56 protein-coding genes and 4 pseudogenes (2 of these 60 cut by a window edge) are annotated in these 54479 nt (G+C 71.7%); 35 read left to right on the forward strand and 25 right to left on the reverse strand.

Going from position 1 to position 54479, the window contains the following annotated elements; all coding sequences use genetic code 11:
- Positions 1 to 75, reverse strand: partial view of a HAMP domain-containing sensor histidine kinase gene (locus tag QRN89_RS32365; RefSeq protein WP_290353948.1) — the 5' portion only. The gene continues 879 nt to the left of window position 1, outside the view; the window shows 75 of its 954 coding nt (coding positions 1-75); it begins with the start codon at positions 73 to 75; the stop codon falls past the left edge of the window.
- 357 nt (positions 76 to 432) lie between these two features.
- Here QRN89_RS32365 and QRN89_RS32370 point away from each other — a divergent pair, with 357 nt between their 5' ends.
- The 5 genes from QRN89_RS32370 (at position 433) to QRN89_RS32390 (ending at position 3967) form a co-directional block, all read left to right on the forward strand.
- Positions 433 to 759 (forward strand): TraR/DksA family transcriptional regulator, encoded by a 327-nt coding sequence (locus tag QRN89_RS32370; protein ID WP_290352960.1) that lies wholly within the window; start codon positions 433 to 435, stop codon positions 757 to 759.
- Between the two features lie 183 nt (positions 760 to 942).
- A complete protein-coding gene (locus tag QRN89_RS32375; protein WP_290353949.1) occupies positions 943 to 1308 on the forward strand; it encodes a TraR/DksA family transcriptional regulator in 366 nt (121 codons plus the stop codon).
- Positions 1305 to 2126, forward strand: coding sequence for a rod shape-determining protein (locus tag QRN89_RS32380; protein ID WP_290352961.1), 822 nt, complete (start codon positions 1305 to 1307; stop codon positions 2124 to 2126). Before QRN89_RS32375 ends, QRN89_RS32380 begins: the two co-directional genes overlap by 4 nt.
- A 259-nt stretch (positions 2127 to 2385) precedes the next feature.
- Positions 2386 to 3009 carry an Rv1733c family protein gene (locus QRN89_RS32385; protein ID WP_290352962.1) on the forward strand — a complete coding sequence of 208 codons (624 nt, stop codon included), beginning with the start codon at positions 2386 to 2388 and terminating at the stop codon, positions 3007 to 3009.
- Positions 3010 to 3229: 220 nt separating this feature from the next.
- Positions 3230 to 3967 carry a flavodoxin family protein gene (locus tag QRN89_RS32390; RefSeq protein WP_290352963.1) on the forward strand — a complete coding sequence of 246 codons (738 nt, stop codon included), beginning with the start codon at positions 3230 to 3232 and terminating at the stop codon, positions 3965 to 3967.
- A 226-nt stretch (positions 3968 to 4193) separates the two neighbouring features.
- Here QRN89_RS32390 and QRN89_RS32395 read toward each other — a convergent pair whose 3' ends face one another.
- Positions 4194 to 4949, reverse strand: coding sequence for a DUF4142 domain-containing protein (locus QRN89_RS32395; protein WP_290352964.1), 756 nt, complete (start codon positions 4947 to 4949; stop codon positions 4194 to 4196).
- A 258-nt stretch (positions 4950 to 5207) separates the two neighbouring features.
- On the opposite strand from QRN89_RS32395, the gene QRN89_RS32400 reads away from it, so the two are divergent.
- A complete protein-coding gene (locus QRN89_RS32400) occupies positions 5208 to 5738 on the forward strand; it encodes a MarR family winged helix-turn-helix transcriptional regulator (protein WP_290352965.1) in 531 nt (176 codons plus the stop codon).
- Between the two features lie 191 nt (positions 5739 to 5929).
- Here QRN89_RS32400 and QRN89_RS32405 read toward each other — a convergent pair whose 3' ends face one another.
- Positions 5930 to 6739 (reverse strand): S1 family peptidase, encoded by an 810-nt coding sequence (locus QRN89_RS32405; RefSeq protein WP_290352966.1) that lies wholly within the window; start codon positions 6737 to 6739, stop codon positions 5930 to 5932.
- Positions 6740 to 7193: 454 nt separating this feature from the next.
- On the opposite strand from QRN89_RS32405, the gene QRN89_RS32410 reads away from it, so the two are divergent.
- Both QRN89_RS32410 and QRN89_RS32415 read left to right on the forward strand, forming a co-directional pair.
- A complete protein-coding gene (locus QRN89_RS32410; protein ID WP_290352967.1) occupies positions 7194 to 8039 on the forward strand; it encodes an endonuclease I family protein in 846 nt (281 codons plus the stop codon).
- Positions 8040 to 8662: 623 nt separating this feature from the next.
- Positions 8663 to 8878 (forward strand): annotated as a pseudogene (locus QRN89_RS32415) (DUF3040 domain-containing protein); the annotation flags it as partial.
- A 172-nt stretch (positions 8879 to 9050) separates the two neighbouring features.
- On the opposite strand, the gene QRN89_RS32420 reads toward QRN89_RS32415, so the two are convergent.
- A complete protein-coding gene (locus tag QRN89_RS32420) occupies positions 9051 to 9416 on the reverse strand; it encodes an SgcJ/EcaC family oxidoreductase (RefSeq protein WP_290352968.1) in 366 nt (121 codons plus the stop codon).
- 159 nt (positions 9417 to 9575) lie between these two features.
- Here QRN89_RS32420 and QRN89_RS32425 point away from each other — a divergent pair, with 159 nt between their 5' ends.
- The gene (locus tag QRN89_RS32425) at positions 9576 to 10196 is read left to right on the forward strand and encodes a TetR family transcriptional regulator C-terminal domain-containing protein (RefSeq protein WP_290352969.1); all 621 of its coding nucleotides are present in this window, start codon (positions 9576 to 9578) and stop codon (positions 10194 to 10196) included.
- A gap of 221 nt (positions 10197 to 10417) precedes the next feature.
- Here QRN89_RS32425 and QRN89_RS32430 read toward each other — a convergent pair whose 3' ends face one another.
- Entirely contained in the window at positions 10418 to 11449 is a 1032-nt protein-coding gene (locus tag QRN89_RS32430; RefSeq protein ID WP_290352970.1) for a nitronate monooxygenase, read from the reverse strand.
- Positions 11450 to 11613: 164 nt separating this feature from the next.
- Positions 11614 to 12327, reverse strand: a complete 714-nt coding sequence (locus tag QRN89_RS32435) for an SDR family NAD(P)-dependent oxidoreductase (RefSeq protein ID WP_290352971.1) — start codon at positions 12325 to 12327, stop codon at positions 11614 to 11616.
- Between the two features lie 174 nt (positions 12328 to 12501).
- Between QRN89_RS32435 and QRN89_RS32440 the strand changes: the two genes are divergently transcribed.
- The 6 genes from QRN89_RS32440 (at position 12502) to QRN89_RS32465 (ending at position 16446) form a co-directional block, all read left to right on the forward strand.
- Positions 12502 to 12804: a muconolactone Delta-isomerase family protein gene (locus QRN89_RS32440; RefSeq protein ID WP_290352972.1), complete on the forward strand. Its 303-nt coding sequence runs from the start codon at positions 12502 to 12504 to the stop codon at positions 12802 to 12804.
- A gap of 157 nt (positions 12805 to 12961) precedes the next feature.
- Positions 12962 to 13570, forward strand: a complete 609-nt coding sequence (gene wrbA / locus QRN89_RS32445) for an NAD(P)H:quinone oxidoreductase (protein ID WP_290352973.1) — start codon at positions 12962 to 12964, stop codon at positions 13568 to 13570.
- A 242-nt stretch (positions 13571 to 13812) separates the two neighbouring features.
- Positions 13813 to 14361: a MepB family protein gene (locus tag QRN89_RS32450; protein WP_290352974.1), complete on the forward strand. Its 549-nt coding sequence runs from the start codon at positions 13813 to 13815 to the stop codon at positions 14359 to 14361.
- Positions 14362 to 15081: 720 nt separating this feature from the next.
- A complete protein-coding gene (locus QRN89_RS32455) occupies positions 15082 to 15612 on the forward strand; it encodes a hypothetical protein (protein ID WP_290352976.1) in 531 nt (176 codons plus the stop codon).
- Between the two features lie 91 nt (positions 15613 to 15703).
- The gene (locus QRN89_RS32460) at positions 15704 to 15847 is read left to right on the forward strand and encodes a hypothetical protein (protein WP_290352977.1); all 144 of its coding nucleotides are present in this window, start codon (positions 15704 to 15706) and stop codon (positions 15845 to 15847) included.
- A gap of 428 nt (positions 15848 to 16275) precedes the next feature.
- Positions 16276 to 16446, forward strand: coding sequence for a hypothetical protein (locus QRN89_RS32465; RefSeq protein WP_290352978.1), 171 nt, complete (start codon positions 16276 to 16278; stop codon positions 16444 to 16446).
- 219 nt (positions 16447 to 16665) lie between these two features.
- Here QRN89_RS32465 and QRN89_RS32470 read toward each other — a convergent pair whose 3' ends face one another.
- Complete coding sequence (locus QRN89_RS32470) at positions 16666 to 17649, reverse strand: helix-turn-helix domain-containing protein (RefSeq protein WP_290352979.1); 984 nt, start codon at positions 17647 to 17649, stop codon at positions 16666 to 16668.
- Positions 17650 to 17779: 130 nt separating this feature from the next.
- Here QRN89_RS32470 and QRN89_RS32475 point away from each other — a divergent pair, with 130 nt between their 5' ends.
- A complete protein-coding gene (locus QRN89_RS32475; RefSeq protein ID WP_290352980.1) occupies positions 17780 to 18646 on the forward strand; it encodes an NAD(P)-dependent oxidoreductase in 867 nt (288 codons plus the stop codon).
- Positions 18647 to 18823: 177 nt separating this feature from the next.
- Here the strand turns inward: QRN89_RS32475 and QRN89_RS32480 are convergent, their stop codons facing one another.
- Positions 18824 to 19276, reverse strand: coding sequence for a DUF4259 domain-containing protein (locus QRN89_RS32480; protein ID WP_290352981.1), 453 nt, complete (start codon positions 19274 to 19276; stop codon positions 18824 to 18826).
- A gap of 24 nt (positions 19277 to 19300) precedes the next feature.
- Positions 19301 to 20881, reverse strand: coding sequence for an ISL3 family transposase (locus QRN89_RS32485; RefSeq protein ID WP_435833310.1), 1581 nt, complete (start codon positions 20879 to 20881; stop codon positions 19301 to 19303).
- Between QRN89_RS32485 and QRN89_RS35895 the strand changes: the two genes are divergently transcribed.
- Positions 20773 to 21240: a DUF7660 family protein gene (locus QRN89_RS35895; protein WP_435833286.1), complete on the forward strand. Its 468-nt coding sequence runs from the start codon at positions 20773 to 20775 to the stop codon at positions 21238 to 21240. The genes QRN89_RS32485 and QRN89_RS35895 overlap by 109 nt on opposite strands.
- 17 nt (positions 21241 to 21257) lie before the next feature.
- On the opposite strand, the gene QRN89_RS32490 is transcribed toward QRN89_RS35895, so the two are convergent.
- The gene (locus tag QRN89_RS32490; RefSeq protein WP_290352982.1) at positions 21258 to 22472 is read right to left on the reverse strand and encodes an IS110 family RNA-guided transposase; all 1215 of its coding nucleotides are present in this window, start codon (positions 22470 to 22472) and stop codon (positions 21258 to 21260) included.
- Positions 22473 to 22718: 246 nt separating this feature from the next.
- Between QRN89_RS32490 and ligA the strand changes: the two genes are divergently transcribed.
- A complete protein-coding gene (ligA, locus tag QRN89_RS32495) occupies positions 22719 to 24767 on the forward strand; it encodes an NAD-dependent DNA ligase LigA (RefSeq protein WP_290352983.1) in 2049 nt (682 codons plus the stop codon).
- 230 nt (positions 24768 to 24997) lie between these two features.
- On the opposite strand, the gene QRN89_RS32500 is transcribed toward ligA, so the two are convergent.
- A complete protein-coding gene (locus QRN89_RS32500) occupies positions 24998 to 25411 on the reverse strand; it encodes a VOC family protein (protein ID WP_290352984.1) in 414 nt (137 codons plus the stop codon).
- Positions 25412 to 25432: 21 nt separating this feature from the next.
- Entirely contained in the window at positions 25433 to 25837 is a 405-nt protein-coding gene (locus tag QRN89_RS32505) for a hypothetical protein (RefSeq protein WP_290352985.1), read from the reverse strand.
- A gap of 338 nt (positions 25838 to 26175) precedes the next feature.
- Here QRN89_RS32505 and QRN89_RS32510 point away from each other — a divergent pair, with 338 nt between their 5' ends.
- From QRN89_RS32510 to QRN89_RS32520, 3 genes are all read left to right on the forward strand, one after another.
- Positions 26176 to 26967, forward strand: a complete 792-nt coding sequence (locus QRN89_RS32510; protein WP_290352986.1) for a DUF817 domain-containing protein — start codon at positions 26176 to 26178, stop codon at positions 26965 to 26967.
- A gap of 128 nt (positions 26968 to 27095) precedes the next feature.
- The gene (locus QRN89_RS32515; protein WP_290352987.1) at positions 27096 to 27617 is read left to right on the forward strand and encodes a DUF6328 family protein; all 522 of its coding nucleotides are present in this window, start codon (positions 27096 to 27098) and stop codon (positions 27615 to 27617) included.
- A 110-nt stretch (positions 27618 to 27727) separates the two neighbouring features.
- The gene (locus tag QRN89_RS32520; protein WP_290352988.1) at positions 27728 to 28696 is read left to right on the forward strand and encodes a lytic polysaccharide monooxygenase; all 969 of its coding nucleotides are present in this window, start codon (positions 27728 to 27730) and stop codon (positions 28694 to 28696) included.
- 306 nt (positions 28697 to 29002) lie between these two features.
- Here the strand turns inward: QRN89_RS32520 and QRN89_RS32525 are convergent, their stop codons facing one another.
- The 4 genes from QRN89_RS32525 to QRN89_RS32540 all read right to left on the reverse strand — a co-directional run bounded on the left by QRN89_RS32525 (position 29003) and on the right by QRN89_RS32540 (position 32273).
- Positions 29003 to 29584, reverse strand: coding sequence for a hypothetical protein (locus QRN89_RS32525; protein ID WP_290352989.1), 582 nt, complete (start codon positions 29582 to 29584; stop codon positions 29003 to 29005).
- Positions 29585 to 30015: 431 nt separating this feature from the next.
- Positions 30016 to 30555 carry a hypothetical protein gene (locus QRN89_RS32530; protein WP_290352990.1) on the reverse strand — a complete coding sequence of 180 codons (540 nt, stop codon included), beginning with the start codon at positions 30553 to 30555 and terminating at the stop codon, positions 30016 to 30018.
- A 134-nt stretch (positions 30556 to 30689) separates the two neighbouring features.
- The gene (locus QRN89_RS32535) at positions 30690 to 31316 is read right to left on the reverse strand and encodes a hypothetical protein (RefSeq protein WP_290352991.1); all 627 of its coding nucleotides are present in this window, start codon (positions 31314 to 31316) and stop codon (positions 30690 to 30692) included.
- Positions 31317 to 31787: 471 nt separating this feature from the next.
- Entirely contained in the window at positions 31788 to 32273 is a 486-nt protein-coding gene (locus QRN89_RS32540) for an ATP-binding protein (protein WP_290352992.1), read from the reverse strand.
- Positions 32274 to 32529: 256 nt separating this feature from the next.
- On the opposite strand from QRN89_RS32540, the gene QRN89_RS32545 reads away from it, so the two are divergent.
- The 3 genes from QRN89_RS32545 to QRN89_RS32555 are packed head-to-tail and all read left to right on the forward strand — an operon-like array spanning position 32530 to position 35950.
- Positions 32530 to 34194, forward strand: a complete 1665-nt coding sequence (locus QRN89_RS32545; RefSeq protein ID WP_290352993.1) for a PP2C family protein-serine/threonine phosphatase — start codon at positions 32530 to 32532, stop codon at positions 34192 to 34194.
- Positions 34191 to 35540: a cobalamin B12-binding domain-containing protein gene (locus QRN89_RS32550; protein ID WP_290352994.1), complete on the forward strand. Its 1350-nt coding sequence runs from the start codon at positions 34191 to 34193 to the stop codon at positions 35538 to 35540. Before QRN89_RS32545 ends, QRN89_RS32550 begins: the two co-directional genes overlap by 4 nt.
- A complete protein-coding gene (locus QRN89_RS32555) occupies positions 35537 to 35950 on the forward strand; it encodes an STAS domain-containing protein (RefSeq protein WP_290352995.1) in 414 nt (137 codons plus the stop codon). Before QRN89_RS32550 ends, QRN89_RS32555 begins: the two co-directional genes overlap by 4 nt.
- Positions 35951 to 36057: 107 nt before the next feature.
- Here QRN89_RS32555 and QRN89_RS32560 read toward each other — a convergent pair whose 3' ends face one another.
- Positions 36058 to 36399 carry a DUF5713 family protein gene (locus tag QRN89_RS32560; protein ID WP_290352996.1) on the reverse strand — a complete coding sequence of 114 codons (342 nt, stop codon included), beginning with the start codon at positions 36397 to 36399 and terminating at the stop codon, positions 36058 to 36060.
- A gap of 193 nt (positions 36400 to 36592) precedes the next feature.
- Here QRN89_RS32560 and QRN89_RS32565 point away from each other — a divergent pair, with 193 nt between their 5' ends.
- Together QRN89_RS32565 and QRN89_RS32570 are read left to right on the forward strand one after the other, a co-directional pair.
- Positions 36593 to 36970 carry an STAS domain-containing protein gene (locus QRN89_RS32565; RefSeq protein ID WP_290352997.1) on the forward strand — a complete coding sequence of 126 codons (378 nt, stop codon included), beginning with the start codon at positions 36593 to 36595 and terminating at the stop codon, positions 36968 to 36970.
- A gap of 74 nt (positions 36971 to 37044) precedes the next feature.
- A complete protein-coding gene (locus QRN89_RS32570; protein WP_290352998.1) occupies positions 37045 to 37539 on the forward strand; it encodes an ATP-binding protein in 495 nt (164 codons plus the stop codon).
- A gap of 135 nt (positions 37540 to 37674) precedes the next feature.
- Here QRN89_RS32570 and ykgO read toward each other — a convergent pair whose 3' ends face one another.
- From ykgO to QRN89_RS32585, 3 genes are all read right to left on the reverse strand, one after another.
- The gene (ykgO, locus tag QRN89_RS32575; RefSeq protein ID WP_290352999.1) at positions 37675 to 37797 is read right to left on the reverse strand and encodes a type B 50S ribosomal protein L36; all 123 of its coding nucleotides are present in this window, start codon (positions 37795 to 37797) and stop codon (positions 37675 to 37677) included.
- A 148-nt stretch (positions 37798 to 37945) separates the two neighbouring features.
- Positions 37946 to 38110, reverse strand: coding sequence for a 50S ribosomal protein L33 (gene rpmG / locus QRN89_RS32580; protein ID WP_290353000.1), 165 nt, complete (start codon positions 38108 to 38110; stop codon positions 37946 to 37948).
- A gap of 185 nt (positions 38111 to 38295) precedes the next feature.
- Positions 38296 to 38916: a TetR/AcrR family transcriptional regulator gene (locus QRN89_RS32585; protein WP_290353001.1), complete on the reverse strand. Its 621-nt coding sequence runs from the start codon at positions 38914 to 38916 to the stop codon at positions 38296 to 38298.
- A gap of 160 nt (positions 38917 to 39076) precedes the next feature.
- On the opposite strand from QRN89_RS32585, the gene QRN89_RS32590 reads away from it, so the two are divergent.
- On the forward strand, positions 39077 to 39643 hold the full coding sequence (locus QRN89_RS32590) for an ester cyclase (protein WP_290353002.1): 567 nt from the start codon (positions 39077 to 39079) through the stop codon (positions 39641 to 39643).
- Positions 39644 to 39776: 133 nt separating this feature from the next.
- Here QRN89_RS32590 and QRN89_RS32595 read toward each other — a convergent pair whose 3' ends face one another.
- Positions 39777 to 40229: a hypothetical protein gene (locus QRN89_RS32595; protein WP_290353003.1), complete on the reverse strand. Its 453-nt coding sequence runs from the start codon at positions 40227 to 40229 to the stop codon at positions 39777 to 39779.
- A 226-nt stretch (positions 40230 to 40455) separates the two neighbouring features.
- Here QRN89_RS32595 and QRN89_RS32600 point away from each other — a divergent pair, with 226 nt between their 5' ends.
- Entirely contained in the window at positions 40456 to 40827 is a 372-nt protein-coding gene (locus tag QRN89_RS32600; RefSeq protein WP_290353004.1) for a phage holin family protein, read from the forward strand.
- On the forward strand, positions 40824 to 41264 hold the full coding sequence (locus QRN89_RS32605; RefSeq protein ID WP_290353005.1) for a DUF3618 domain-containing protein: 441 nt from the start codon (positions 40824 to 40826) through the stop codon (positions 41262 to 41264). Before QRN89_RS32600 ends, QRN89_RS32605 begins: the two co-directional genes overlap by 4 nt.
- Positions 41265 to 41442: 178 nt before the next feature.
- Here the strand turns inward: QRN89_RS32605 and QRN89_RS32610 are convergent, their stop codons facing one another.
- Positions 41443 to 41838 (reverse strand): STAS domain-containing protein, encoded by a 396-nt coding sequence (locus QRN89_RS32610; RefSeq protein ID WP_290353006.1) that lies wholly within the window; start codon positions 41836 to 41838, stop codon positions 41443 to 41445.
- 126 nt (positions 41839 to 41964) lie between these two features.
- Between QRN89_RS32610 and QRN89_RS32615 the strand changes: the two genes are divergently transcribed.
- The 3 genes from QRN89_RS32615 (at position 41965) to QRN89_RS32625 (ending at position 44072) form a co-directional block, all read left to right on the forward strand.
- Complete coding sequence (locus QRN89_RS32615; protein ID WP_290353007.1) at positions 41965 to 42300, forward strand: helix-turn-helix transcriptional regulator; 336 nt, start codon at positions 41965 to 41967, stop codon at positions 42298 to 42300.
- A 280-nt stretch (positions 42301 to 42580) separates the two neighbouring features.
- Positions 42581 to 43525 carry a non-homologous end joining protein Ku gene (gene ku / locus QRN89_RS32620; RefSeq protein ID WP_290353008.1) on the forward strand — a complete coding sequence of 315 codons (945 nt, stop codon included), beginning with the start codon at positions 42581 to 42583 and terminating at the stop codon, positions 43523 to 43525.
- A 268-nt stretch (positions 43526 to 43793) separates the two neighbouring features.
- Positions 43794 to 44072, forward strand: coding sequence for a GlsB/YeaQ/YmgE family stress response membrane protein (locus QRN89_RS32625; RefSeq protein ID WP_290353009.1), 279 nt, complete (start codon positions 43794 to 43796; stop codon positions 44070 to 44072).
- A gap of 85 nt (positions 44073 to 44157) precedes the next feature.
- Here QRN89_RS32625 and QRN89_RS32630 read toward each other — a convergent pair.
- Positions 44158 to 44873, reverse strand: a pseudogene (locus tag QRN89_RS32630) (SDR family NAD(P)-dependent oxidoreductase); the annotation flags it as partial.
- Between the two features lie 168 nt (positions 44874 to 45041).
- Between QRN89_RS32630 and QRN89_RS35675 the strand changes: the two are divergent.
- The 3 genes and pseudogenes from QRN89_RS35675 to QRN89_RS32640 all read left to right on the forward strand — a co-directional run.
- Positions 45042 to 45128: pseudogene (locus QRN89_RS35675) on the forward strand (DUF6766 family protein); the annotation flags it as partial.
- 374 nt (positions 45129 to 45502) lie between these two features.
- A complete protein-coding gene (locus QRN89_RS32635; RefSeq protein ID WP_290353010.1) occupies positions 45503 to 49798 on the forward strand; it encodes a HAMP domain-containing protein in 4296 nt (1431 codons plus the stop codon).
- Positions 49799 to 49882: 84 nt separating this feature from the next.
- Positions 49883 to 52423, forward strand: coding sequence for a SpoIIE family protein phosphatase (locus QRN89_RS32640; protein ID WP_290353011.1), 2541 nt, complete (start codon positions 49883 to 49885; stop codon positions 52421 to 52423).
- A 148-nt stretch (positions 52424 to 52571) separates the two neighbouring features.
- On the opposite strand, the pseudogene QRN89_RS32645 reads toward QRN89_RS32640, so the two are convergent.
- Together QRN89_RS32645 and QRN89_RS32650 are read right to left on the reverse strand one after the other, a co-directional pair.
- Positions 52572 to 54051 (reverse strand): annotated as a pseudogene (locus tag QRN89_RS32645) (aminotransferase class I/II-fold pyridoxal phosphate-dependent enzyme).
- A gap of 348 nt (positions 54052 to 54399) precedes the next feature.
- Positions 54400 to 54479: the final stretch of a DUF4235 domain-containing protein gene (locus QRN89_RS32650; protein WP_290353012.1), read on the reverse strand. Its footprint extends 232 nt past the window's final position; 80 of the gene's 312 nt are visible here — the last part of the coding sequence; its start codon lies beyond the right edge, outside the window; its stop codon occupies positions 54400 to 54402.

Raw genomic sequence — 54479 nt, forward strand, 5'->3', positions numbered from 1 at the left:
AGCCCACAGCAGCAGTGCCGTGGCCGCTCCCAGCACCACGGCATTGAGGCCGAAGATCCGCCAGTACAGGGACACGGGTGTCACGCCTTCCTCTCGTACGGGCTCCGTCCCCACTGTCGGTCACCACGAGCCCCCGGCGGGAGCCGCGGCTCCGGTCGGACCGAGCCAGTCGCCAGCGTCCCCCGAACCGGTGCGGGAGTCGATGGGCTCCCACCCCCATTTCCGGTGGGCCGCCCTACCCATGGCGGGCCGCATGGTTCCTCCGACCCCGCAGAGATGGGTACTGCGCCCGATAGGCCCGGCGGAGGAAAGCGGCCATGGTGGAGACCTCAAGTCCGGCGCATCGTGCCTGGTCAGCAGGTACGCGTCGGGCTGCCGCCCGCGACGCCGCCCGGCAGCCGTGCGCCGTCACCGCCCGAGAGAGGACTCCCCATGCCGCTCGACACCCCCCGGACCGAACCCCAGCCGGAGCGTCTGACCGCCCACGAGGCACGCCAGCGGCTGGAGCACGCCCGCAACACGCGTCTGACCCAGCTGAGGGCGATCGGGGAGACCGCCCAGACCCACGAGGACCACCTGATGTCCTCGCAGAAGGACGCCCTCCGGCGTGCGCTCACCGAGATCGACGAAGCCTTCGCCCGCATCGACGGCGGGACCTACGGAACCTGTCTCGCCTGCTCCACGACGATCCCGGCGGAACGCCTCGAGATCCTCCCGTACACGCGCCACTGCGTCGCGTGCCAGCGCCGCTCCGCGTGACGGCCGTCCACCGGCCGGCCGTCCCCGATCCACCCGGCTCGCCGGCCCGCCCGGCCCGGACTCCCTCCCGCCCTGCCGAAGGGGTGAACGGTGAACCACCAGACCATCGGCGACCACGACACGGTCGTCCCGACCCACGCTGCGGCGTACGACGAGGTCGTCCCGGCCCGCGCGGTCACCGCCGTGGCGCACGACGCGGCCCACGGCGCGGCCCTCACGACCGACGACCTCGACGTGCTCCGCGAGAACCTGCGCGATCAGTACCTGTTCCGCCAGGAGCAGCTGCGGCAGATCGGGTCCGCCGCCCCGTCACGCGCGGACGACCTGCTCGGACGGCAGGTCCCGTCGCAACTGGAGGTGCGGATCAAGGTCGCCGCCTCGGCCCGTATGGTCCTCGCCGACGTCGAGGCCGCCCTGCGGCGCATGGACGAGGGCCGTTACGGCGCCTGTCATCTGTGCAGGCGTCCCATCGCCCGCGAGCGCCTGCTGATCGTTCCGCAGGCCCGGTACTGCTCACGCTGCCAGCAGGTGAGGGAGGCCGGACGATGAGCGCGGCCCCCCTCCGCCGGGGCCCGGCCGGTCACCGGCCGTGGCCCGGCTGCAGGCGCTGCTCCGGCATCGCCCTCGACCTGGGCAGTGCCCGCACCCGCGTCTGGATCTCCGGCCGCGGCACGATCCTCGACGTCCCCACGGTCACCTTCCCGGGCGCCGGCGCCATCCACCCGATCCGGCGCGGCGCGATCGTCGACACCCCGGGCACCGCCCGGATGCTCGAACGCCTGCTCGGCAATCGCCTCCCGCGCCTCGGCCGCCCGCTGGTCGTCGTGACCGCACCCGTACTGGACGGTGTCGCCTTCCGCGCGGAGGCCCTGACGGCGGTGCAGGTGCTGCGGCCGCGCACCGTGCTGACCGTTCCCACCGCGCGGGCCGTCGCGCTCGCCGCCGGCGCGGACCTCTGCCGGCCCCAGATGGTCGTGGACATCGGCGCCCACGTCACCGAAGTGGTGCTCCTGTCGGACGGGGCCGTCCTCGACGCGCGCCGCACCGCCCTCGGTACCCGCGATCTGGACGACACCACCACGGCCGACGGGATCACCGGCGCGGTCGCCGACATGATCACGGCGATGCTGCGACAGGACCGGACGTCACTCACCCTCGACGCGATCCAGGGAGGTCTGCTCCTCGCCGGCGGAGGAGCGCTGCGCCCGGAGATCGTCCACCGGCTCACGGGGCAGCTGCACGCCCCCGTCCGCGCCGTGCCCGCGCCGCACACCGCCGCCGTGCGCGGCGCCGCCAGGCTCCTCGAGGCCGCGCACACCCACCCGGCGTTCAGCGGCAGGCAACCGGTCCCGCACCTTCACCACTGACCGGGGGCCCGCCCGTGCGGCCGGCACCGCGACCGGCGACATCGGCGGGGTTCCGCACGCTTCCGGCGTCGCGGAACCCCAGTGCCCGGCGTCCCGGAGCCGCCGTGCCCCGGCGTCGCGTCTCCCGTGCGTCCGGAGAGAACCGCGTGTCCCGGCGCCTCGGTACCCGGGCTCCCGGCCCTCCCGTGCCGGGAGCCCGAGCCCGAGTCCCCAAGCCATGAGCCGTGCGCGCGGAAGGAGAGATCGGAAGGAGAGGCCCGTGGCCGGCAGCATCCCCCAGGCCCAGCCGCCCCCCGCGGGCCGGCGCCTGCCGCTGTGGCGATGGCGGCGCAACCCCCTGCGCCGCACCACGGACCTATTGCAGGGCTGGATCGGCCTCTGCCTGGTGCTGGCCGTCGTCGCGACCGCCCCCGCCGCGATGCGTGCGGCCGGTGGAACCGCCCACCGCCACTACGAACGGATCGCCCACGAGCAGGCGCGGGTACGCCACCACATCCCCGCCGTCCTCGTGCACGACGTACCGCGTCACCCGGAACCGGGATCCGCGGAGGCGAGAGAGACCCTGTACCCGGCCCAGGTGCGCTTCACCGATCCCGAGGGGAACCCACGCACCGCGGAGACCGATGTCGCACCCGGCCTGCCCGCGCACAGCACCGTCCAGATCTGGACCGACGCCGACGGCACCCTCGCGGACCCGCCGCTCGCCCCCGGCCGCATCCGCAGCCACAGCATGGGCTGGGCCGCGCTCGCCGGGATCATCGTCGTCGCGTCCGGCGCCACCGCGTACCGACTGGCCGGCCTCACGCTGCAGCGGCGCAACCTCGCGGCGTGGGACAGGGCATGGTCCGAGACGGGTCCCCGCTGGACCGCGTCCATCGACTGAGCGCGCCGTCCACGGTCCTCGCACGGTCAAAGGCCCGGGGCAGTCGGAGCCCCGCACGGTCACGGGCCCCGGCCGGGCCCGGGGACCGGGTGCCCGTCCGCTGTCTGAGTGATCGTGGACGGGCCGTTGCGCCGCGGCGGTCGGGGCCCGGGCCCCGACCGCACGATGGACGCGCCTCACCCGGTGAACGCCACCGCGGAGGACCCACAGGAGGACCCTCGTGACCACTCAGCCGTCCGGCTCCGCCGCGCCGCCCGCTCGCTACGACGACCTGCGCGCCCTCTTCGTCAACTGCACCCTGAAACGCTCACCCGAGACCAGCAACACCCAAGGTCTGATCGACAGGAGCCGCGCCCTGATGGAGCGCCAGGGCGTCCGCGCCGACGTCGTACGCGCCGTCGACCTCGACATCGCCACCGGGGTGTGGCCGGACATGACCGAACACGGCTGGGAGACCGACGCCTGGCCGGCGCTCTACGAGCGGGTCATGGCGTCCGACATCCTCGTGCTCGCAGGCCCCATCTGGCTCGGCGACAACAGCTCCGTCATGAAGCGGGTGATCGAGAGGCTGTACGCGTGCTCCAGCCTGCTCAACGACCAAGGACAGTACGCCTATTACGGGCGCGTCGGCGGCTGTCTGATCACCGGCAACGAGGACGGGGTCAAGCACTGCGCCATGAACGTGCTCTACAGCCTCCAGCACCTCGGCTACACCATCCCGCCGCAAGCCGACGCCGGATGGATCGGCGAGGCGGGCCCCGGCCCCTCCTATCTCGACCCCGGCTCGGGCGGTCCCGAGAACGAGTTCACCCATCGCAACACCACGTTCATGACGTGGAATCTGCTGCACATGGCCGCGATGCTGAAAAGGGCGGGCGGTATCCCCGCCCACGGCAACCAGCGCACGGAGTGGGACGCGGGGTGCCGCTTCGACTCCCCGAACCCCGAACACCGTTAGACCCGGCGAGGAGGGCGGACCCGGCGAGGAGGGCTTCCGCCGACGCGCCGGATGCCGTGGTCAGCCGCGCACCGTGCCAGCGTCGCAGCTCCCAGACGTGGACCGGCCCGTCGCCGGGCCCTCCTCGCCCGAATCATTGCACAGTGCAAACCAGAGTGCCAGGGGCGGGCGGACCCGCTGGAGGGCCGGGTTCCACCCGTGTGCCGCCCGTACTTCGAGTGCACCCTCACTGGCGTGGGGCGACGGACTTCTCGACGTCCGCGAGCGTGGCGCCGTCGACCAGGCCGGTGTCCTCCAGGACCTCCATGTGATCCAGGACCGTCTGGTTGGCCTGCCGCGCGTGACGGCGGATCAGGTCGTTCTGCGTGGCCGCGCGCACCTCGGCGATGGTGGCGAAGATCTTCCCGTGCGAGGCGCGCAGGACGTTGGCGAAGAGGCGATCGAACTCGGCGCCCCGGGCTCCCTCCAACTGCCGTACCCAGTCCTGCTGTTCCTGAGTCGCCTCCTCCGGAAGCGGCACTCCGAGGATCCTCGCGTCCTCACGCACCAGCTGGTCGAGCTTGCTGTGCCCGTCCAGCAGGTGCAGACCGGCCCGCTTGACGGCCTCGCTGGAGGCGTTCGTCTGGGCCAGCCGGCCCGCCGGGATCTCCCACAGCCCCGCCTGCCGCACCTTGACGAGGAACGTCTTGTCCACCTCGGTCACCGGCTGCGGCCCCGCCGGGACGCTCCCCGCGTCTGCCGCAGCGCCGTCGTCCTCCGCGCCGGTCGCATGGCCGGTGCCGGACGAATGCCCGTAACCGGCCCCCGCGCTCTGGCCGTAGCCGCCCGCGGCGATCCCGGCGGGTGTCTGCGCGGCCGAGGCCTCATCGTCACCTCCACGGGTCACGATCAGCACGGTGGCGATGACGGCGCACACGGCCGCGATGACGCAGAGGGTCCGCAGGGGGACCCCGGACTCGGCTGCACGTCGGTTCGGACTCATGATGCCTCCCGGTTCGGCATGGTGTTCTGGCTCGTTGGTGTCGCCGGGAGCTGTTGTGGGCGGCTGGCACGGCACGCAGCCAGCAGTACGGACGCGAACTCCGCCGTGTTCACCGTTCGCCGGGATTTCCGGCCGGCGCCACGGAACGGGGAGACTTCCGGCGTACGGCGGGAGACCGTGGGAGTGCCGGACGGCCGCCGGACCGTCGTGGCAGGGGTGCGGGACGGCGGAGGGAGGGGGCAGGGTAGAAATGGGGGTATGGCCGACAAGGGGGAGTCCGGGGAGCACATCGACGACGTCGAGGCGGTGACGCGCGCCGTGCTGACCGCGTCCAGGCTGCTCGTCGCCGTCTCCGCGCGTTCGCTGGCGGCCGTCGAGGACCGGGTGACACTGCCCCAGATGCGGCTGCTGGTGATGCTGTCCCTGCACGGACCGGCCAAGCTCGTCGTGCTCGCCGAACGCCTCGGCGTCAACCCCTCGACGGCGATGCGCATGATCGACCGGCTGATCGCGGCCGGCCTCGCGGACCGTCAGGCCAATCCGGCCGACCGGCGCGAGACGGTACTGCGGCTCACGCACGAAGGCCGCGCCCTCGTCGAGGACGTCACGAGCCGCCGGCGGCGGGAGATCGAGGCGATCGTGACGCGGATGGCCCCCGCTCGGCGCGCCGCCCTGATCGACGCGCTCAACGCCTTCAACGAAGCGGGAGGCGAACCGTCCGTACCGGCCGCGGACAGCGCGACGTACCCGCTGGGCTGGACGGACACGCCCCTCCCGCAGGGGGGTTGACGTGCTCGGCTCTGGGCTCCGGGGGAGCGCGCCCCGGCTCTGCCGGGTGGTCCCCGCACCGTCCGAGGTGCCCGGACCGCCTCGGCAGCCGTGGGGCACCGCCGCCGAGCGCGTTACGGCTCGGCAGCGGCGCCCACGGGCAGAGAGGGCGGGGCAGGCCGGTCACGACGCCGGCCGCCCGGCCCGCCCGGTCAGCCGCCCAGACCCTCCGCGGCCTTCTGGATGTCGGCCGCGAAGGCGCTCACCTCGGTGTACACACCGGGCTTGCCCGGACGGGCGCACCCCTCGCCCCAGCTGACGATGCCGACCTGTGTCCATGCTCCGGCGTCGTCCTGGCGGAACATGGGGCCGCCGGAGTCGCCCTGGCAGGTGTCGACACCGCCGGTGTCGAGGAGACCGGCGCAGAGCTCCTCGCCCGGGGTCAGTCCGTCGCCGTACGCGCTCTGGCAGGTGGCGTCGTCGATGAACGGCACCTTGGCCTTCAGCAGGTACTGCTGCTGGCTGCCGCCCTCCTTGTCCGCACCCCAGCCGGCGATGTCGAACTCGCCGTTGTTGAGCTTGTCGTCCGCCGCGATCGGCAGGGTCGGCAGGTCGATGGGCTTCTCGAGCTTGATGAGCGCCCAGTCCTTGCCCTTGCCGTCGTAGCCGGGCGCCTGCAGGACCTCCGTGGACTTCACACTGACCGCGTCGGGGGCCTGAAGGTCGACCACCCCGGCCGTGGCCGTGATGCCGGTGTCGGGGCCGCTGCCGTCCACGCAGTGGGCGGCCGTCAGCACGATGTCCTTGGTGTACAGCGAGCCGCCGCAGCCCATGGACAGCCGTACCATGAAGGGGAACTCGCCCTGCTCGGCCTTGGTGCCGCCGACGACGGTCGTGCCCACCTCACCGCGTGGGGTCGGTTCGGTGGCGGCATGGGCCGAGCCCGGCTGGAGGCTGAAGGCGGCGAGGGCGACCGCGCCGGCCGCGGCGGTGCGCCTGAGGTGCTTGAGGTAGTTCGTCAACAGACTTCCTCTCGTGGGGGGATACGCGTCCCCGAGCCCGGCCCACGAGAATCGGCGCGTCGTACCGAGGACGGCACGACGGAGCACCCGCGTACGGCCGTCTCGTTCACGGCAGCACACAGTGGTGCGTCCGAACCCAGTGGGGGATGAGTTCGCAGAGCGCCTAGCGATTATGTGGAACAGACGGACGAGCATCAAGGGCGTTGTCGGACCAACGCCCTCTCTGGCCGGTGCTGTTGCCCACGGTCACAACACAGGATTCACACCCCGGGGGATGGGTAGGCAGCCGCGGCTTCCCCGGTGTTCACGGTGTCGGCACACGATGGGCGCAGCCCGTCCACGCGGTGACGCCGTTCGCATGGAAAGCTCCCTGTTCGAACAACTGTTGCTTTGCGTCGGCGTGTACGAGAGTGCGCCGCCGGTCGCCCGAACAGGGAGAGGACACCCCCCACACATGTCCACCCACCGCCTCAAGCGCCGGAAACCGTGGCACATGGCCGTCGTCGCCGCGGCCGTCACCGGTATCGCCGCCCCCGCCGCCGCGATGGCCACGCAGGCACCCCCCGCCTCCACCCCCGCCCGGTCCGCCGGCGCGGTGGGCGCGTACGACGACACGTACTACAAGGACGCGTTGGGCAAGACCGGCCCGGAGCTGAAGAAGGCCCTCCACGCCATCGTCAGCGACCAGACGAAGCTGACGTACGACCAGGTCTGGGACGCGCTGAAGGCCACGGACGAGGACCCGGAGAACCCGTCGAACGTGATCCTGCTCTACACCGGCCGCTCGCAGAGCAAGGACGGCAACGGCACCGGCGACGACGACTGGAACCGGGAGCACGTCTGGGCCAAGTCCCACGGCGACTTCGGCACCGATGTCGGTCCCGGCACCGACATCCACCATCTGCGTCCCACCGATGTGACCGTCAACAGTGCGCGCGGGAACAAGGACTTCGACGCCGGTGGCGAGGAGATCGCGGAGGCTCCCGGCAATCGCACCGACAGCGACTCGTTCGAGCCGCGCGACGAGGTCAAGGGCGATGTCGCCCGGATGATCCTCTACATGGCCGTCCGCTACGACGGTGGCGACGGTTTCGCCGACCTCGAACCCAACGACAGCGTCGACAACGGTTCGGCGCCCCGCATCGGCCGGCTGTCCGTGCTGAAGCAGTGGAGCGAGCAGGACCCGCCGGACGACTTCGAGAAGAACCGCAATCAGATCATCTTCGAGAAGTTCCAGCACAACCGGAACCCGTTCATAGACCACCCCGAGTGGGTGGAGGAGATATGGAAGCAGGCGTGAGCCCGTCCCACGGGTGAGCCGCCCTCACCGCGTGGCGGTGTCGGGGTCGCCGTAGAGTCGGGCCCGCGGTCGAGTCGCGCTCACCGTCGTTCGCCCTTCGTGCCGTTCGTTCGCACGTCTGAGCCGCTCCGCCGGATGAGCCGTCATCGCTGAGCCGCCCTCACCGGCGGCGCCCCTCCCGCAGGGCCGGGCCGTTCGACGCCCGGTTCTGCGGGGAGGCGGTGGTCGCTTCCGTACCCGGGCCCGCGGCGGTGGGTCGCGGGCCCCGGCGTTCACGCCCCCGTCGGCCGTCCTGCCCGTCGAGCGTCCGCCGCGCGCGGCGCCCGGGCCGAACATGGGTGCTGACACCCATGGCGCACCGAGCGTGCCGCGGGCGAGGGTGTGGCGAAGGAACCTTTCCCACGGCTCCGTCCGGCATCCGCGCCGGTGCCGCGTCGGGCCGCAGGCGTGCGTCACAGCCGCGGCGCGAACGGAGCCGGTGCCGGTGGATACGTCTCGGCACAGCCTGCCCGGCCGGCCCGGGTCGTGCCCGTCTCGTCGTCCGGCGGTCTCGTACGGGTCCGCCGGGCGATGGCCGGACGGGTGCGGAGGTTCGGCGGGGCCGGCACGGTGAGGGTGAGGGCATGTCGTACACGGACGACGAGAGGATCGCGGAACCGGAGGCCGACCTCCTCCACGACGACCCCCGCTTCGCGCGAGCCCTTGCCGCCGGTCGGCCCCGTCCGCCGCGCGACTACCGGAGGGGGCGGGCCTGGCCGTTCCTGCTCGGCGCGGCAGTCGTGGTGGTGCCCGGCATGGCTCCGGTGCACGGACCGCTGCTCGCGTCAGGGGTGGTCCTGGCGGGGATCGCGCTGCACCGGATCGACCCCGGCCGTGTCCGGCACCGCCGCCCGACAGCACAGTGGACCGTACGGCCGACAGGCCCGCGCCCGTGTGCGAGTGCGGCCCGTCACCGGTCCGCTGAGGCTCGGTGCTGCTGCCGCCGCCGCCTCCGCTCCGCGGTGTGCGCCGCTACCGCGCGGTGTCGACGCGGGAGACGTGGTACTGCCGGATCCTCCAGCGGCCCTCGTCGTGGCGCAGGACCAGCGACAGATGCACACGGGCCTCCCAGCCGTCCGCGTCGCCGAAGGTGACGTCCGCGAAGCCCCCGGCGACCTGCTCGCCGAGCGTGTAGGTGTGCAGGACCGTCGTCTGGGCCGTCCGGCCGGCCGGTACGGCTTCGTAGTAGTCCCGCACGGCGTCCCGCCCCGTGAGGACGGTGGGCCCGAAGCCCTGGAAGAGGGCGTCGGCCGTGAACAGATCGGCCATGTCATCGGGCCGGTGGCCGTCGAAGGCGGCCTTCCATCGCCGCAGGACCTCGGGCATCGGATGGTTCATCGCTCAGGTGCTCCTCTGTGCGTGCCGCCTCGGCCGGGCCTCGCGTTCCTGTGGGGGGCGGGGCTCCTCCGTGGCGTCGCGAAGGGTGACGGACGGCTTCCCGAACAACTAGCCGACCGGTCTATTACAAACTAGTCGAGCGGTCGTATACTCGCAAGCATGGGACGCACCAGTGACGCGAGAGAGAAGATCATCAGCGCCGCGCAGTCACTCATCGAACTGCGGGGCTACTCGGCGCTCGGCGTGGCCGAGATCTGCAAGACGGCCGGGGTGCCCAAGGGGAGCTTCTACTACTTCTTCGAGTCCAAGGAGGCGCTGGCGCTGACCGTGCTCGACGAGCACTGGGCCGGGCAGCGTCGCGAGTGGACCCGTGTCCTGGGCGGTGAGGGCGAGCCGCTGCAGCGGCTCCGGCAGCTCTTCGAGGAGACCGAGGCGAGCCAGCGCGCGGGGCAGCAGAGCTGTGGCACGGTGTCGGGCTGCCTGTTCGGCAACCTCACGCTCGAGCTGAGCAATCAGACCGAGGCGATCCGCCGGCGCCTGCAGGAGATCTTCGACGCCCAGGTCGCCATGGTGGAGTCGGTCGTCGCGGAGGCGCGTGAGCGTGGCGAGGTCACCGTGGCCGACACCCACGAGGCGGCGCGGTCGGTCGTCGCTCAGCTCGAGGGGCAGGTGCTGTTCGCGAAGCTCTACAACAACACGTCGCGGCTGAGCGTCCTGTGGGCCAACTGCCTGGCGCTGCTGGGCGCCCGGACGGCCCCGGAGGCCGCGGCCGAGGCGTGAGCGGGCAGCGGCGCGGCGGTCGGCGTCCGCACGGTGGCAGCGGCCCGGGTGACGGGCGGTGGCGGCCCGAGTCGCCTGCCGACGGCGGCGGTGGGACGCCGCGGCGGTGGGAGCGCCACGGTCCGGCCGGCGGAATGCGAACCGTGGATCCCGGGACCCGGTGTCCCGGGTATCCGGGGCACCGGGCCCTCGAGGTACGTGCCACGGCCGCCGACGGGCGTTCAGACCTGGGAGGCGAGCCTCGTCAGGATCCGGGCGGCGGGCTCGGCCGTGGCGTCGCGGTATCCGGTCCCGGCCCACAGATGGATCAGTTCGGGTTCGTCGGCCGACGCGGCGGCCTGGCGCATCGGCCGCGTCAGATGGTGCAGAGCGGGATACCCGGAGGGGGCGTGCCCGCTGTGCCGGTCCGTGAACCGGTTGGCCAGAGCCCGTGCGGGCCGGCCGGTGAACGCCCTGGTCACCACGGTCCGGCGGCGTCCCGGGTCGGCCAGGGCAGTCCTGTGGGGGAGTGACGTGCCGGCTTCGTCCGCGCGCAGGAGCGCCGTGCCGGCCATCACCGCCTCCGCCCCCGCGCGCAGGGCCCCGGCCACGTCGCCCGGGCCGGCGAGTCCACCCGCGGCGACGAGCGGCAGCGAAACCGTCGCCCGTACCCGCCTCAGCAGCTCGGTCAGCGGGACCGGGGCCGGGACGCGCTCCGGGGTGAACGTGCCGGAGTGCCCACCGGCTGCCGACGCCTGTACGGCCAGCACGTCGGCGCCCGCCTCAGCGGCCAGGAGGGCCTCCGCGGGGGAGGTCACCGTCTGGACGACCAGGGTGCCGGCGGCGCGCAGCGAGGCGACGACCGCGGGCTCCGGGACGCCGAAGGTGAAGCTCACGACCGGGACCGGCGCGGCAAGCAGCAGATCGATCTTGTCGGTCCAGTGGTCGTCGTCCTCGACGATGTTCGCTGTCCCGGTGTCGATTCCGAAGGCCCGGGCGTCCGGGGCGATCGCGGCGGCATAGCGCCGGAAGTCCTGCGGGTCGACCGGCAGGGGGTTCGGCGCGAAGAGGTTGACCCCGAAGGCGACTCCGTGGCTCCGGACCTCGCTGATCTGCTCGGCCAGTGCGTCGGCGGTCTTGTATCCCCCGGCGAGGAACCCCAGCGAGCCCGTCCTGGCCGCCGCCACGACCAGCATGGGGGTGCTCGGACCACCGGCCATCGGCGCGGCCAGTACCGGGTTGTCCACGCCGAGAGCGCGGAGCGGTGAAGCCATGGAGATTCGTCTTCCTCGTGAGACCGGGTCCCTCGTGAGTCCGGACGGGCTCGGTCCGGGACGGACCCGGCGGTCCGCTCGGACGGTCGTGGGTGCCGCCTCGTCCGCGCGGCCTCGGGCCGCACGGGGCACGGCCGGCCGACGCGCCGCCGCGGAGCCCTCGCTCAGTGGCCGGCGCTCTGGCCACCGTCGACATGGAGGATCTCGCCGGTGACGAACGGTGCGTTCTCGAGATAGACCACGGCGTCCACGATGTCGCTCACCTCGCCCATGCGGCCGACCGGATGCAGAGCCGCGAGCGTCCCGTGATGCTCCTCGGGGTGCATGGGCGTCTTGATGGTGCCCAGCGACACCGCGTTGCTCCGGATTCCGCGTCGGGCGTACTCGATGGCCAGCGCCTTGGTGGCGGACTGGAGACCGCCCTTGGTCAGGGAGGCGAGTACGGAGGTCACGTCCGAGGTGGCCTGGTCGGCGAGCGTGCTCGTGATCTGCACGACATGACCGCCGCCCTGTTCGAGCATGCGCTCCACCGCGAGCTGGGTGATCCGGAAGAAGCCGTTCAGGTTCACACCGAGCACCGCGTCGTAGTCGTCCTCGGTGTACTCGGTGAAGGGCTTCGCGATGAAGATCCCCGCGTTGTTGACCAGGGTGTCGACGCGGCCGAACCGTTCGACGGCGGCGGTGATGACCCGCTCCGCGGTCGCGCGATCGGCGATGTCGCCCTGGACGGTGACGACCTCGGGATCGTCCGAGGCGGCGATGCTCCTGGACGTGGCGACGACGCCGTAGCCGAGCTCGCGGTAGCCGGCGACAAGCCCGGCCCCGATGCCCTGCGAAGCGCCGGTGACGACCGCGACCTTCTGGATCTGAGTGCTCATGGTGCTCTTCTCTCTGGGAGTCGGACCCGGCGGATTGCTAACCGACCGGTCGCCTATGGCAAAGTAGACGACCGGTCGAATTATTTCAACCAGTGCCGTCCTCGGGCGTGCAGCCTGCGGACCCGCAGGCCGCGCCCCTGTGTACGGACGGCCGGCAGAGAGTGGGAGAAAGCCATGAAGGAGTTCCTGGTGGAGCTCACGACCACCGTTCCGGAGGGCACCGGCCCGGCTGAGGTCGCCCGCCGCCGTGCCGCGGAGGCGGTGCGGGCCGGGGAGCTGGCCGCGGCCGGGCATCTCGTCAGGTTGTGGCGGCCGGTCGGCGAGCTGCGCAGTGTGGGTGTGTGGCGGGCCGCCGACGAAGCCGAACTGCGAGGGCGGGTCCTCGGCACGCTGCCGCTTTGGCCGTGGATGACCTCGGTGATCACGGCTCTGGAGCCCCATCCCAACGATCCGGGCGGGGCTGTCGTCGTCGCCTGAGCGCGCCGGCCCGCGGCTCCCCCTCGCAGGGCGGCAGTCGTGACCTTGGTCCTTTGACGACATTCGGGCCGGTCGTCTACCGTCGAATAGTGGACCGGTCGTCTAGTGGCCGGTTCGGCAACCCCCGCACCATCCCGACAAGGAACGGAGACCCGCTGTGGCCACTCCCGTCAAGCTTTCGATCGTCTACTACTCCTCCACCGGCACCATCGCCGAGATCGCCGAGGAACTCCGCGACGCCGCTGTGAAGGCAGGCGCCGAGGTCCGTCTGCTGAAGGCGGCCGAGCTCGCCCCCCGGGCGGCCGTCGAGGCCAACCCCGCATGGGCTGCCAACGCTGCCGCGACCGCGGACGTCCCGGAGGCGACCCCCGAGGACATCGAGTGGGCCGACGCCGTACTGTTCGGATCCGCCACCCGCTTCGGCAACATCTCCTCGCAGCTCAAGCAGTTCATCGACACCCTCGGAGGGCTGTGGGCGCAGGGGAAGCTGGCCGACAAGGTCTACAGCGGCTTCACCTCGTCCGCGACCCCGCACGCCGGTCAGGAGACGACGCTGCAGGCGCTCTACACGAGCGTGCACCACTTCGGTGGCATCGTGGTCGCCCCCGGCTTCACCGACCCGGTCAAGTTCGCGGACGGAAACCCCTACGGCACCTCGCACGTCGACGGACAGGGCACCAACCCCGTGGACGACACCACCCGAGCCGCCGCCCGCCACCAGGCCGAGCGCGTGGTGAACACGGCCGCGCGGCTCAAGGCGGCCTGACACCCCCACCCTGGGCCGTCGGCATGGGCCGGCGCCACCGCAAACGGTGGCGCCGGCCGTCGCGTTCACGGCACCGCACCCGCAGCGACACCGCACCGGCAGCGACTCCGCACCGGCCGGGCGCGGCGCGCTTCGGCGTGGCGAGCGCCAGGTGGAAGCGGCCGACGGGGTCCTTGCGCGACCGGGTTGTCTGCCGCCCGCCCGACCGGGATCAGCCCGGCAGCGTGCGGCAGGATGAGACGATGGCGACGAATCAGACGTGGGCACGGGTGCACAGGGACCTCCTGGCGGCGAAGTCCTGCGTGTACGACCCGGTCGGCTTCGACTGCGCGCAGTTGGAGCCCGAACCGGAGAGCGCCGAGTACGCGGCCCACGCGTTCACGCTCGATGGGCGCTCGGTCAGATTCCGGGTGGGCAAGACCACCCCGACGAAGGTCGGCCAGTTCGTCACCCTGTGGCAGCGGTCCGAGGAAGGGCCGATCCGGCCCTTCGATGTCGATGACGGCGTCGACCTCGTGGTGGTCAGCAGCCGTGACAGCGGCCGTTTCGGGCAGTTCGTCTTCCCGGGCCCGGTGCTGTGCGAGCGCGGGATCGTGTCCGGGGCCCGATCCGCCGGGAAGCGAGGATTCCGCGTCTACCCGCCGTGGGTCGCCACGACCGGTCGTCAGGCACGCACCACCCAATCGTGGCAGGTGGACTACTTCCTGGACATCGATGAGGAAGGCCGCGTCGATCTGGCGCGCGCCACCGCCCTCTACCACCCGGGGAGTTCGGAACCGCCACCGCGGTGAATCAGGGGCGCCCGGACGCGTCCACGTCCACGCGTCGGCCACGTCGGAGAGACGAATCCGCAATCACCTGCGGGCCCGGTGCCCCTGGGACGCGTTGTCGGTGGGGCGTCGCAGGGTGCCGACCGGTATTCCCTGGCTCTGGAGGACCTGTGCCCCGGCTCGCCCGCCTTGTCGCCTCACTCGCCGCCCCACGCGCATACTCGGGCGCCGACGGCGCCCCGTACCTGGAGTCCTGGCCCACCACACGGCTCCTTGTCCAACGCAGCGACACGGACGTCATGGTGGAGGACCTCGGACTCGTTGAGGCGCCCCTGTCGACGCCTGCGCGGTTCCGCTTTCCGGCGCCCTGGCCCCGCGGGTTCGGTCGATGCGCGGTGTCGCCCCACGGCGACCTCGCGGTCTTCACCGGAGTGCACGCCGTGCTGGCTGTGGACCGTTCGGGGATCGTCCAGTGGGAACTACGGCACCGCTGCTGGGCGGGCTGCGACGGGCACGCCGCTTTCGAGGAGTACGAGAACGACCACTGCCACCGGTACGCGAACAGCGGCTCGGCCGGCGTCTCCGCGGACGGTGCGCTCGTGTGGGTCCATGTCCGTGGCCCTCTGGCCCGGGACCACTCCGGCAACGGGGACGGGTCGGAGGAGTGGTTGGTCGTCAACGCCGCGGACGGCACAGTCCTCGCAGGTGCCGATACAGGAACGGCAGCGGGAGGGTCAGTGCATGTTCCGCACCCCCTCACCGCACCAGATGGGCCTGACCATCGGCGAAGGCCAGGACGGCGCCCCGTTGAGGTGGGGACGTTGGGACGGCCGCACTCTCGTCGTCGACCGCTTCGACGACGAGGACCGTGTCCTGGTGGCGGTCAGCCCGTCCGGCAACCGCCTGCTCACCGTGACCCACGACCAGGACACGCTGGCCGTTCATCGCGTCACCGATTACTCGGTGGAGGTGGAGCTGGGTGCGACCGTTCTTCCCCCGCACCCCGGAGCAGAGCCTGAGGACGACGGGGCCGAGGTCTTCTTCGACTGCGAGGGGGGCTTCATCGACGAGGCCACCGCCCTCGTCGGAACCGTCGAGAGCGACGAGGAATTCGGCCCGGGCCGGCACTGGCTCGTCGACACCACCCGCCTGCGGCTACAGGGTGAAGTCGTCTGTCCCCGCGATGTCTCCGGCATGCCAAGTGCCCTCGGAGACGGCACCTGGTACACCGTCTCCGCGACCGAGAATGCCCTTCATGTCTGGGCTCTGTAAGGGCTTGCGCCTCCCCGTGGCGGACGCGCGCACCCCCTGAGCACGTCTCCGAAACACCTGGCTGGGTACGCTCTCGCCAGGAGGGAGGGTCATGGAGTCACTGGGGATCCTGTTCGTGGCCGCAGCCTGGGGTGTTCCGTTGGCTTGTCTGCTGGGTGGGGCAGTCGCCGTCGTCGGCATCGCACGCCGGCATCGCCGGGTCATCACCGCACTGAAGAAGACCGGGGACGAGTGATGCGGACCGGCCGGTGATCTCCACCCGTATCCGCAACATGCCCGCCGAGCCGGGCGCTCGCTCTGACCGTCCGGGACCGACTGCGCTCCGCCGCCCCGGACGCCGTGGGTTCGGCCCGGCTGGCGCGTGCCTTCAGCAGCAGCGCCGCCGCGCCCCTGACTGATGCTCCTATTGATCGTCAAGGGTCGGGATGCGCTCGCAGGAGCGAGGTACCTTCACCCCATGTTACTTACTCCCGACGGCGAGGTCCGCAGCCGCGATGAGCTGGTCGCCTTCGTCCGAGTGGCTTTATCGAGCAGTAGTGACGTCGCTTGTCGATGAGTTTGGGAGGTGCCCATTTCCACGGATGGGTGATGTCGACGAGTTCGGGAGGCACCAGGGTTCTTGCCAGGGCAGCATCGAGGTGCTCCTGGTGAAAGGTGCTGGTCATGCCGCAGATGTCGAAGGTCGAGCTGTACGCGGCGATCCGGCGTGACCATCGCGACGGCATGTCGATGCGGGAACATGAACGCACGCACGGCGTGACGTGGCGGACGGTTCGGAAAGCGTTGGACTCGGCTTGGCCGGGGCCGTGCAAGAAGCTGCCGACTATCCCGTAGGAGACGTCGGCGCCGTGTTCTTCGACCAGCCGGTGGAAGATCCGCGTGATGGTGTGCCGTCGATGCGGAACGGTCGTCGTCTACGAAGGTCTCAACGACGTTGGTGCAGAGGCGATCGGCATCGCTCCCCGGCGTCGAGTTGCTCACGCACTGACCGGCCGCGGTTCTGGGTCTTTCCCCTGCACGCACTCTTCCGTGCGTACAAGCCCCAGCTCGCTATTACGAAGGTAGCCCCGGGGGCCTGAACGACTTGCGGTAGTCGGTGGGGGAGACCCCCACCGTCCGGGTGAAGTGGTGGCGCAGGTTCGCCGCTGTGCCCAGGCCGCTGCGGTCGCCGATCTGCTCCACCGGCAGGTCGGTCGACTCCAGCAGGCTCTGTGCCCGGCCGATGCGCTGCTGCAACAGCCACTGCAGCGGCGTCGTGCCGGTCGCCTCCCGCAGCCGCCGGTAGAAGGTGCGCGGGCTCAGCCCGGCCCGGCGCGCCAGGTCGTCGACGGTGAGCGGCTCGTGCAGCCGCTCGGCCGCCCACTGGAGTACGGGAGCCAGGCCCGCGTCGTCGTCGCGGGGCACCGGCGCCTCGATGAACTGGGCCTGGCCGCCCGAGCGGTGGGCCTGCACGACGAGGCGCCGCGCCAGCTGGTTGGCGGCCGAGGCCCCCAGGTCGCGGCGGACCAGGTGCAGGCACAGGTCGAGCGCGGCGGTGGCCCCGGCGCTGGTGAGGACCCCGCCCTCGTCGGTGTAGAGGACCGAGTCGTCGACGACCACCTCGGGGTGGCGGGCCGCCAGCTGGGCGGTGTGACTCCAGTGCGCGGTGGCCCGGCGGCCGTCGAGGAGCCCGGCCGCGGCGAGCGCGAAGGCGCCGGTGCACAGGGAGACCATCCGGGCCCCAGAGGCGGCGGCTTCGCGCAGGGCCGCTACCAGATCGGCCGGGACCTCCTGGCCGTCCTCGACGACCGCGTCGGGCACGGACGGCACGATGACCGTGTCGGCGCCCACGAGCGCGTCCAGGCCGTACTCCGTCCGCAGGGAGATTGCCCCGGCCGGGGCGTTGCCGCAGAGCCTCAGCTCGTACCAGGGGTCGGCCAGGTCGGGCTGCGGGATGCCGAACACCGTGCAGGCGATGGAGAGTTCAAACAGCTCCCAGAGGGAGACCCCCGAGCGAGGGTCGGGGACGACGGCCACGGCGACGACACCTGCGCTCATTCACCGATCCTAACCCGGCCCCGTGGCAGGAATTTTGCGTACATGGTCAGTCCTGCCACTGTCACGCCCCTTCCGCTCCTGCAAGTGTGGATCTTGTTCAAGGACCGCCACAGACAGGGATTTGTCACTCATGAACGCACAGAACGTCACCGTCATCGGTCTGGGACAGATGGGCGCGGCGCTCGCCGGTGCCCTCCTGGACGCCGGGCACACCACGACCGTCTGGAACCGCAGTCCCGAGAAGGCCGGGCCCCTCGTCGCCCGGGGCGCGGTCCGCGCGGAGACGGTCGCCGAGGCCGTCGCCGCGAGCGACCTAGTCCTGGTGTGCGTCCTCGACTACCCGGCCGTACGCGAACTCCTCGGCCCCGTAGGGGAGTCGCTGCGCGGCAAGGCCCTGGTCAACCTCACCTCAGGCTCGCCCGAGCAGGCGCGCGAGGAGGCGAAGTGGGCGGCCGGGCAGGGGATCGCGTACCTCGACGGCGGCATCATGACGACCCCGCCCGGCGTCGGCGACAGCGCCCACATGTTCCTCTACAGCGGCGCCCCCGAGGTCCTGGCCGCGCACCGCGACACCCTGGCCGTCCTCGGCGACCCCGTCGACCTCGGGACGGACGCGGGGCTCGCCTCGCTGTACGACTCCGGGCTGCTCGGCCTCATGTGGGCCGTCTTCGGCGGCTGGCTGCACGCCACCGCGCTGGCCGGCGCGGACGGGGTCGCGGCGAGGGACTTCACGACGATCGCCTGCCGCTGGCTGAAGACGGTGTCCTGGTTCATGACCGGGTACGCCGAGCAGATCGACGCGGGCGAGTACCCCGGCCACGACGCCACCATCGACGTGCAGGTCGCCGCGATCGGCCACCTGCTGCACGCCGGGGCCGACCGGGGCATCGACCCCCGACTGCCCGAACTGCACCTGGAGTTGATGCGCCAGATGGTGGCCGCCGGGCACGGGGGCGACAGCTACGCCCGCGTGATCGACGCCTTCCGTAAAAGCTAGGTCGTCAACGCCGCTGCGTTAATGGCCCACAGAGACCGTCTCATCCTTGAGAACCTGACACTGCCGTCATTTCTCATCGACATCCGCAGTCCAGATGATTACCCCCTGCCTCCCGAACCTGCCGACAAACGCTGTCCCTAGAGAGGTTCTGGCACGGCTTCCGTGAAGCGGTCACGATTAGTGATCGGTGGGCGTTTCGAGTGCTTGGAGGATCTGTCGCACTTCCTGGCGCCACTGGTCGGCGTCGGCGCTGTCCACCCAGCCGGTTGCCATTTCTGATCCGCCCTGGAGAACCCGATGCAGTGCCAGTCTCGCCGACGCGCGAAGGGAGGCTGGCAGTGTGGGCAGCGGTTTCCTGGGGCTGTCGTCCGGGTCAATCACGATGGGGCTGTCCGGGAGGGTGCTGGCGACGAGGGCGCCAGCGGCAATGGCTTCGGCCCCGTCTCCGCCATCGACGCGTTCTCCCGAGTCGGTTACTCGCTGGAATGCCCGCCACAGCACATCAATGACCTGCTGGTGGGTGAGCCCCTCAAGTCCATCGACGAAGTCTGCGGCGAGGTCGCTGTCGAACGGGCCGGTTCCCCACGTTCCCATCATGGCTCCTGATATGGCTGTCTCGGACGAAGACATGGTTCCAGGATCCACTGACATCGGTCACGGGGCGAGGAGGACCCGCTTGCGGAGCAGTGCGAAGCCAGCGCGACCGAACATCTGGCGCTTGAGCATCTTGATCCGGTTGACGTGTCCTTCGACGACGCCGGAGTTCCAGGGCAGGGTCAGGCCGGCGATGACTGCGTTGCGGTCTCGGTCGATGCCCGCCGCGAGAGTGTGGAGGCTGGGAAGGTCGTCCTGGCGGACGGCGTCGAGCCACTGCGGAAGTCGTTCTCCCTGACGCTCGGTGAGCATGTGGGCGAAGGACCGGACGTGACCGGTCAGGGCGTCGAGTTCAGGGCAGTTGGCCAGAACGGCCTTGAGCCGGAGCTGTTCGATCTCGGTCAGCGTCTCGGGTCGGCTGAGGATCCACCTCGTCACCACGCGGGGTGCCGGCGGCTGCGCGGTGACCGGCCGCGGCGACGTGCGCTTCTCTCGCAGGTAGGCGCTGACCCGGCCATAACTGCCTCGATAGCCCAAGGGAACGATCTCCTCCCAGAGCTTCCAGGCGTTGGTGCAGCCCTCGTCCCAACGTTCGTCCAGGTAGGGCTTGTACTCATCGAGGACGGAGGTCCTGTTGTGCTGCCACTGGCCGCGAAAGAGGTCTTCCGGCTTCGCCGCGTCGGCGAGGCTCTTGACGGTGCGGTGGGTCATCTGGAGCTGACGCCCGATGGAACGGCGGCTGTGGCCGGCTTCCAACAGTGCGTGGACCGTGGCGTGCCTGGCCCGCATTCGGTTGGCGAACCGCTCGCTCCGCCATGGAGAGTCCACCTTCTCCTCGGGCGGCGCCGGTGGTTCGGCCTTCACCTCGCGATCGGGGACCAGGACGCGAAGGCACGGGCGGTGGCGGGCGACAGCCCGCTCAGCAGCTTCCCCCAGGTTGTGCCACAAATGCCAGCGGTCGGCGACCTGCGTCGCCTGGGGTGCCCCGGCTGTGGCGCCTTCCGCGAAGAACGGCGCGCGGTCCCGGCAGACGATCTCGATCCCGGGTCGCTTCGCCAGCCATGCGGCCAGGCTGGACGCTTCCCGGTCAGGCAGCAGATCCACCGGCCGACGGGTCTCGACGTCGACGAGCACCGTGCCGTAGACCCGTCCTTTGCGTGTGGCGTACTCATCAACACCAACCACCCGCGGGGCCGGGACTTCGGGTTCGGGCAATGCATCGAGCAGCCGCAACACCGCGCTGCGGCTGATGGGCACCCCGAAGGCCCGTGCCATCCGAGCGCCGGCCCGGCCAGCGAGGGCGAGCCCCACCGCGGCGAGAGTCGACCGCAACCGCTCCGTCCACCTGCTGTGCCGCCGGGTCAGCCCCGGCATCTGCTCAGCGAACGTCCGCCGAGCACACGAAGACTCCGGACAGAAGAACCGCCGAACTCGCAGTTGGAGGACCACCAGACGTCCCCCACTCGGAACGTCCGCAGGAAACCGCAGGTAAGAGCTGTGCACCCGGGTCGACTCGCTCCCACAATCCGGGCATGCCGCCCCGCCCGCCGTACTGCAGACATCGATGCGTATCGCCTCATGACTCACGTCCAGCGACAGCACCGACACGCCCGCGATGGACGGTAACAACAGGCCCTCAATGGGAGGCGACGTCTCTTCCACGACGCCGCACTGTCGACCACACTAAGATCGGCCCCGGTCATTTTCAGGCAACTTCCCCGAGCCTGATCAGAGCGTCAGCCGTCACTCAACGTGCACGCATCACGGAAAGCGAGCCAGAACCCCTAGAGATCAACGAAGCCATCCGAGAGTTGCGCCAGGACTACCTCCGCCGGGGCCATGAGTGGGAGAACCAGAGCCTCGACCACTTCCTTGAGGCCCTCGCGGCGTGGATGGATGACTCGCCGGGCTGGTATCGAAACTTCGGGAAGCAGCTCCCCGAGGAAGGGGACTGGACCTTCCTGGCCAGAGCACTTCCGGCCGCCACCGTCTATGAGTGAATCCGCTGCTGGAGCGGTCAGGCCGCGGTGAGCCAGTCCCGGTAGGCGCTGGCGAGGTCGTCGTCGCGGCGTGTGCCGCGCTCGATGCAGGAGATCACCGCAGGCCAGACACCGAAGTGTTCGGCGACGGTGGTGAGGGTGATGTTCTTGGCCTGGCGTGCGGGTCGTAGGTCGGAGATGTCCGGGACGGTGACCGGTGTGGTGAGGTAGCGGAAGATCTCCCGGGCGATCGCCCGCTTGAGTGGGCGGATGATCTCCTTCTTCGTGCGTCCGGCGGCGGTCTGCCGGGCGACGTATTCGCGGGTGCGGGCGTCGCTGGACATGCGGACGAGAGCGATGCGGTAGAGGGCTGAGTTCGCGCCGCGGTCGCCGCCGCGGGAAAGACGGTGGCGGTTGGTCCTGCCGCTGGAGGCGGGGACAGGTGCGACGCCGCAGAGCGCTGCGAAGGATGCCTCCGTGCGCAGGCGGTCGGGGTTGCCGCCGGCGGTGACCAGGAGCGGGGCCGCGGTGTCGGGGCCGACACCTAACGCCGCTCGCAGGCCGGGATTGTTGTCGGTGGCGGCTGTGTCCAGGGCGGCGGTGAGGGTGTCGTGTTCCGTGGTCAGGGCCTGGACCCGGCGGGCGAGGGTCTTCAGCGCGGTCAGGAGGGCGACGCGCGGTCCGTCGCCGGTGGGGCGGAGCCGGGCGATGGCGTCGACCCGGGTCTTGCCGCGCAGGGCGGTGTACTTGACGCGGATATCGTCCGGGGCGGTGATGAGGATGTGCGCGATCGGGTTCAGGGTGGCGGTGCGGGCCTTGACGGCGGACCGGGCGGCGTTGTGGAGGGCGCGTATGCCGCTGACGGTATCGTCCTTGGGAATGACCGAGGCGCGGCCGGACAGCGCGGCGCGGGCGGCTGCGTAGGCGTCGATGGGATCGGACTTGCCGATCCGGCGCCGCTCTGCCTTGTCGGGCCGGTTGACCTCGACCACGGTCAGGCCCGCTTGGCGTGCGGCACGGGTGAACCCCAGGCCGTAGGAGGAGGTCCCCTCGACCCCGACGGCGGTCACGGTGCCGTGGGCGTTCAGGAACGCGATCGCCGCGGCGTATCCGGCTTGCGTGGTCGGGAACTCGGCGTTGGCGATGTGGCCGCCCCGGTCGGTGATGACAGCGACGTGGATCGTGTCCGCGTGGGAGTCCACTCCGCCGAACACCGCATCCAGTTCGGTGGCGGGCGTGGTCGTCGCTGTCATCCTGTGGGCTGCCTTTCTGGCCGGAGGTGACGCCGGCCGGGTGGGTCAGACAGGACATTGAGGGGGCCTCTGGCCAAGCTCCTATCAGGTCATGTTCCACCTGGCCGGAGCCATGGAGAACGGGTCCCGGTAGCCGGACAGAACAGTCGCAGGACAGCCCAGCAGGACGTCAGTCAGACCCTGAGCCACGACCACCGGAACCCGCTACGAGTATCAATGTCAGACCCGTGCGCAAGGATCTCCCGTATGACGACTCTTCCCGCCGATGAGGCGCTGTCCAGCCATGCCCAGTACCAGGACGCCGTGCGCCGCGCACGGGAGGCCGCAGCGGCCTACTACGGCGACGGCGACAGCCCGCTGGACGACGCGGCCTACGACCGGCTCCTGCGCGCTGTCGCGGACTGGGAGAAGGTCCATCCCGGGGAGGTCCTGCCCGAATCGCCGACGGACAAGGTCGGCGCGGGCGCGGCTCCCGTCGGCGATGTCGCGCACACCACACGCCTGCTGTCGCTCGACAATGTGTTCACACCCGAGGAACTGAGCGCCTGGGGCGTGTCACTGGAGCGGCGGCTGGGGCGCCCGTCCACCGGCGGCTTCACGGTCGAGCCGAAGTTGGACGGGGCCGCCGTCGCCGCCCGTTACCGTGCCGGCCGCCTGGTGCAGATCATCACGCGCGGCGACGGCAGCCACGGCGAGGACGTCAGCCACGTGATCGGCACGATCGACGGGCTGCCGGCCGAGCTCCCGCATCCGGTGACGTTCGAGGTGCGGGGTGAAGTCCTGTTCACCCAGGAGCAGTTCGAGGCCGCCAACGCGGTGCGCACGGCACACGGCGCCAAGGTGTTCTCCAATCCCCGCAACGGGACGTCGGGCACGCTGCGTGCCAAGGACCGGCCCTACCGGCTGCCCATGACCTTCTGGGCGTACGGCGCGGTGGACCTGGACGGACAGGCGTTCCTGCCCGTCGGTGCGACCCATGCCGAGGTGCTTCGGGCGGTCGAGGACGCCGGAGTGCGGACGACGGCCGCCACACCGGCCGGCCTGCACGTCTGCGCGACACTCGACGAAGCGCAGCAGCGGGTCGACGAGATCGCAGCGATGCGCGCGGCGCTGCCGTTCGGCATCGACGGCGTCGTCATCAAGGCCGACGACGCGGACGAGCAGGCCGCAGCCGGCTTCGGCAGCCGCTACCCGCACTGGGCCATCGCCTACAAGCTCCCGCCCATGGAGCGCCGTACGAAGCTGCTCGGTGTGGAGTGGAAGGTGGGCAGGACCGGAGTCATCGCACCCCGCGCCGTGCTGGAACCCGTCGAGGTCGACGGCAGCGTCGTCACCTTCGCCACCCTGCACAACCCGGCCGACATCCGGCGACGCGACCTGCACCTGACGGACACCGTGACCATCTACAAGGCGGGCGACATCATCCCGCGGGTCCAGGCGGCGGTCGTCGACCTCCGGCTGCCGGGCGCCGAGCCCGTGCCGCTGCCGGAGCACTGCCCCGAGTGCGGCGGTGACATCGACCGGAGCCAGGAGCGGTGGCGGTGCGCGAAGGGCGCCGCCTGCCGGCTGCCCGCCGCGATCCTGTACGCGGCGGGCCGCGACCAGCTCGACATCGACGGCCTCGGCGAACGGTACGTCGAGGCCCTGGTGGCCTCGGGAGACGTCGTCGACATCGCCGACCTGTTCACGCTCGGCCTCGATCGGCTCACCGCCGCCTCCGGCAGCGAGAAGCGGGCCGTCAAGCTCGCCGAGCAGATAGCCGCGGCCAAGTCCAAGCCGCTGAACCGGGTGTTCTGCGCTCTCGGCATCCTCGGCACCGGGCGCAGCATGTCCCGGCGCATCGCCGCCCACTTCCGCACCATGGACGCCATCCGCGCCGCGGACGCCGAGACGTTGCGTGGCGTCGACGGCATCGGTGCCGAGAAGGCCCCGGTCGTCGTCCAGCAGATCGCCGAACTCGCACCCGTCATCGACAAGTTGATCGCGGCGGGAGTCAACATGACCGAGCCGGTCCCGGAGGAGACGGCCGGGCAGGGGCCGCTCGCGGGTAGGACCGTCGTGGTCACCGGCAAGATGACCGGCCCACTGGAAGGCTACGGCCGTACCGACATGGCCGCGCTGATCGAGAACGCCGGAGGGCGGTCCGGCAGCGGTGTCAACGCCGGTACGCACTACCTCGTGGCGGCCCGGGCCGGGGGCAGACCGAGTTCCAAGGCCGTGAAGGCCGAGCAGCTCGGGGTGGAGGTGCTCACGCCGGAAGCCTTCGCCGAGATCGTCGCGGACTACCTCGGCTGAGGACGCGGGCCCCAGGGGCCCCGGAACGTCCGGGGTCTCCGGTTCCGCAACCTCCGGGTCCCCGGTTCCGCAACCTCCGGGGTCTCCGGCTCCACAACCTCCGGTCCCCGGTTCCGCAACCTCCGGGGTCGCCGGCTCCGCAACGGCCGGAGCGAGCCGCCTTCCCCGGGTGCGGTGCGCCGTGCCCCGGCGTTGCGGCGGGCGACGGGCTTCCCCGGCCGGGAACGTGGTCAGGAGACGCCGCGCTCGCCGAGGTAGTCCGCCCGCCCGTCGTCGTCGAACTCGAACGGGCCCTCCGGAATGACGCAGAACTCGTTCCCCTCCGGGTCGGCCATGACCAGGAACCCGCCCGACGCGTACGGATCGAGGAGCCGGCCGCCCAGCGCCTCGACGCGTGCCTGCTCGGCGGCCGGGTCCGGCGAGGCGACGTCGAAGTGGAGTCGGTTCTTCCCGTTCTTCGTCCCGGCGACCTTCTGGAATCCCAATCCCAATCCCTGCCCAGCCCCCCGCTCGAGCCATACGTAAGGGCCCGTTCTCGCCGCGACAGGTCTTCCCAGGAGCTCGCCCCAGAACGCGGCCAGCCGCTCGGGGTCCACGCAGTCGATGATGAGGTCCTTGATCGTCAGCAGCCGGGTCTCCGCCATGGGGCGATCCTGGCAGACGCCTCACACCGGGATACGGCGGGCGATGAAGCTTCCGACGCAGTTGCGTTCGGCGATGGCGGGCAGGGCGCACAGGCTGATGAAGCCCATTCCCGCGAACAGGGCCGACTGCAGGTAGAGCTCGTACAGCCCCGAACCTTCGCGGATCAGCTCGTAGCAGCTCGTCGCCATCAGGGCGCCGAGCACACACATCCCGAGGAACATCAGGACCAGGAGGGCGCCGCCCAGTGCGTACGGCCAGCGGCGGCTCGGTGCGGAGGCGCCACCCGCTCCGGACCCCCGGGGCTCGCGGGCGTCCCCGAGCGACGGCGCCCCGCCGGTCGAGGCCGTTGCGGCCGCTGCGGCCCGCGAGGGGACGTCAGCCCCACCGACGCCGACCTCGGTGCGGGAGTGCACAGACGTGTACATGAGCCATTCACCTGCAGTCATCGCGGTCCGGGGAGTCGTGGGAGAGGTGCCGCCCTCGCGTCGTCCGGTGCCGAGCGGCGCCTCCGGTACCAGTAGGCCCGAGCGGACGGCTCCTGTCCCGAGACGGGAATTCGGGGCTTGACACCGTCGGCCCGCCATGGTGTTGCCCGAGGCCCGACCCGAATCGCTCGGCTGCCCGACCGGCGCGTACGGTCCGTGATGTGGCCGATGCGACACGTGATGCCGGTGCGGGCTGAGAGGCGGGCAATTCGGCCTCGCCCGCCGGCTCGGTGCCGTCCGATGCAAACCACAGACCGTCCGACTGCGTCCTTCCGGACATGCACACGATCTTCGGGGGAATGCACCAGCTGCTCAGGTTCGGGATGCTGCAGGCGAGGTGCTGCGCTTTCGCGGTGGCGCTCCTCGGCGGCATCGCGGTCTCCCGGATGCTGCCGGAACTGCCCGTCGCCCGGTACGACCTGGTCCTCGGCTACGGCCTGCTGCTGACCTTCGCGGCCCGGCGCCTGGGCTGGGAGAGCAGCCGCGACACCCTCGTGATCGCCGCCTGCCATGTCGTGGGACTGCTGTTCGAGCTGGTCAAAGTGCGCATGGGCTCCTGGAGCTACCCCGAGGAAGCGCTGACCAAGATCGCCGGGGTGCCGCTGTACGGCGGTTTCATGTACGCGGCCGTCGCAAGCTACGTCTGCCGAGCCTGGCGCCTGTTCGACCTGCGCTTCACGGGCTACCGCGCGACCGCGACCGCACTGGTCGCGGCGGCCGTGTACCTCAACTTCTTCTCCCACCACTGGCTGCCGGACTTCCGCTGGCCGCTCGCGGCGGCAATGGTGGCGGTGACCGCCGGAGCCTGGGTCGGCTTCACCGTCGGCCGCCGGCGCTACCGTATGCCGCTCGCCGTGTCCTTCCTGCTGATCGGCTTCTTCCTGTGGGTCGCGGAGAACGCCGCCACCTACGCCGGTGCCTGGAGCTATCCGCACCAGCTCGGCGGCTGGGAACCGGTGGCGCTGACCAAGTTCGGCGCCTGGGCGCTGCTGATCAGTGTCACGTTCGTCCTCGCCGAACGACTGAGACGTGCCGGCGGGGGTGAACGGCCGACCGGGCAATCGGTCTGAACACCGACGAGCGGGCCGGGGAACGGGCCGGGGAGCAGACCGAGGTACGGACCGAGGCACGGAGTGAGGAGCGGAATCCGCCGTTCGGGGTAGATATCCGACACACCCCTCGACGAGGAGGACGCGCCATGAACGGAGAACGCGTTCCTGACGGCAAAGAGCGGCAGGACGGGCGGGGGGAGACGGAAGAGGAGCGGGCCGACCGCCAGTGGCAGGAACTCGTGCAGGAGATACGGGTCGTGCAGACGGGCGTGCAGATCCTGTTCGGCTTCCTGCTGACCGTCGTCTTCACCCCGATCTTCCAGCGGCTCGACCAGACCGACAAGGCCATCTACATCGTGACGGTCATCCTCGGTTCGCTGGCCACCGGGGCCCTCGTCGCCCCGGTCGCCTTCCACCGCATCGTCACCGGGCGGCGCATCAAGCCGGAGACGGTCACCTGGGCCTCGCGCCTCACCTTCGTCGGGATCGTTCTGCTGCTCGCCACCCTGATCACGGCGCTGTTCCTGATCCTGCGCACGGCCACGCACGACGGCTTCGTGCCCTATCTGGTGGCCGGGGTACTCGCCTGGTACCTGCTCTGCTGGTTCGTCCTCCCGCTCTGGGCCCGGACGCGCTACACCGCGGACTCCGTCGACGACGCCGCGTAGCCTCGTCCCTCCGTTTCACTGTGCCGGGGCGGCAGAGGGCCGCCGTGCGATGAACGCCGGGCCGACGCCGACCGTACTCCTGGGCACGATTCCGGGAGGTCTGCCCAGCGATGCCGTTCACCCACCGCGCACCCGCGGCCGTTGCCGCGCTTCTCCTCGGCGCGCCGCTCCTCGTCGTCGCGGCCGGGGCCGCCCCGGCAGCTGCCCACGGCGCTCCCACGGATCCGGTCAGCAGGGCGGTCGCCTGCGGCCCCCGGGGCGGTCATACGGGGTCTGCCGCCTGCGCGGCGGCGGTGGACGTCGGCGGGCGCGCGGTGCTGAAGGAATGGGACAACATCCGGGTGGCGGGCGTCGCGGGCGACGACCGCCGGGTGATCCCTGACGGTCAGCTGTGCAGTGCGGGCATCAGGGCCTACCGGGGCCTGGACGCACCGGGCCCCGACTGGCCCGCCACCCGCATGGACGCCGGTGGCCGGTTCACGCTCACCTACGGGTCCACGATCCCGCACCGCGGCACCTTCAGCGTGTACCTCACCAAGAACGGTTACGACCCGGGTACGCCCCTTTCCTGGGGCGACCTGGACCGCGAACCGTTCCTCACGGCCACCGACCCGGTGCTCCGGGACGGTGCCTACCGCATCAAGGGCACGCTTCCCGCGGCCCGGACCGGTCGGCACGTGCTCTACACGGTCTGGCGGAACTCCGACACCCCCGACACGTATTACTCCTGCTCCGACGTGGTCCTGACCGCCCGTGCCGGGGACGGTCCCGGCAGCGGGGGCAAGGGGAAGAGCGGCAGGGGCGCCCGGGGTGCGGACGGCACGCCGAGCACCTCCGGCACCCCGGACCCGCAGGACCGGCGCACCGCACAGGGCGCAGAACCCCAACCCACGCCCGAGCCCCCGACACCGGCAGCCTCGTCCGTTGCGGGCGGCCTCCCGGGGGGCACGGCGGGGCCCGGCGCGGCTACGGCCGTCGAGGACGCGGGCGGCCTCCCGGCCACGGTGGCGGGAGCGGCCGCCGCCCTGGCCGTCACCGGCGCGGCCGGGGGCTACTACCTGCACAGGCGCCGCTCGTAGGGTCCCGGCCCTCCGCCCGGACGAGTCGGCGGATACGCAGGACCGGCTGAGGGGGCACGGACGACCCGCAGGCCGGTACGGCCCGCCGCGCCGGAATGGAGCGGCGGGCCGTACCGACCGGTGCCGCCCGCCGTACCGACCGGCCCGTCCCGCTGCTCCGGTCACTCGCATCTGCTCCGGTCCGTCATACCTGCTCCGGTCCGTCACAACTGCCTCCCGTACCGCAGTCGACGGGACCGACGTCACCGACCGCCCCTCCGGCCGCCTGCGCCGCCGAGGTCGCGGCCGCCGAAGCCGTTGCCGCCGTCAGCCCTCGCCGCCGTCGCCGCCCCGGCCGCCAGCGCCGCTGAGGTCGCAGCCGATGCCGAAGCAGATTCCGCCGTCGCCCCCCGCCCCGCCGGAGCCGCCGTCGCCCTCACCGGCCGCGTCGCCGCCGCCACCGCCGTCGCCACCCGTCACGCTGCCGTTGCAGATGCCGGCGCAGATCCCGCCGTCGCCGCCGTCCCCGCCGTCCTGGCCGGTGTCCCCGGCCGTGCCGCTGCCGCCGTTGGCACTGCCGTTGCACAGCCCCGCGCAGAAGCCGCCGTCCTCACCCTCGCCGCCGTTGGCGGTGTCATTGCAGTTGCCCACGCACGCCCGGTCGCCGACCTGGACATTGCCCTCGTCGCCCAGCTCGACGTCGAACGGCCCGCCGCTGTCGCCCGCCGGAAGATGCGCCGCGGCCTGCGCCGCCGGCGACTGCGTGACGGCCTGCGCTGCCGGCGTCGCCGACTGCGGGGCGGCCGGTGCCGCCACCGCGGCGGGTGCCATCACCCCAGCACCGAGCAGACCGGCCGCCACCACCAGGCCCAGCCGACCGGCCCACGAACCCATACACCTGAATCGCATGAACATCCCCTTTCTCCGGAGAAACGCCGTCCCTGATTCACGTTCGATGTCGGATGCCTTTTCCCGCCGAACAGGCGAGGCCCCGGGAAATGCCGAGGAGAATCACAGGACTGGATGTGTTTGTCCCTCCAGTAGGCCGTGCCGTGCCCGCCGCCGTCACGCCGCGCGAATTCGGGCCTTGACACATTTCTCGGTTGTCGTTATCAGCGCCCGGCGCGCGGAAGGACGAGCCACCCGCGCGGCGCGCGCGAAGGGGAGTTCCCGTGCGGGGACGCACCGGTCCGAGCACGACCGGGGCTCTCCACGACGAAGGCCGGCCGCCCGAGCCCACTGGACCCGGGCGGCCGGCCGGTGTGCCGGGCCATCCCTCCGTACATGTGTCCCCGTCCGCCCCGTACCACTCGCCGTGCGGTACGGGGCGGGGCGGCGGGCTACTCCATCAGAGCCGCCCAGTCACCGTCGAGGACCTGCTCCCGCCAGGTGTCGACCTCCTTCTTGGAGACGTCGTACTTCTCGGCGACCTCGGCGGTCGTCGCCTCGTCGGCCAGGAGCGCCACCACGATGCGCACCTTGTCCACCACCGACAGCTCGTCCTTCGGCTTGTCCGGCAGTTCGCCGAACGCCTCGAAGTCCTTGAGGTCCTTGAGGTCCTTCAGATCCTTGAGGTCCTCCAGCTCCTCCAGCCCCTCGAGGTCCTTGAGGTCCTTCAGGTCCTTGAGGTCCTCGGGATCCGCACAGCCGGGCCCGCCGGGCTTGCCGGGCTCACCCGGCTGTCCGGGCTCGCCTCCCTTGCCGCCTTCCCCGCCCTTTCCGCAGTCGGCGGACCGGCTGCCGAGGGCGGCGGCATCGGCGGAGAGGCTGCTGCCCGGTGCGGGACTCTGCGGAGCCTGAGCGGCGCACGCGGTCCCGGTCGCGACGGCCACCGAGGCCACCGCCAGAACGATCGAACGTTGCCAGAGTTTCCTGGACATGGGGGGATGCTCCATTTCATGTCAAGAGAGGGGGTGCCACCGGCGCTCCCGCGCACCCGGTCACGGTGGGGGGTGGAGGCCGGGCCGGCCTCCACCCCGTCGAGGCGGACCGTGGGCCGCCGCGCCTACGGCGATCAGAAGATGCTGATGCCGCCGTCGCCGCCCGCACCGCCGTCGCCCGCGTCGTCGAAGATGCTGCCGCCGCCGTCGCCGCCCCCACCGCCTGCGCCGCCGTCACCGAAGACGGTGTCACCGCCGTCGCCGCCGCCACCGCCGTCGCCCGCGTCGTCGAAGACGCTGTCGCCGCCCCCGCCGCCGGTGCCGCCGTCGCCACCGTCACCGAAGACGCTCTCTCCGCCGTCGCCGCCCCCGCCGCCGTCGCCGCCCTCGCCGAAGACGCTCTCTCCGCCGCCTCCGCCGCCGCCTCCGCCGCCGCCCCCGCCGAAGACGCTGTCGCCACCGGCGCCACCGTCACCGCCCTCGCCTCCGTCACCGAAGACGCTGCCGCCGCCGGAACCACCGGAGCCGCCGGAACCCCCGCCGCCGAAGACGCTGTCACCGCCGGCGCCACCGGCGCCGCCCGCACCACCGTCGGTGACCAGCACCGCAGGGGCCACGGCGTGGGCCGTCGCCGGAGTCGCGGCGGACGCCGGAAGCGCGACGGCACCGGAAATCGCGGCGGCCGAGGCGAAAATCACCGCCAGGCGGAAACCTCGGCGCCTGGGACGGTCCTCGTTGTGGTTGTGAACGATACGGGTCATCGCAATACTCCTTTTCGCGCCAATGATGAGAGTGCCCCTCCCGGTCGGCCCGGGAGGAATTCCGGAGCGGACAATGGCCGGTGAATTCCCGCCGTTCTTACGTTCCGCTGCGGTGCGCTGCGCCTCCCCGATGTCCGGTGAGGCCCGCATCACCAGTAGGCCGGAGGGAGGGGGGATCGGTCTCGTTCCGAGGAATCGGGACTTGACGCATTCCGAAAGGCTGGGTAAAAGCGGCGGCCGACGCGGCCGGGCGGGGCTTCGCGCCGGGGTGTGCGGGCGCATCGGCGACCGCCCCGAGAGCACGGCCGTGGTACCGGGCCTGGTTCCGGGAGCCTGGTTCCGGGGCGTCCGGTTCGTGGTGCGGGCCCGGCGGCGCGCGGCCGCGTTCCCGCTCGGGGCGACGGCGTCGGGCGCCGTCCGCCGGTACCGGGCGGCCCGGCTCGGCAGGCTCGGCGCCGTGGAGTGTTCGCCTCAGGCGATTCCAAGACTGGCGTGGATGGTCTTGCCGCCGGGGGAGGGGGCGATCTCGACCGAGAGGCAGAGACGCTGGACGAGCGGCCATCCGTGCCCGCCCGGCAGGAACCCGTCGGCCGCCCGCTTGCAGTGCGGTGCCTCGACGGTGCGGTCGGCGACGCTGATCCGTAAGGTGTCGTCGCTCAGGGAGGCGGTGAAGGACGCGACGCCGCCGCCGTGCCGCAGGGCGTTCGTCACGAGCTCGGACGTGACCAGGAGTGCGTCCGCCAGCACCGTACCCGCGTTCGTGTGCCGAGTGGTGCCCGGGTCCGAAGTCGTGTCCGTACGCGCCTGGGCGTACGGACACGTGGCCTCGTCCAAGCGCCTGTCGCCGCGTGCGGTACGCCTGGCCCGCGCGGATGCCAGCAGACGCCGCACATGGCCCCGTGCGGCTGCCGCCGTCACGTCCGGCTGCGCCGGTCGCGTATGGTCGTCCGTGGTCATGACCACCCCCTCGTCGTGCGACCGCCATCGGGCCCGCTCCCCGCGCCCGGACAGGACGCTTCCTCCGCGTGTGCCCCCTCTCTCACACGGCACACCGTCACCAGTGGACCGGAACCGCCGCATTGCGCGGGGGTCCGGTGGCGGTGGGTGGCGGGATGCGGTGGCCGCTTGATGACATGAGGGAAGGTGCGGGATGGTGGCACCCGTCCTGACTTCCAGTGGAAGGTGATGAGGCCCGCTCCCGGGCCTTGGCAACATGACGACTTTCGAAGGCTCCTCGCGCGCGTCGCGGGGCCTGGTCCTCACTGTCGGTGCCTCGTGGACGCAGGCGCCCTACCCCGCCCTGGTCGCGGACCGCGCCGGTGGGGTGGTGGAAGTGAACGCGGCGGCAGCCGCTCTGTTCCCAGGCGCGCTCAGAGGGACACCGCTCGACGACGCGGTGCCCGCGTGGCTGGCCGACGCGCACCGCCGTGTGGCCGAGGACGGCGCCACCGAGGGCCGGACGGACACGGTGCGCGGCCGGCACGAAGGCCTGACGCTGGAAGCCCATCCGACCGTCGGCGACAACGGAGACGTGGTCTGGTGGCTCGTCGACGACACCGACCGCCTGCTGGCCGAGACGGCCCTGCACGACGAACGGGAACGCACGACCTTTCTTGCCGAGGCGTCCACCCGGTTGCTCGCCTCGCTCAACGTGGACCGGTGCATGGAGGTGGCGGTCCGCATCGCCGCGGAACACCTGGCGGACGCCGCGCTGCTCGTCGCCCCGGCCGCCGGGAAGCGCCACCCCATCGCCGCGGGCGTCCGGGGCGGTTCCGTCGTCCGCACCACCGGCAGGATCGACCCCTCCGCGGTACCCGGCCTGAGCGAGGCGCTGCAGGGCTTCCCGCCCGTACCGTCCCGGTGGATCGATCCGGCCGCGCTACCGGACTGGGCCGTCCCCGACGGCCTGGACGGGCCCGTCGGATCCGTCGTGGTCACCCCGCTGCCGGGTCACGGTGTGCCGGCCGGAGCACTGATCCTCCTGCGCCGCGGTGAGAACGCCGCGTTCGACGCCTCGGAGGAGGTCTTCGCACGCGTCTTCGCCGCCCGCGCGGGAGTGGCACTGTCCGCGGCCCGTCTGTACGCGGAGCAGGCGAGCATCACGGCGACGCTGATGATGGAACTCCTGCCGCCGGAGCTCCGGCACGTGCACGGTGTGGAGTTCGCCGGCGGATGCCGCGCCTCACGCGACACCGAGCGGGTCGGCGGCGACTTCTACGACGTGCACCCGGGCGACTCGCCCGACCGCGAGACGTTGGCCGTGCTCGGCGACGTGTGCGGCAAGGGCCTGGAGGCCGCCGTCCTGACCGGCAAGATCCGCAACACCCTGCAGGCCCTGCTTCCCCTGGCCGACGACCACGAGAATCTGCTGCGGCTGCTCAACGGCGCACTGATCAGCAACCGGCACGCCCGGTACGCCACTCTGGTCCTGGCCTCCGTGCGCCGTGAGGGACGCACCACCCACCTGCGTCTGACCAGTGCGGGACATCCCAGGCCGCTGATCGTGCGCCACACGGGCCAGGTCGAGGAAGTCGACACGTCGGGAACCCTGATCGGGGCCCTGCCCGAGGTCAACGCCCATACCGCGCACGTGGATCTGACGCCGGGGGAGACCTGTCTGCTGTACACGGACGGCATCACGGAGGCCAGGGGCGGTCCCCTCGGCGACGTGCTGTTCGGCGAGGAACGGCTGTGGGCGGCGCTGGCCGAATGCGCCGGCATGCCCGCCGAGGCGGTCGTGGAGCGGCTGCAGATGCTGGCCTCGGAGTGGGTCGGCGGCGGGCCGCACGACGACATGGCGGTGGTGGCGATCACCGCGCCGCACGGCACCCACCTCACGGCGGTCGACGGCCACACCCCGGGCAGGTACACGGCATGACCGACATCCACGACGCCCGGTTCGGCGCGGCCGGTACTTCGGAGGCCGCCCTCGCCGCCGAAGCCGGGGGAGCCGCCGACATCGGGGGAGCCGCCGAAGCCGGGCGAGCCCCCTTTTCCGGCAAGGCCGTTGAAGCCCTCGAGACCGACCGGGCCGGTCGCACTGACCGCACCGACTCGACCGACCGCACTGGCCGCACCGTCCCGACCGACCAGAGCGACCCTGCCGGCGAGGCAGTGGCCGAGGAGACCCGGCCCGCCCTGCTCTCCCGTGCCCGGGACGAACTCTGGCGGGCGGTGGACGAGCGGGACGAACTCGCCGCCGCACGCGGCGTGTTCGAACTGCTGGACTCCGGCCTCGACGCGGAGGACATCCTGCTGGAGGTCATCGCACCGGTGCAGCACAAGGTCGGGGTGGAGTGGGCCGCGGGTCGCATCACCGTCGCCCAGGAGCACGCCGCGACCGCCATCCACGACCGGATCATCGCCGCCATGGCGCACCGGGCCACCGCGAAGGCCCCGGACCGGGATCACGGGAAGCGCGGGATGACCGTCGTCGTCGCCTGCGTGGAGGGGGAATGGCACGCCCTGCCGGCCCGGATCCTCGCGGAGACGCTGCGCCTGCGCGGCCACACGGTCGACTTCCTCGGCGCCCAGGTCCCCACCCCGCACCTCATCGCCCATCTGCACCGGACCGCTCCGGACGTCGTGGCGCTGTCCTCCTCCCTTCCCACCCGGCTGCCGACGGCGCACGCGGCCATCACGGCGATCCAGGCCACGGGCGTGCCGGTGCTCGCCGGAGGGGCGGCGTTCGCCCCCGACGGCCGCTACGCACGGCTGCTCGGCGCCGACGCCTGGGCCGCGGAGGCCCGGGAGGCCGCAGACGTACTCGGCCGGGGCCTGCCCCGCCCGCACCTGGACTCCGCCAGGCTGGCCGTCGAGGACCTGCCCCATCTGATCGACCAGGAATACACGATGGTGAGCCGAGGCAAGCGGCAACTGGTGAAGAACACCCTGGCGAATCTCGAACAACGACTGCCCGCGATGCGGTCGTACAGCGAAACGGAACGTGAGCGCACCGCCGAGGACGTCGCCCACATCGTCGACTTCCTCGCCGCCGCGCTCTACACCGACGACGCACGGCTGTTCACCGGCTTCCTCGAATGGACGGGCGACATCCTCGAAGCCCGGGGGGTGCCCGCCCTGGTCCTCCTCCCCGGCCTCGAGCACCTCCAGGAGGAGCTCAAGGACTTCCCCCGTGCCCTGGACTGCCTCGCGCAGGGCGCGGCCGCTCTCCGCGGGCGGAACCGCCGTCCCACGATCCCCGGCCCTGGAACCGCAGCATGACCGCATCTCCCCAACGCACGTTCAATGTCGACGTCACCACCGGCACCGGAGAGGTGTGCGTCCGGATCGACGGCGACCTCGACTGGGAGTCGGCCGACGACCTCACCGAGGCCGCCCGCGCCTGTCTGGAGGCGGAGGGGCCGCCGCGCCTCCTCCGGCTGGACTGCACGCAGCTGACTCTCTGCGACTCCATGGGGCTGGCGGCGCTGCTCATGGTCCATCGCCTTGCTACGGCCGCCGGGGCGCGGCTGCGTCTGGACCACCGGCCCCAGGCGCTCGAACGGCTGCTGGAACTGACCGGCACCCTCGGCCACTTCACCGGAGCCGACGCGGGCGAGGCCGCCCAGATGCCCGGGGAGCCGGACGCGCAGGGCCCGGCCGGTGCGACCCCGCCCGCCCGCCCGACGTAGGGCGTGTTGCGAAAGCAGCTCCGTCCGCCCTCGGGCCAGGAGGGACCTTCCCGAAGACGCACCGGACGCGGATCGGCTTTCGGCGGCAGCTCGTGTCGGTCCGTCACTCACCAGTTCCGGGTGGCGATCAGCTCCTCCACGTCCGCATCCGTGAAGCCGTAGGTCGACGCGACGAACCAGAAGTCCTCGGCGATCTCCTCGCGGGCGACCGTCTCGATCTCACTCCCGGCTGCCTCGAACTCCGCCTCCAGCTGGTTGAACTCCTCCGTCGCCGCCTGGGTCAGCACGTACAGGGCTGCCGGATCCGACGGCCGGTCGGCCTCGATCCGCTCGCACAGCCGCACCAGGATCGTGCGTCCCTCGTCGACGACGTGATCGGGGTAGTACGGGTCCGCGTACAGCTGACGCAAGAACGCATGCCCCGCCACCCGCTGGTCGGTGATCGGCACAGTGCCCCCTCCCGGTGGAAGAACCGACGGGCCGATCATGCACCCCACCACTGACAACGACGCCGTCCCCGAGCGTCCCGCCCATCGTGACCAGTACGTTCGCCACGGGCCCTGGCGGACGCGCGCCACCGTGTGATCGGCCCGACGCGGCCCCGCTGTACGCCCGCTGCGGCCGAACTGGGACAATGCCTCGATGAACGAAGACCTGGAAGTGACCGTGACCCTGGACGGCGACGTGCGCGTCGTCCAGGTCAGCGGTGAATGCGACGCCGACGAGGCCGGGGTGCTGGCCCGGACGCTCGCGGCGCCCTTCGACGGGACCGCCCTCGGCGTCGTCGTGGACCTCTCCCGGGTCACGTTCGCCGACTCCTCGTTCCTCCACACGCTCATCGAGGCGCACCGGAGCCACCTGGCGGCCGGTCTTCCGCTCGTGCTCGCCCAGCCCCACAGCGCGGTCCAGCGGCTCCTGGACCTCACCGACACGGCGCGCCACTTCACCGTCGCCCCCACGACGACCGCCGCGCTGGACGAGGTCCGCGGAGCACGCAGCGACGGCCACCACGTCCGGTGAGGGGCGTACCGGAGCGGCACTCGGCGCAGGGTGAGCAGCAGACGGCGGACCTGGCGACGCCGCGAGGGGGAAGCATGACGAACGAGACCGCCACCGGCCGCGAACAGCACTCCGGAGCGGCGGGGGGTGCGCACGAGGCCCGCACCGCACCAGGGCCCGGCGCGCACGGAGACCCTCCCGCGCCCGGTGGGCAGGACCGGCGACCCGCCACGGCCTCCGCCGCCCGTGAGCGGGTGCGCCGGCTCCTCGACGGTCATCCCGGTGCACCGCTGCTGCCGCGCGTGGTCAACGACGTCCTGCTGGTGACGTCCGAACTGGTCACCAACGCGCTGCGGCACGGAGGCGGAATCGCCGCCTTCCACGCGGAGCTCGACGGTGGCACCGTCCGGATCCGCGTGACCGACCGCTCCACCGCGCCGCCCAGCAGTGCGTCGCGGCGGGACGTCACCACCCCCGGCGGATTCGGCTGGCCGCTCGTCCGGCGCCTCAGCCGCAGTGTCACGATCACCCCCACCGGCGACGGCAAGACCGTCGAGGCCGTCCTGCTCCTCACCCCGGACGGCGTCTGACCGCGCCCACCGGAAGCGACCGATCCGGCCCCCGCACGGGAACGGCCCCCGGAACCGGGCAGCCGCCACACGTCAACGGCCTGTGAACGGCACAGGCCGCCGCGAGGACGCGGCGGCCTGTTCCCGGTCGCGCTGTCAGCCCTGACGGGCCTTGAAGCGCGGCTCCTTCTTGTTGAGGACGAACGTCGTCCCCCTGCGCCGGACGACCTGGGCACCTGGCCTGGCCTTCAGCGCGCGCAGCGACCTGCGTACCTTCATCGCACTTCCTTCCTTCGTCTGCCCCGGGCGGCCCCTGCGTCCGCCGGGCGGCGTGGTTCGGTCCGCCGGGCGGCCGGCGCCTGAAGACGGCCGGCCGCGGGTGGCCGAGCCTCTCCGGTGCCACGCGGGGCCGGGTGCGGGCAGGGCGTCAGCGCACCTCGCGGTAGAGCACGTGCCGGCCCGCCGCCGGGTCGTACTTGCGCAGTACGAGCCGGTCGGGGTCGTTCATCCGGCTCTTCCGGGTCACATACGAGTGACCGGTTCCCGCCGACGACCGGAGCGTCACGACGGGGCGCCTGTCGTTGCGTGCCATCTCATTCCCCTCTCACCGGAGATTCGGGCGGCTCGGGCGGGCGGCTCGATCGCCTCCGCCGGAGTCGACAGCTGCAACACGGGAATCACTCATGACATTCCCGGCGTCCGGCGCCGCGACGGGCGGGGCGACGCAGCCGGCGGACGGACCTCGTGGCCGTGTGAGTCCGTGGCCAGCGCCGCCGGTCACGCGTCCGGGCAGAGCGTGGCGATGGCCGTCCCCCGCAGGAATTCCTCGGCGCGGTCCCACGGCCAGCCGTTCTCGACCACCAGCGTGCGCCAGCTGGAAGGGCCGAACCAGAACCACAGCGTGTCCGCGGTCTCCTCGGCCGTGGCCGCGGGCGCGGAGGGCAGCGTGTGCAGGTGGCGGGCGGCGGTGGTGACCGCGTCCCGATAGGCGGCGGTCGCGCGCCTCCACAGCGCTTCGCCGTCCTCATGGACCGGCAGCGCCTTGTGAATGGCCTCGTGGACCTGGAAGTGACGTTCGTTGCCGACGCGCGTGCCGTGGGCGAGCGCCGCCAGCACCTCCCGGGGCGTACGGAGGGCGTACACCAGCTCGACGGCGCGCTCGTGGCCGGACGCCGCGACGCCCTGGTCGACGATCCGGTCCAGGATGTCGCCCTTGGCGCCGACGCTCGCGAAGACGGTCTTCGGGGAGACGCCGGCCGCCTTCGCGATGTCCGCGACGGTCACCAGCCCGTAGCCGCGGTCGGCGAACAGCTCGGTGGCCCGCCGGAGGATCTGCTCGCGCGTCCGGGCGGCGGACTGCTCGCGCAGGGGGGAGACGTAGGCGCGTTTGGCGGACACGGGGCCATCCTACGGCGACGACACCAGCAGCCTATTCATTAGGTAGTGTGTAACCTCAATTGTGTTGGCGGCCGCCCGGACCCGTCGGGGAGTGCGGCCGCACGGCGCGCGGCGCACTCGGGGTTGCCCGGAGGCACGCGCAGGGGAAGGTGTGGACGGCATGGCGGCACGGCTTGCGGAACTGGCCCAAGGGCTCTTCCGGGTTCTCGAGACCGGCGACCCGGCGCTGGCCGCCGATGTCGTCGCGGCGGACTTCCGCAACCGGGAGGCGGCGGTGTCACCCTCGGCGTGTTCCCTGCCGGGGCCCGCGGGGGTGCTCGCCTCGGGGGCGTGGATGCGGTCCGCCTTCAGCGACCTGCGCTTCCCGATCCTCGGCGTCGCCGGCAACGACGACCAGGTCTGGGTGCGGCTGCGCATGCAGGGGCGCCACACCGGCCCGTTCGTCCGCTTCCGCGACGGGGCGCTGGACCAGGCCGTACCTCCGACCGGCCGGGAGATCGACGTCGAGCAGATCCACGTCCTCACCGTCCGCGACGGCAAGGTGACCGCCCACGAGGCGGTCCGCGACGACATCACCATGCTGGGGCAGCTGGGGGTGTTCCCCCCGGCGCCGGCGACGGCGGTACGCATGCTCGGCTGGAAGGCGACCGGGCGAGCGGCACGCGCCGCGGCCACCGTCACCACGCGGGCGGCCGAAGCGGCCGCCCGCGCGCTGCCTGTGCGCTGACCGGGCGCGTCATCCCGCTCGTACCGGGGCGATTCCGCCGGCCCCCGGCGCCACGGGTGCACAGGGCAGGCCCCGGCTCTCGCGGCGTCTCGGCCTCTCCGGAGCCTCGCTGTGCCCCGCCGGGCCCTGCCTGTCACTCCGGGGTCGGCGGTCGCGCAGTGTGATCGGGATGGTGGCGCGACCGGCGGGACTCCTTCATCTCGGCTTCGTGGAGATGGTCGCGTCCGTCCGCGAGATCGCGCACCACCGCGTGTTCCAGGTCGGCGAACGGCCGGTAGTAGGTCTTGTTGTAGGCCTCGATGATCTGAAACGTCCAGTGGCCCGGAATGACGTTGCGGCCCAGGATCTCCCGCTCGACCAGGGCGGCCTGCCCGGGATGGCCCGCCTCGCGCAGCAGGCGCACGGCGTTGTCCAGTTCGAGGTCGGCGCTGCCGGTCAGCTGGTGGAAGGCGTAGAGGTGACCCCGGGCCCGCTCCGTGGTCTCCAGTGCCTTGGACAGCGAACCGAGCGCCTGGACCGTTTCGTCGCTCACGTGCGCCGGACGTCGGTGGGCGGGATCCGGGGCGTCGGTGGTTTCGTTCGTCATCACGTCCGTATGCCCCCGGGGGGCGGGGACATCGGCAACCCGTAGGCCATATGTGTCAGGGGTTCCGAGCGGTGAATTGCGTGTTTTTGGGTACTCGCGCCTGCACGGCGGAGGGCGGCAGCGCTGCTCCGCGGGATCGACAGGAACGGAGGCGAACGTCGTGTCAAGCCACACGCAGTCGGACTCCCGCGGTGCGCACCGCGCAGGCTCCTCCGCACAGGAGCCGGTGAGTGAACTGGTGCAGCGGGCGTCGCAGCAGCTCACCGAGCTGGTGCGCGGAGAACTGGCTTTGGCGCAGGCGGAGATGAAGGAGAAGGGCCGACGTTACGGCAAGGGCGGCAGGCTTTTCGGCGGGGCCGGTGTGGTGGGCTTTCTGACGCTGCAGGCGCTCACCGCGACGGCCGTTGCCGCCCTGGCGGTGCCTCTGCCCGTATGGGCCGCGGCGCTCGTCGTGACAGTCGTGCTGGGAGCGATCGCCGCGGTGCTGGCCGTCCGGGGCAGGAAACAGGTCGACCAGGCCGCACCGCCCGCACCGCAGCAGACGATCGAGAACGTGAAAGCCGACGTGGCCGAGATCAAGGGGAGTGTGCAGCGATGAGCGAGCCGATCCACGAGGGGCGCACCGCGTCCGACGTCGAGGAACTGCGGGAGCGGGTCGAGCAGACCCGTCATGAGCTGGGGCAGACGGTCGAGGCACTCGCCGACAAGGCCGACGTCAAGGCGCGTGGCCAGGCGAAGGCCGCCGAGGTCAAGGACCGCGCCGCCCATGCCGCGGGGGTGTTGCGGCACAAGGCCGCCGACGGCGCGGCCCGGCTCCGGGACGGTCTGCCCGGGACGGTCACGGAGAAGGCCTCCCGGACTGCCGGGCAGGCTCGTGCCACGGCCAGCAAGGCGGGGCACATATGGGATGAGAGGGCACCTGAGCCGGTCAGGGCGAAGGCCGCGCAGGCCGCACGGGTGGCCCGGCGGTACCCGGCGCTGCTGGCCGCCGCCGCGGCGGTCGCCGTCTGGCTGGTTCGCCGCCGTAGGAGCTGACCCGACCGGCAAGCCGCATGCAGCAGAGCGTGACGGTCCGCAACGGAGCGCGGCCCAGTGCCGGCAGGCGCCTGCGACCTCGGGCGGGAGGCCGAATGGGGGAGCCGTACGGCACGAGGGGCGAGCCCCGGCGGGTCGGCTGTGGGGAGCGGCACGGAAGGGCACGCGGCCTGCGGCCCTACTGTGGACGGGGGAACAGCGACGCGGTGCCGCTCAGGGCGAGGAGGCGCGTCACGGCGGGACTCCGGGGGCCCAACTCCAGGGACTTGCCGTGGGCTTGCGCCTCACGCCGCAGCCGCAGCAGCACGTTGAGACCCGAGCAGTCCAGGAAGGGCACGGCTCTCAGGTCGATCTCGAGGCCGCTGCGCGAACGTGCCAGGGCTTCCTGCAGAGCGCGCCGCAGGGCGGGAGCCGTGTCGTGGTCCAGTTCGCCGCGGATCACCATCACCAGCCGGCCGCAGCCCCCCGGATAGCTGTCCGTGGAGAAGGGCAGCGGTGGGGCCGCCGGGGCGGCGGCAGCCGCTGTTCCGGCACCCCACGGACCGAATCCGCGTTCGTACTCATGCTCCGCCATGGCGGCCTCTCCCAAGTCCACCGGTCTTCCCCTCCAAGGTCACCCCGGCACATGTGACCCGTCAAGAGTTACACGAAACTCAGTTCATGTCTTTTCGTTCGTGTACTTCAGCCCTAAGATCGAGCCATGGGTGTAGCGCCAGAACCGCACAACGGATGGACGTTCCTCACGAATCACGCCCGTGTGCTCGCTGCCATCGCCGACAACTCGAGCGTGCGCATCCGGGACATCGCGGCACACTGCCGGCTGACGGAACGCGCCGTTCAGAAGATCATCGCCGACTTGGAGCAGGCGGGCTACCTGTCGCACACGCGCCAGGGGCGTTCGAACAACTACCGCATCGAGCAGGCGAAGGTACTGCGGCATCCGGCCGAGGCCGGGCTCACAGTGGCCGCGCTCCTCTCGCTGCTCGTCGCGGACGAGGCGAACCGCGTCGTCGGCCCGGACGGCGAGAGGCACTGAGCCGCGCCCGCCCTCGCGCGGCTCACGGAGGCACGGGGTGGCGGCGGTCGCCCGTGCGGCGCACAGCAGCAGGAGACGGGGCGGCAGCAGCAGGCGGGGACGTTCTCCCGGACGAAGCCCCTGCGGGGGCCGTACGGCCAGAGGCCGGACGGCGCTCCGGCGTACGCCCGCCCAGCTGCCTCGACGCACATCCGGGCCCCCTCGGAATCCGAGCCGATGCCGTGCGTGTCGGCCGGCCGTACGCTGGAGCCGACGCCCAAGGGGGGCCGGGAGGTCCTGTATGCCGCGCCCTGTGTGGTCCGGTGCGATCAGCTTCGGGCTGGTGACGATTCCGATCAAGATGCTGCCCGCGACCGAGGACCGTTCGGTCCGGTTCCGGTCGGTGCACCTGGAGGACATGGGCCGGGTCCGCAACAAGAAGATCTGCGAACTCGAGGGCCGTGAGGTCAGCAGCGGGGAGATCGGCAAGGGCTACGAGCTGTCCGGTGGAGACACCATCACCATCACGGATGAGGAACTGGACGCCATCCCCCTGCCGACGGCGAAGGCGATCGACATCCAGGCTTTCGTCCCCGCGGAATCGATCGATCCCGTACGGATCGCCGACGGCTACTTCCTCCAAGCCGACGGACCCGTTGCCGCCAAGCCGTACGTGCTTCTGCGCAAGGCGCTGGAGCGGAGCTCGAAGGTGGCCGTGGCGAAGCTGGCGTTTCACGGACGTGAGCGGCTCGGGCTGCTGCGCGTCCTGGAGGACGCGATCGTGATCCACATGATGCGGTGGCCCGACGAGATCCGGAATCCGTCCGAGCTCGCTCCGAAACCCATGGATCTGGACGAACAGGAGCTCGAGGGAGCGCTGTCCCTCCTGGACACGATGAGCTCCGAAGCGATGCCCGACCTCCACGACGAGTACCGCGAGTCGCTGGAAGCGGTGATCGCTGCCAAATCGGAGGGCAAGGCTCCTGAGCTTCCGCAGCCGGCGGCAGAGCCGAGCGGTCAGGTGGTGGACCTGATGGCCGCTTTGAACGCCTCGGTGGCAAAGGCCAGAGAGCAGCGGGGCGAACCCGCGACGGTGCACGACATGCCGACGAAGCGAACCGCGAAGAAGTCCGCGGCCAAGAAGTCAGCCGCCCAGAAAGCTGCGGCCAAGAAAGCCGCGAAGACGACCGCTTCGAAGAAGACGACGGCGAAGAAGTCCACGGGGCGCAAACCGCGCAGTGCCTAGTCCGGCAGCTCGGCCGACCCGAATTTCCTCACCCGCCCGAGGAGTGTGTGCGTTCGTCACGCCGCCGGCCCGGCCCGGCGGCTCCGGCCATGCCTCGAGGGCGCCGTCGCCGCGGAGGAAATCCCCCATACCGTCCCGCGGGGCACGGCGTGACGGGATGCGGCGCCGAACGCCGCGACAGTGACAGCGAAAGGCGAGTTTGAATGTGCCTTTCCGGTGCAGGCGATAAACGAACCCGTTCGACGTCCCGAGGCAGGAGAGAAACATCATGGGCATCATCGCCTGGATACTCATCGGCTTGCTCGCCGGAATGATCGCCAAGTTTCTGATGCCTGGCAAGGACCCCGGCGGCATCATCATCACCATGCTCATCGGTATCGCCGGCGGCCTCCTGGGAGGCTGGCTCGGCAAGGTCATCTTCGGGGTCGACTCGATCGACGGCTTCTTCGACCTTTCCACGTGGGTGGCGGCGATCGTCGGCTCCCTGATCCTGCTGGCGCTCTACCGGCTCGTCGCCGGAGGCAGGCGCTCTCACCGGCACGCCTGAGTGCCACCAGGGGGTGACCGCGTGAAGGGGATCCCGGTTCCGGCTGCTGCCGCTCAGCCCGGACCGGGATCCTCGTGTGCGAGTCCTACCGCGTCGGGTTCTGCCCGCCGGCCGTCCCCGCGGCTCCTTCCTCGACGTCCGCGCGCCCGCCTGGCCCCAGGGGCCCCGGGCAGCCGGTGCTGCGCGCGAGGCGGGGGAGCCCACGCCGCGAGAGGAACGTGGCGATCAGCGGAAGCGCGGCCCGCACCGGCTGCCCGGCGCGCAGCCAGGAGGGCACGTACACAGCGGGGTTGCGCCGTTCGACGGTGCGCACCATTCGGGCCGCCACCTCCGGCACCGGGTGGACACGTCGCGCCGGCCGGGACATGTGTGCACGCAGTTCGCGCAGGACGGGCCTGTCGTCGACATCGCGGACCATGTCGGTGTCGATCCAGCCGAGGTGGGCGATACCCACTCCGACGCCCTGGTGGGCGCACTCGGCCCGCAGGGCGTGCGCGAAGGACTCCACACCCGCCTTGGAGGCGCAGTCGGCGCTCATCATGGGGGCGGCGCCCAGGGATGCCATCGACGCGATCTGCAGGTAGTAACCGCGTGTGGCGCGCAGCTGGCCGATGAACGAGCGGGCCGTGACCGCGCCGCCGATGAGGTTGACCTCGATGACCCGACGCCACAGTGACGGATCGGTCATCTCGAAGGGCCGCCCTCGGCAATCCCCGCATTGGCGACGACGACCGAGGCGGGCCCCATGTCGGCGCGTACGTCACGGGCAACGCGTCGCATGGCGCCCTCGTCGGTGACGTCGTCGACCAACCGAAGTTCGCATGCACGGCGTGCGGGTTCGCGGCGAACGCGGACCACGCCGGCGCGACGAACGTCCTCAACAGGGCCGGGCCGGGCTGGCCCTCTGCGCGGCGGCTCAGCCACCGACGTAGGAAGCCCGCGCGTTTACGCGTGGGTGGAGTCACGGTCATCCTCTCCGTCTACCTGCGGCAGCGGGGATCCCCTGAGTCCAAGCCGGTCGGTGCCGCCCATTCCTCCACCGGGGTCGAAGGCTGACGGCGGCGCCCGCGTCGGACGAGGTCCACCACCCGGCCGGGAAGGCCCGAGCCGGAGCCCGGAACGAGGTCCGGAAGCCGGACGACGGGAGGACGGCACGACGGGAGGACGGTAGGCAGGACGAGGGGCCGGCGGATGCCCGTCCGCCGCCACGGCATCCCGCCGCCGGGCCGCCCCGAACGTGTCCGATATGTCGGGGTGCTGTCCACGAGGAGGAGCGCGGCACGGTACGCTGCCTCGTATTTTGTCGCACGACAACGATTCTTGGACCGGTCGTGCGGCGGAGCACGGGGGTGGGCCCTCCGCCGGAGGGCCGCAGCGCTCCACCCGTCTTCGTCGGCGGGAGGAGCCGGGTCAGGCTAGCGAGGGTGGTCATGGCTGAGACGACGGTGGGGAAGACACGTCCGGTGCAGCGGACGGGGTCGCACGAGGGGGGCGCCGTGGGGGAGCCCGAGCTGCGGCAGTTGCTGGCGGGGCTCACGGCCGTGCGGGACGGGGACTTCGGCACGCGGCTGCCGGACGACGCCGACGGTCTGCTCGGCGAGATCGCCGGTGTGTTCAACGGCATGGTCGACCAGCTCTCCCTGTTCACCTCCGAGGTGACGCGGGTCGCCCGGGAGGTGGGCACCGAGGGAACGCTCGGCGGACAGGCCGACGTCCCCGGTGTCTCGGGCACGTGGGCGGACCTCACCGACTCGGTGAACGCCATGGCGGGCAACCTCACCACACAGGTACGGGACATCGCGCAGGTCGCGACGGCGGTGGCGCGCGGCGACCTGTCGCAGAAGATCGACGTGGACGCGCGGGGGGAGATCCTGGAGCTGAAGGAGACCATCAACACGATGGTCGACCAGCTCTCCGCGTTCGCCGACGAGGTCACGCGCGTCGCCCGTGAGGTGGGCACCGAGGGGATCCTCGGCGGGCAGGCGGACGTCAAGGGCGTCTCCGGCACCTGGCGGGACCTGACCGACTCCGTCAACTTCATGGCCGGCAACCTCACGGCACAGGTGCGCTCGATCGCCCACGTCGCGACGGCGGTGGCGCGCGGCGACCTGTCGCAGAAGATCGACGTGGACGCGCGGGGGGAGATCCTGGAGCTGAAGGAGACCATCAACACGATGGTCGACCAGCTGTCCTCCTTCGCCGACGAAGTGACGCGGGTGGCCCGTGAGGTGGGCACCGAGGGCCGGCTCGGCGGACAGGCGGACGTCCAGGGGGTCTCCGGGACGTGGAAGGACCTCACCGAGTCCGTGAACGTGATGGGCGACAACCTCACGGCACAGGTGCGCTCGATCGCCCAGGTCACCACGGCCGTCGCCCAGGGCGACCTCACCCAGAAGATCCGCGTGGACGCGCGGGGGGAGATCCTGGAGCTGAAGGAGACCATCAACACGATGGTCGACCAGCTGTCCTCCTTCGCCGACGAGGTCACGCGCGTCGCCCGTGAGGTGGGCACCGAGGGCAACCTCGGCGGCCAGGCGACGGTCCGGGGCGCCTCCGGCACCTGGAAGGACCTCACCGACAACGTCAACGTCATGGCCTCCAACCTGACCGGGCAGGTGCGTTCCATCGCGCAGGTGGCCACCGCGGTGGCGCGCGGCGACCTCTCCCGGAAGATCACGGTCGAGGCCAAGGGCGAGGTCGCCGCGCTGGCCGAAGTGATCAACACCATGGTGGACACGCTCTCCGCGTTCGCCGACGAGGTCACCCGCGTCGCGCGCGAGGTCGGCACCGAGGGCCGGCTCGGCGGCCAGGCGCGGGTGCCGAACGTCGCGGGTACCTGGAAGGACCTCACCGACCACGTCAACTCCATGGCGACGAACCTGACCAACCAGGTGCGCAACATCGCCCAGGTCACCACCGCCGTCGCCAACGGCGACCTGTCGAAGAAGATCGACGTGGACGCGCGGGGCGAGATCCTGGAGCTGAAGACGACCATCAACACGATGGTCGACCAGCTGTCGTCGTTCGCCGCCGAGGTCACGCGGGTCGCGCGGGAGGTGGGCAGCGAGGGCCGGCTCGGCGGGCAGGCGGAGGTCGAGGGCGTCTCCGGCACCTGGAAGCGGCTCACGGAGAACGTGAACGAGCTGGCCGGGAACCTCACCCGCCAGGTCCGCGCCATCGCCGAGGTCACCAGCGCCGTCGCCGAGGGCGACCTCACCCGCTCCATCACCGTTGACGCCTCCGGCGAGGTCTCCGAACTCAAGGACAACATCAACGCGATGGTGGAGTCCCTGCGCGCCACCACCCGCGCCAACCAGGAACAGGACTGGCTCAAGACCAACCTGGCCCGGATCTCCGGGCTGATGCAGGGCCACCGCGACCTCGCGGTCGTGGCCGAGCTGGTCATGGACGAGCTGACGCCGCTCGTCTCGGCCCAGTACGGCGCGTTCTACCTCGCCGAGGAGACCCAGGACGGCACCGAACTCCGGCTCGTCGGCTCGTACGGGCGCCCCGCCGGCACCCCCGCGGAGGACCGTTTCGGGCTGGGCGAGTCCCTCGTCGGCCAGGCGGCCCGCAGCCGCCGTACGATCGCCGCGGACAACGTGCCGGGGGACTACGTCATCTCCTCCGGGCTCGGCCGTACGACGCCGGGCAGTCTGATCGTGCTCCCCGTCGTGGTCGACGAACAGGTCCTCGGCGTCATCGAACTGGCGTCGTTCACGCCGTTCACCCCGGTTCACCGGGACTTCCTGGGGCAGCTGATGGAGATGATCGGCGTCAACGTCAACACCATCGTCGCCAACGCCCGCACCGACGAACTGCTCGACGAGTCCCAGCGCCTGGCGACGGAACTGCAGTCCCGCTCCGAGGAACTCCAGGTCCAGCAGGACGAACTGCAGCGCTCGAACGCCGAACTCGAGGAGAAGGCCGCCCTGCTGGCGGACCGCAACAGCGCCATCGAGGGCAAGAACCTCGAGATCGAGCAGGCGCGGCAGGAACTGGAGGACCGCGCACAGCAGCTGGCGCTCGCCTCCCGCTACAAGTCGGAGTTCCTGGCCAACATGAGCCACGAGCTGCGCACCCCGCTCAACAGCCTGCTGATCCTCGCCCAGCTGCTGGCCCAGAACCCGACCCGGAACCTCACCCCGAAGCAGGTCGAGTACGCCGGCATCATCCACTCCGCCGGATCCGATCTGCTCCAGCTCATCAACGACATCCTCGACCTGTCCAAGGTCGAGGCGGGCAAGATGGACCTCAACCCGGAGCGCATCGCGCTGCGTCCGCTGCTGGACTACGTCGAGGCCACGTTCCGGCCGGTCACCACGCAGAAGAGCCTCGACTTCACCATCACCACCGCGCCCGGCGTCCCGGCCGACCTGGTCACCGACGACTCCCGGCTCCGCCAGGTGCTGCGCAACCTGATCTCCAACGCGGTCAAGTTCACCGAACGCGGCAGCGTCGAACTGCGCATCGAACCCGCGTCCGACGCCGAGCTGCCCGACTCCGTCCACCGCGGCGACGCCGTCGTGGCCTTCCGCGTCAAGGACACCGGCATCGGCATCGCCGAGCAGCAACTGGAGGTCATCTTCGGTGCCTTCCAGCAGGCGGACGGCACGACCAGCCGCAAGTACGGCGGCACCGGTCTCGGACTGTCCATCAGCCGCGAGATCGCCCATCTGCTCGGCGGCGCGGTGACCGCCGAGAGCGCACTCGGCCAGGGCAGCACCTTCACGCTCTACCTCCCTGCCGCACGCGCCGACTTCCAGGGGCAGGCCGACGACCCGGCCCGTCCGGCGGCGCCGCCCGAGGCCACCGAGCAGACGGCCGACGGCGAACGGCCCGCGACGGCCTTCGGCGCCGGCCGGACCCGGCAGACCCGGCGGCTGCTGGTGATCGAGGAGCGCCCCCGCGGTCTGCTGTCCCTCGTGGCCGAGAGCGCTGTCGGCGAACTCGCCGGCGGCGATCTCCCCGACCGCGACAACTTCGAGGTCGTCGCCTCGGTCGGACCGGAGGAGGCGGCCGCCGCCCTCGCCACCGACCCGTTCCACTGCGTGGTCCTCGAACTCGACATGGCCGACGGGCAGGCGCTGCGCTTCCTCGACTCGATGGACGGGGACGCCGCGCTGCGGACCGTGCCCGTACTGGCCCACAACAACCGCCGGCTGGACGCGGCGGACGAGCGCGCGCTGCAGTCCCGCGTCCACGACCGGCCGCTGGAGCTGCTGTCCAGCCTGGACGAACTCCGTGAACGCATCGCCCTGTACCTCTCGGCCGAGCAGCCCGGCGACGTCGTGCCGCTGGTCCGGGTGGAGGAGAGCCAGCAGCAGTTGCCGAGCGCGGCCGGCGGGCTCCAGGGCCGCACGGTCCTCGTCGTCGACGACGACGCCCGCAACCTGTACGCGCTCAGCGGCATCCTCGAACTTCACGGCATCCGCGTCCTCCACGCCGAGAACGGCCGGCAGGGCATCGAGAAGCTGGCCGAGCACCCCGAGATCGACCTGATCCTGATGGACGTGATGATGCCGGAGATGGACGGCTACGCGGCCACGTCCAGGATCCGCCAGATGCCCCAGCACACGGCGTTGCCGATCATCACGGTCACGGCGAAGGCGATGCCCGGCGACCGGGAGAAGAGCCTCGCCGCGGGTGCCAGCGACTACGTCACCAAGCCCGTGAACGCCGACGACCTCGTGGCCTGCCTCCGCAGGTGGCTGAGTGCACCGTGACGCACGCCGCGCCACGGCGGCACACCCGTACCGGAGCACGCACAGCCTCCCTCACCGCCCTCACCCCGAGGAGTCCGCAGCGCCATGAACCGAACCGAGCCCACCGGGAACCCGCCCGGTGACGACGCGCTGCTCGCGCCCGGGCGCGTGCCGGCCCCCGGCTCCGGGGCGTCGTACGGGAGCGGACCCGGCGCGGACCCGGCGCACGCACCCGAGCCGGGAGCGCCCTCGCCGACCGCGGCCACGCCCGCCCCCGGCATCCCGCCGGCCTCCACCGGGCCCGGGGACGCACCGGACCGCACCTCCAGCGTCGGCCGTCTGGCCGCCACCGTGGAACGGCTCCGCAGGGAGATCCGTGACGCGCACGCGGCCGCCGACGGACGGGCCCTGATCGAGCTCGCCAAGGGCGTCCTGATCGAAAGGCTCCGCTGCGGACCGGCGCAGGCGGCCTCCCAACTGGCCGAACTCGCCGAACAGGCGGGCCTGTCGCAGCTCGAACTGGCCGCGGACATCATCAACCAGGCCGCCCGTGACGACGTCGCGGACATCGCGTCCGAGTTCGTCCGGCGCGCCAAGGACGCGGAGCGGCCCGGCCCGTCCGTCTCCGTCCGGCTGCGCACGGCCGAGAGCGCTGCGCTGGCCTCCGGCGACACCCAGGCCGTCGCCGAGTCGCTGCTCGAGCACGCTCTCGCCCCGCTGGGCGCGACGGCCGTCGCCGTGTGGACCGCGGGCACGGACGGCTCCCTGTCGCTCAGCGGCCATGCCGGCTTCGGCACGGACGACGCGGCACGCTGGCGGTACGTGCCGCCCGGCGTGGCCACCGTCGCCCGCCGGGCACTCGGCGAGCGGCGTCCGGTGCACATCGCCTCCCTCGCGGAGGCGGGGGTCCCCTCGATCGGCCACAACCGGATGGCGGAGGGCGGCCGGATCGCCCTGCCGGCCGGAACCGGGGGCCGAATTCACGGAGTTCTGGAGATCTGCTGGCCGCAGCTCCTCCCGGACCGGGCGCCGGCGGTCGAGCGCCAGCTCGACGCCCTGGCCGAACTGTGCGCCCACACCCTGGAGAGCGCCCCCGCCACCGGACCGGGCCTCCGGACCGCAGCGGAACCCGCCGGCGTGTCCGAACTCGTGGAGCTGGCCGAGGGACTGCACGATCCGGCGCTCGTCCTCGTGCCGCACCTCGACGCCGACGGGCACCTCACCGACTTCCGGGTCCGCCACGCCAACAGCCGCTTCCTCGACCCGGCGGGCCGGCCCCGCAGCGCCGTCAGCGGCGCCCTGCTGCTCGAGGCGTACCCCATGGCCGCCGGGGACAGCGACCTCTTCGACAAGGTCGAACGCGTCTACGCGACGGGTGAACCGTTCCGGGCCCGGCGGATGACCCTCACCGCCCTCGTCGACCAGGTGCCGCTCGACACCGTCGCCGACCTCAGCATCAGCCGGCACGGCCGCGCCGTGCTGCTCATCTGGCGCATCGAGGACGAGACGGCGCGGCTGGCCAGTCTGCTCCAGCACGCCCAACGCCTCGGCCGGATAGGGGGTTTCGAGGAGAACCTGGTCAGCGGCGAGGTCACGTGGAACGGCCAGCTCTACTCCCTGTACGGCCGCGCCGTCACCGACAGCCCCGTCCACCTGGCGGACCTCTCCGACCACGCGCACGCCGACGACGCGGTCACCATCGGCCGCTTCCTCCAGGCGGTGCTGCACCACCGGCGGCCCGCCTCGACGGCTTTCCGCCTCCAGCGCCCCGACGGCGTCACCCGGCACATCCGCGTCATCGCCGAACCCGTCCTCGACGCCGAGAACCGGCTCATCGCCGTGCGCGGCGCCTACCAGGACATCTCCTCGCAGCACTGGACCGAGGTCGCGCTGGCCGCCACCCGCGACCAACTGGAGCACACCGAGAAGGAGTCGGCCGAGCGCAACCGGCTCGCCCTGCAGCTCCAGCACGCGATCATGCCGCCACGCCGCGCTCCGCTCGACGCGCCCGGCCTGGAGGTCGCCGTTCGCTACCGGCCGGCGGAATCGGAGTCCCTCGTCGGCGGGGACTGGTACGACACGGTCGTGCTGCCGTCCAAGCGCATCCTGCTGTGCGTGGGCGACGTCGCCGGACACGGGATCGAGGCGGCCACGGGCATGGTCGTCCTCCGCAACGCCATGCGCGGCCTCGCCGTCACCGGCGCCGGCCCGGCCCAGCTGCTGTCCTGGCTGAACATCGTGGCGCACCACCTGACCGAACACGTCACCGCCACCGCCGTCTGCGGCCTGTACGACCCGGAGACCCGGATGCTGCGCTGGGCCAGGGCGGGACATCTGCCCCCGGTGCTCGTACGCGGCAGCGACGCCACCACCCTGCCCATGCCCGGCGGACTGCTCCTGGGCGCCCTCGGAGACGCGCAGTACCAGGAGTCCGACGTCCAACTGGAGCCGGGCGACTCGCTGCTGATGTACACCGACGGTCTCGTCGAACGCCGCGACACCTCCGTCCACGACTCCCTGACCCAGCTGCTCGGCACGGCCAGGACGGCTTCGGCGACCCTGGAACGGCGACTGGACCATCTGCTCACGCACAGCAAGTCCGACACCGACGACGACACCTGTCTGATCGGCGTCAGGGTGCTCTGATCCGGTTCGCGGACCGCCGGGGCGGCGATCGTCCCGGCGGCGACGACGCCCGCCGGCGTGCTCAGGGACGCGTCGTCCCGCGACGTTCTCGCACCCTTCTCGCGACTCCCGCGCCGTCGGGCGACGCGGCGCGGGAGCCCATGAACTCTCAGCGTTCGGCCGTCACACGTATCGTCTCCAGCTTCGGATCCGCGGTGTCCGGCACGACCATTCCCGCCTCCTTGCCGCTTGCCAGGTACGCCAGTACGGCCCCGTTCAGTCGTTCCCCGGGCACGACGACCGGGATGCCGGGCGGGTACGGCGTGACCATCTCCGCCGCGACCCGGCCCACTGCGTCCCGCAGGGGAATCTGCTCCGTGGGGCCGAAGTACGCGTCCCGCGGCAGAGCCGCCTGTTCGAGGCGCAACTCCGTGGGCGGCGGAACATGGACGGCGGTCGAGGGGCGGAGCGAGGGGGCGTTGTCCGCCAGGTCCCTCAGGGCCGTCAGCAGCGCGGCCGCCGAGTCGTGGTCGTCCGCGTACGTGAGCTGTGCGCTGATGCGGCGGTGATCGGCGAGATGGGAGGTTCACGCGGTGGTGCCGGCGGAGCCAGTCCGCGCCCCGGTAGCCGCTGATGCCGAGGGCCGACACATCGATGACGACGGGCAGCGGGTCCAGATCGGTCGCGAGCCCGGGGCCGACGTACTCGGGGCGCCCGTCGACATGCATCCCGTCGATGGCGCCGATCGACGAGCGTACGACTCCGCTCAGTTCGAGGGCGTTCTGGATCAGTTCCTTGCCCTGTTCGACCATGTGGCGCCGCCAGGCGTCCAGGGCGGCGTAGATGAGCACGGACGGGCTCGTGGTGCCCAGCAGGTCCTCACGGGACTTCAGCACGGTGGGATCCACCAGGTCACCGCTGAGATGGAACACCGAACTCTGCTCCAGCCCGCTGCCCATCTTGTGCACTGAGGTCACGCAGACGTCCGCGCCTGCGTCCATCGCCCAGGTGGGCAGGTCGTCGTGGAAGGGCAGATGGGCACCCCACGCCTCGTCCACCAGCAGCGGCCGTCCGTGCCGGTGGCAGAGTGCTGCGAGCGCGGACAGATCGGCGCAGCTGCCGTACGGCGTCGGGCTGGTCACCAACGCGCCCTTGGCGTCGGGGTGCTCGCGGAACGCCTCGTCGAACGACTCCACCGACGGAGGGTGCGCCAGATGCCGTTCGGCATCCCATTGGGGATCCACCCACACGGGCCGCACTCCGGACAGGATCAGCCCGGCCACCACGGCCTTGTGCGCGTCGCGCCCCACCAGCAGCTTCTCGCCCGGCCCGGCGACGGCGAGCATGCTCGCCTTGACGGACAGCGAACTGCCGCAGGTGGAGAAGAACGTGTGGTCGGCACCGACCGCGTCGGCCATGAGGTCCTGAGCCCGTTCCAGCACCCTTCCCGAGGCGCTGCGGTCGTCGAGCCCGGAGGTGGCGAGGACGTCGGAACGGAACACTCCCGGTCCCAGCACGGCAACGGCACGCGGATCGGCCCCGAGGCCCTGCTTGTGGCCGGGCGGCGTATAGGGCTGCTCCCCGCTGCGGTGGTAGGCCTCCAGCGCCTCCAGCACGGGCGCGTGCGAATGGTCCGGTTGCGGTGAGATCGTGACCGCCTCCTCGGCAGGGGGACGAGCGGGGTGCGGTGCGTCCCCCGCCCGGCCGAGCCGGCTTCGGCGGCCTGCGCCCCGCGGGGCGTGTCGCCTGCACTCCGCGTACCCGGACCCCTCCGCCCCACTCGCCCGATCCCCGCCCCGCGCGGGAGCCGCGAGCCGGGTTTCGGCCGGCAGCCGGGGCGCGCCGTCGGACCCCGCCCCGCGCGGGAGCCGCGAGCCGGGTGCCGGCAGGCGGCAGCCGGGGCGCGCCGCCGGACGACCGCACATCCGGGGAGGCCGCCCCGGCCTTCGCCGCCCAGTGCCTCAGGGGCGGTCCGGCCGGACCTCGCCGCTGGTCCCTCAGTCCCTGCCGCTCTTGCCGCCGCTGGGCCAGACGCCCGTCGCCCGCTGCACGGCCTTGGCGCCTGACCTGTCGACCA

The sequence above is a fragment of the Streptomyces sp. HUAS CB01 genome (assembly GCF_030406905.1).
In the GTDB taxonomy this organism is placed as follows: domain Bacteria; phylum Actinomycetota; class Actinomycetes; order Streptomycetales; family Streptomycetaceae; genus Streptomyces; species Streptomyces chengbuensis.

Coding starts and splice junctions, on each gene's coding strand:
- QRN89_RS32370 (WP_290352960.1), top strand. CDS start 433: ATGCCGCTCGACACCCCCCGGACCGAACCCCAGCCGGAGCGTCTGACC.
- QRN89_RS32380 (WP_290352961.1), top strand. CDS start 1,305: ATGAGCGCGGCCCCCCTCCGCCGGGGCCCGGCCGGTCACCGGCCGTGG.
- QRN89_RS32395 (WP_290352964.1), bottom strand. CDS start 4,949: ATGAGTCCGAACCGACGTGCAGCCGAGTCCGGGGTCCCCCTGCGGACC.
- QRN89_RS32400 (WP_290352965.1), top strand. CDS start 5,208: ATGGCCGACAAGGGGGAGTCCGGGGAGCACATCGACGACGTCGAGGCG.
- QRN89_RS32410 (WP_290352967.1), top strand. CDS start 7,194: ATGTCCACCCACCGCCTCAAGCGCCGGAAACCGTGGCACATGGCCGTC.
- QRN89_RS32420 (WP_290352968.1), bottom strand. CDS start 9,416: ATGAACCATCCGATGCCCGAGGTCCTGCGGCGATGGAAGGCCGCCTTC.
- QRN89_RS32425 (WP_290352969.1), top strand. CDS start 9,576: ATGGGACGCACCAGTGACGCGAGAGAGAAGATCATCAGCGCCGCGCAG.
- QRN89_RS32430 (WP_290352970.1), bottom strand. CDS start 11,449: ATGGCTTCACCGCTCCGCGCTCTCGGCGTGGACAACCCGGTACTGGCC.
- QRN89_RS32435 (WP_290352971.1), bottom strand. CDS start 12,327: ATGAGCACTCAGATCCAGAAGGTCGCGGTCGTCACCGGCGCTTCGCAG.
- QRN89_RS32440 (WP_290352972.1), top strand. CDS start 12,502: ATGAAGGAGTTCCTGGTGGAGCTCACGACCACCGTTCCGGAGGGCACC.
- QRN89_RS32450 (WP_290352974.1), top strand. CDS start 13,813: ATGGCGACGAATCAGACGTGGGCACGGGTGCACAGGGACCTCCTGGCG.
- QRN89_RS32455 (WP_290352976.1), top strand. CDS start 15,082: ATGTTCCGCACCCCCTCACCGCACCAGATGGGCCTGACCATCGGCGAA.
- QRN89_RS32460 (WP_290352977.1), top strand. CDS start 15,704: ATGGAGTCACTGGGGATCCTGTTCGTGGCCGCAGCCTGGGGTGTTCCG.
- QRN89_RS32465 (WP_290352978.1), top strand. CDS start 16,276: ATGCCGCAGATGTCGAAGGTCGAGCTGTACGCGGCGATCCGGCGTGAC.
- QRN89_RS32470 (WP_290352979.1), bottom strand. CDS start 17,649: ATGAGCGCAGGTGTCGTCGCCGTGGCCGTCGTCCCCGACCCTCGCTCG.
- QRN89_RS32475 (WP_290352980.1), top strand. CDS start 17,780: ATGAACGCACAGAACGTCACCGTCATCGGTCTGGGACAGATGGGCGCG.
- QRN89_RS32480 (WP_290352981.1), bottom strand. CDS start 19,276: ATGTCTTCGTCCGAGACAGCCATATCAGGAGCCATGATGGGAACGTGG.
- QRN89_RS35895 (WP_435833286.1), top strand. CDS start 20,773: ATGCCGCCCCGCCCGCCGTACTGCAGACATCGATGCGTATCGCCTCAT.
- QRN89_RS32490 (WP_290352982.1), bottom strand. CDS start 22,472: ATGACAGCGACGACCACGCCCGCCACCGAACTGGATGCGGTGTTCGGC.
- ligA (WP_290352983.1), top strand. CDS start 22,719: ATGACGACTCTTCCCGCCGATGAGGCGCTGTCCAGCCATGCCCAGTAC.
- QRN89_RS32500 (WP_290352984.1), bottom strand. CDS start 25,411: ATGGCGGAGACCCGGCTGCTGACGATCAAGGACCTCATCATCGACTGC.
- QRN89_RS32505 (WP_290352985.1), bottom strand. CDS start 25,837: ATGTACACGTCTGTGCACTCCCGCACCGAGGTCGGCGTCGGTGGGGCT.
- QRN89_RS32510 (WP_290352986.1), top strand. CDS start 26,176: ATGCACACGATCTTCGGGGGAATGCACCAGCTGCTCAGGTTCGGGATG.
- QRN89_RS32515 (WP_290352987.1), top strand. CDS start 27,096: ATGAACGGAGAACGCGTTCCTGACGGCAAAGAGCGGCAGGACGGGCGG.
- QRN89_RS32520 (WP_290352988.1), top strand. CDS start 27,728: ATGCCGTTCACCCACCGCGCACCCGCGGCCGTTGCCGCGCTTCTCCTC.
- QRN89_RS32525 (WP_290352989.1), bottom strand. CDS start 29,584: ATGCGATTCAGGTGTATGGGTTCGTGGGCCGGTCGGCTGGGCCTGGTG.
- QRN89_RS32530 (WP_290352990.1), bottom strand. CDS start 30,555: ATGTCCAGGAAACTCTGGCAACGTTCGATCGTTCTGGCGGTGGCCTCG.
- QRN89_RS32535 (WP_290352991.1), bottom strand. CDS start 31,316: ATGACCCGTATCGTTCACAACCACAACGAGGACCGTCCCAGGCGCCGA.
- QRN89_RS32540 (WP_290352992.1), bottom strand. CDS start 32,273: ATGACCACGGACGACCATACGCGACCGGCGCAGCCGGACGTGACGGCG.
- QRN89_RS32545 (WP_290352993.1), top strand. CDS start 32,530: ATGACGACTTTCGAAGGCTCCTCGCGCGCGTCGCGGGGCCTGGTCCTC.
- QRN89_RS32550 (WP_290352994.1), top strand. CDS start 34,191: ATGACCGACATCCACGACGCCCGGTTCGGCGCGGCCGGTACTTCGGAG.
- QRN89_RS32555 (WP_290352995.1), top strand. CDS start 35,537: ATGACCGCATCTCCCCAACGCACGTTCAATGTCGACGTCACCACCGGC.
- QRN89_RS32565 (WP_290352997.1), top strand. CDS start 36,593: ATGAACGAAGACCTGGAAGTGACCGTGACCCTGGACGGCGACGTGCGC.
- QRN89_RS32570 (WP_290352998.1), top strand. CDS start 37,045: ATGACGAACGAGACCGCCACCGGCCGCGAACAGCACTCCGGAGCGGCG.
- ykgO (WP_290352999.1), bottom strand. CDS start 37,797: ATGAAGGTACGCAGGTCGCTGCGCGCGCTGAAGGCCAGGCCAGGTGCC.
- rpmG (WP_290353000.1), bottom strand. CDS start 38,110: ATGGCACGCAACGACAGGCGCCCCGTCGTGACGCTCCGGTCGTCGGCG.
- QRN89_RS32590 (WP_290353002.1), top strand. CDS start 39,077: ATGGCGGCACGGCTTGCGGAACTGGCCCAAGGGCTCTTCCGGGTTCTC.
- QRN89_RS32595 (WP_290353003.1), bottom strand. CDS start 40,229: ATGACGAACGAAACCACCGACGCCCCGGATCCCGCCCACCGACGTCCG.
- QRN89_RS32605 (WP_290353005.1), top strand. CDS start 40,824: ATGAGCGAGCCGATCCACGAGGGGCGCACCGCGTCCGACGTCGAGGAA.
- QRN89_RS32610 (WP_290353006.1), bottom strand. CDS start 41,838: ATGGCGGAGCATGAGTACGAACGCGGATTCGGTCCGTGGGGTGCCGGA.
- QRN89_RS32615 (WP_290353007.1), top strand. CDS start 41,965: ATGGGTGTAGCGCCAGAACCGCACAACGGATGGACGTTCCTCACGAAT.
- ku (WP_290353008.1), top strand. CDS start 42,581: ATGCCGCGCCCTGTGTGGTCCGGTGCGATCAGCTTCGGGCTGGTGACG.
- QRN89_RS32625 (WP_290353009.1), top strand. CDS start 43,794: ATGGGCATCATCGCCTGGATACTCATCGGCTTGCTCGCCGGAATGATC.
- QRN89_RS32635 (WP_290353010.1), top strand. CDS start 45,503: ATGGCTGAGACGACGGTGGGGAAGACACGTCCGGTGCAGCGGACGGGG.
- QRN89_RS32640 (WP_290353011.1), top strand. CDS start 49,883: ATGAACCGAACCGAGCCCACCGGGAACCCGCCCGGTGACGACGCGCTG.